Origin of the sequence: Megalodesulfovibrio gigas DSM 1382 = ATCC 19364, assembly GCF_000468495.1 — a bacterium.
GTDB classification, from domain to species: Bacteria; Desulfobacterota; Desulfovibrionia; order Desulfovibrionales; family Desulfovibrionaceae; genus Megalodesulfovibrio; species Megalodesulfovibrio gigas.
Genome location: NC_022444.1, coordinates 1703009 through 1760437, shown reverse-complemented (window position 1 = coordinate 1760437; position 57429 = coordinate 1703009). Strand labels below are relative to the sequence as shown.

The following is a 57429-nucleotide window of genomic DNA, read 5'->3' as shown; positions in this document are numbered from 1 at the left end:
TTCCAAGCTGCTGTTGGACGGCGAGGGCCACTGCTTTGTCTATGGCGTGCAACTTGGGGATCAGTATTTCGGCCTGCAGACCGGCATCAGCCCGGAGGGGCTGGCCTGCCATGCTGGCATTTACAACATGTACCAGCTCATGCAACACCTGCTGCCCACGGCCTCGCGCTTCCACTTTATGGAAGGGGATGAGTCGTACAAATTCAAGTGGGGCGCCATGCCTCAGATGTCCTACACCATGCAGGCCTGGCACGGATTGCGCGGCCGCGCCGTGTGCAGATTGCGGCGCATGCGGCAAGTGGTGCAGGCCTGGCGGGCGCAGCGCGCGGCGACGGTGGAGTGATTGTCGGCAGGGTGCTGACACGTCACACCAGGACATGCCGGCACCCTGCCGCTTCTCGTTTACGCTGCGCATTCCTCTTCGGCCGGCACGGTGGCTGACTCCACCGCCGGCTCCATGGCCAGGCGATAGGCGGCCACGTCCTCCACGCTGAGCACAATCATATCATGGCGCTCGGCAAAGGCCACGATTTCCGGCGTGCGGGCCATGGTGCCATCCGGGTTGGTCAGCTCGCACAGCACACCGCAGGGAGCCAGACCAGCCAGGCGCATCAGGTCCACCGTGGCCTCGGTGTGGCCGCGGCGTTCCAGCACGCCGCCGGGGCGGGCCCGCAGGGGGAAGACATGCCCCGGCCGGCGCAGGCTGGCGGGGGTGGCGTCCTCGGCGGCGGCGGCCTGCACGGTGCGCACACGATCCGCGGCGGAAACGCCCGTGGTTACGCCGTGGGCCGCCTCCACACTCACAGTGAAGGCCGTCTGGTAGCGGCTGGAATTGTCCTGGACCATCATGGGCAGATCCAGGGCACGGACTTTCTCATCCGTAAGGCACAGGCACACGATGCCGCTGCACTCGCGGATAAGCATGGCCATCTGGGCCACGGTCAAGGTTTGGGCCGGGAAGATGAGGTCGCCTTCGTTCTCGCGGCCTTCATCATCCACCACGAGCACCCCGCCACCCGCGGCCAGCGCGGCCAACGCGCGTTCCACCCGTTGCGTGGCATTCCCGAAGCGATCCAACAGCGTCTGATTCATGGGCTCTTTCCTCATTGCATCAAAGGGCCAGAATCAGGGCATGGGAACAGACAGCCCCTGCCGGACGCACGACGCACCCCGCCTCGCGCAGCAGCTGCACGCGACGCAGCACGGCCTGCAGACAGGCGGCCGCCTTATCCTCTTTCATCCGGACTGTCACCGTCGGCTCTGGCCTTGCACCAGATCTGCTGGACCCTGCGCCGGCACAACCGGCCCGGCACAGGCGCTCGCGGGCTCTCCAGGCACGACGCCGACCGCCGATCCCGGAATACCGCCGGTGGGGAATTGCACCCCGCCCTGAGAATAAGTGGGAGATGCATGCGTCAGGCAGGGCGGATCTGTCAAGGGCCAGATCACGGACCAGATCACGGACCAGATCAGGGACGCGGGCCGATGTTCCTAGTGTTATTCGTGATTTGTGTCACATGGACAGAGATGAATGAGACACTTCTGTCTCTCCGGCAAGCAGAATCAAGTCATGCGGGTGACAAATTAACCACAACACATTGAATTATCGAAAGAAAGATTTCCACACCCCATCGTCTAATATCTCATTTCATTGGCACCATTGTTGCTTTTGCCAACAGAATCAATCCTTTCACCATGTTGTTTTGCATAAAGTTGCTTATGCTGCCCACCGTTGGAGCTGACGCCCTGCACCCGGACGCATTGCAGCAAGAGGAACTCCTCTTGCTTGGCGTGTTGCGGGATCAGGACCACGAGGTGCTGACCGACACGCTGGAGGCCATCTGGAAGGAATTCGCCGGCAGGCTGGCCGTGTGGCTGCTTGAGGAAACTGCGCTGGCGGAAGTCACGGACTGTTTCGCCATCACCGGCACCCCCACCTTCTTGCTGCTGCATCGGGGGGTGGAACTGGAACGGCACCTGGGCCGGGCAGATGCCTCCACCCTTGCCGCCTTCATCCGCCGACACGCGCCGTTTTCGCACCTCGCGTCTCCATAAGTCACCAGTCCCTTCGCCTTGTGCGAGGCCCATTGTGAGTGGCTTGCGTTTTCTTTGGATTGCCCCCCAATTCGCCAAGGATCCTGCCGAGCCGCTCATCTGCTCCCAGACGGGGACCTGCACAGGTCCCCGTTTTTCTTGCGCCGCCCCTGCGCTCCGGCCTTTGCCAATTCCTCGCGTTCCGGCTATGCTCGGCCCATGACAACGCACCTGCAACCCGGCGAATTTTCCCTGCTGACCCAATGCGGCACGGCCCGGGCCGGCCTGCTCGGCACGGCCCATGGCACCCTGGAAACCCCGGTCTTCATGCCCGTGGGCACCCAGGGCACGGTGAAGGCCCTAGGCCCGGACGATCTGGCGGCCCTGGGGCCGCGCATCATCCTGGGAAACACGTACCACCTGTACCTGCGTCCTGGCGACGAGCGCGTGGCCCGGCTGGGCGGCCTGCACCAGTTCATGGGCTGGAATGGCGCCATCCTCACGGATTCCGGCGGATTCCAGGTCTTCAGCCTCCAGGGTCTGCGACGCATCGAGGAAGAGGGGGTCACGTTCCAGTCCCACATCGATGGCTCCCGGCATCTCTTTTCGCCGGAAAAAGTCGTGTCCATCCAGCGCAATCTGGGGTCGGACATCATGATGGTGCTGGACGAGTGCGTGCCCTACGGCGCAGACAGGGAGTACACGGCCAAGTCCCTCCAGCTGACCACCCGCTGGGCCCGGCGCTGCCGCGAGGCGCACCCGGCCCTGGACCGCGGCCAGTTGCTCTTCGGCATCGTCCAGGGCGGCTTTTTTCCGGACCTGCGCGCCGAAAGCGCCCGCCAGCTGATGGAGATTCCCTTCGACGGCTTTGCCATCGGCGGGCTTTCCGTGGGAGAATCCCGCGCCGAGATGCTGGACATCCTGGCCCACACCGCCCCCCTGCTGCCGCAGGACAAACCCCGCTACCTCATGGGCGTGGGCACCCCGCGCGATCTGCTGGACGGCATCGCCCTGGGGGTGGACATGTTCGACTGCGTGTTGCCCACCCGCAACGCCCGCAATGGCACGCTCTTCACCAGCTTCGGCAAAACCAACATCAAGCTGGCCAAATACGCCGAAGACCCCGCCCCCCTGGATCCGGCCTGCACCTGCTACACCTGCCGCACCTTTTCCCGCGCCTACCTGCGTCATCTGTACATGGCCCGCGAGCTGCTGGCCTACCGGCTGAATACCATCCACAACATCCACTATTATCTCGACCTCATGCGCCAGGCCCGCGCCGCCATCCTCGAACACCGCTTCGAGGCCTTCCGCCGCGACATCCTGGCCCACTATGAAGATGAGGCCACGCCCTCAGGAGACGCCGCATGTCCCAGCAGCCCAACGCCCTGATCCGCGAAAAAAGCCCCTACCTCCTCCAGCACGCGCACAACCCCGTGGCCTGGCACGCCTGGAATGAGGACGCCTTTGCCCTGGCCCGCGAGCAGGACAAACCCGTCTTCCTTTCCATCGGCTATTCCACCTGCCACTGGTGCCATGTGATGGCCCACGAGAGCTTTGAGGATGAAGAAGTCGCCCGCCTGCTCAATGACTGGTTCATCCCCGTCAAGGTGGACCGCGAGGAACGGCCGGACATCGACTCCCTGTACATGACCGTCTGCCAGCTCATGACCGGCGCCGGGGGCTGGCCCCTCACCGTGTTCATGACCGCAGACAAAATGCCCTTCTTTTCCGCCACATACATTCCCAAGATGACGCGCTTCGGCCGCACGGGCATGCTGGAGTTGTTGCCGCGCATCAACGAGCTGTGGCAGCAGCGCCGGCGGGACATTCTGCAATCTGCCGTGTCCATTGCCGAACACCTGCGCCAGTTCGTCGAAGGGGATCTGCTGCGCCAGCACCAGGAGACAGCGCCCCTGTCCGCCGCCACGCTGGACCGCGCCTGCGCCCAGTTGCTGGAACGCTTTGATGCCGAGCACGGCGGCTTTGGCGGCGCGCCCAAGTTCCCCTCCCCCCACAACCTGCTCTTCCTGCTGCGTCGCCATGCCCGCACCGGCAACGCCCAGGCCCTGCAGGCCGTGGAACGCACCCTGCTGGCCATGCGGCTGGGGGGATTGTTCGATCAGCTGGGCGGCGGCTTCCACCGCTATTCCACGGACGAACGCTGGCTGCTGCCCCACTTCGAAAAGATGCTCTACGATCAGGCCACCCTGACCAGGGCCTATCTGGAAGGATTCGAGGCCACCGGCAACGCCCTGTTCGCCGAGACGGCCCGCGCCGTGTTCGACTATGTGCAACGCGATCTGCTGGACGATAGCGGCGCGTTTCATGCCGCGGAAGACGCCGACAGCGAAGGCGAGGAAGGCAAGTTCTACGTTTTCACCACCGAAGAACTGGTCCAGATCCTGGGCGAGGAAGACGCCGCCCTGGCTGCGGAACTCTTCAACTGCCGCCGCGAGGGCAACTTCCTGGAAGAAGCCACGGGCCACGCCACCGGCGCGAACATCCTGCACCTGACCGCCCCCCTGGAGACCCTGGCCCAGGCCATGGGCCTGCCGGTGGACGAGTTGCGGCGGCGCACGAATGCCATCATCGCCCGGCTCTTCGACGCCCGCGGCCGCCGGGTGCGTCCCCACAAGGACGACAAGATCCTGGCGGACTGGAACGGGCTGATGATCGCCTCCCTGGCCTACGGCGCACGCGTACTGCAGGATCAGAATCTGGCCGCGGTCGCTGCCCGGGCTGCGACATGCATCCTTGCCACCATGCGGCTGCCCGATGGCGGGCTCTACCACCGCTACCGCGACGGCGAAGCCGCCGTGCCCGGCCTGCTGGACGACTACGCCGCCATGCTCTGGGGTCTGCTGGAGTTGCACCAGGCCACGGCCGACACCGCATGGCTGGATCAGGCCCGGACACTGGCCACCTTGATGTGCGAAAAATTCTGGGACACCGACCGCGGCGGCTTCTTCCAGGTGGCCGGGGATGCCGAAGCCCTGCTGGTCCGGCTCAAGGATGTGCACGACGGCGCCGTGCCCTCGGGCAACTCCCTGGCCTTCTTCGGCCTGCGCCTGCTGGCCCGCCTGACCGGCGACACCGCCTGGACCGAAAAAGCCCAGGCCATGCTCCAGGCCTTCGGCAACGACATCGCCGCCATGCCCCTTTCCTACACGTTCTTCTGCTGCGGCCTGGAGGACATGTTCCAGCCAGCCGCCCAGGCATAACACGCAGGGCGCGCATCAAGAGGGTGCGGGGGGAACACCGTTGCAAAAAAAGGTGCTCCCCCCACCGTCAAAAGACATGCTACTGCAGCAGCAGGTTCATGGCCGGTACGACGCCGGCTTTTTTTGCCAGTGCGTACACCGTGACGCGGCTATTGGACGCATCAGCGACATAGATATAATCATTACGATCCCCGACGGCAACAGCAAACGGAAGCGCAACCTGCCCGTTGCCGCTGCCGTAGCTGCCCCATGCAACCTGGAACTGCCGGGCCGCGGAAAACTGCTGGAGGCGGTGATTGTGCGTGTCCGCCACGTACACCGAACCATCCGGGCCCACGGTGATGCCTTGCGGATGGCTGAACTGCCCGTCGCCGTCACCCCAGACGCCCCATGTGGCCTGGAACACGCCAGCCGCAGAAAACTTCTGAATGCGGTGATTGCTTGTGTCCGCCACGTACACCGAGCCGTCAGGCGCCACGGCGATGCCTAACGGATAGTTGAACTGCCCGTCGCCGCTGCCGCTGCTGCCCCATTTGGCCTGAAACTCCCCGGCCGCAGAAAACTTCTGGATGCGGTGATTGTACGTGTCCACCACATACACCGAGCCACCAGATGCCACGGCAATGCCATGTGGATAGTTGAACTGCCCGTCGCCGCTGCCGTAGCTGCCCCACTTGGCTAGGGGCATCCCGGCCGCGGAGAACTGCTGGATGCTGTGGCCGCCATAGTCCGCCACATAGACCGAGCCGTCCGGCGCCACGGCAACGCCCGTGGGCTGGTTGAACTGCCCGGTGCCGCTGCCCTGGCTGCCCCATTTGCTCTGAAACACCCCGGCCGAGGAAAACTTTTGGATGCGGTGATTGCCGGTGTCCGCCACGTACACTGATCCATCGCCCGCCACAGCAATGCCGCGCGGCCAGTTGAACTGCCCGTCCCCGCTGCCGCTGCTGCTCCATGTGGTCTGGAACACCCCGGCCGACGAAAACTTCTGGATGCGGTAATTGTATGTATCCGCCACATACACCGAGCCGTCAGACGCCACGGCAATACCCAGCGGAGAATTGAACTGCCCGTCGCCGCTGCCGTAGCTGCCCCATTTGGTCTGGAACACCCCGGCCGACGAAAACTTCTGGATGCGGTAATTGTATGTATCCGCCACATACACCGAGCCGTCAGACGCCACGGCAATACCCAGCGGAGAATTGAACTGCCCGTCGCCGCTGCCGTAGCTGCCCCATTTGGTCTGGAACACCCCGGCCGACGAAAACTTCTGGATGCGATTATTGTTCGAATCCGTCACGTACACTGAGCCGTCAGACGCCACGGCGGTGCCGCGCGGAGAGTTGAACTGCCCGTCGCCGCTGCCGCTGCTGCCCCACGTGGTCTGGAACACCCCGGCCGAGGAAAACTTCTGGAGGCGGTGGTTCTCCGTGTCCGCCACATACACCGAGCCATCAGACGCCACGGCGATGCCGCGCGGAGAGCTGAACTGCCCGTTGCCGCTGCCGCTGCTGCCCCATTTGGCCTGAAACACCCCGGTTGCGGAAAATTTCTGGATGCGGTGATTGCCCGTGTCCGCCACATACACCGAGCCATCAGACGCCACGGCGATGCCGCGTGGCGAGAGGAATTGCCCGTCGCCGCTGCCGTGGCTGCCCCATTTGGCCTGGAACACCCCGGCCGCGGAAAACTTCTGGATGCGGTGATTGTACATGTCCGCCACGTACACCGAGCCATCAGGGGCCACGACGATGCTTTGCGGAGCGTAGAACTGCCCGTCGCCGTTGCCCTGGCCGCCCCATCGGGCTTCCTCCTCCCCGCCAGGGGAAAAGGCCGCCACCTCGTGCAGCCCATTGCAATAATAGAGGGTGCCGTTCTGGGCCACGGCCACCCCGTTCGGATTCGTCACCGTCAGTCCAGCGGGCCAGTGGGCAATGAACGTTGGGGGCGTCTGGGCCAGGGCAGCCCCCGTCGCCAGACACCACACCATGCTGAAAAGGAACACGACAACGCGCCAAAGGACTCCCAACGCATGCCGCATACGCCCTCCACCGGGTAGATGAATCGCACCAGCTTTTGCAATGCTACGCGCAATTGCTGCCTGTCGCAAGCGCGCAGCAGCGCATCACGCGCCGCCCCCCTGCAGCGGCATGGCCGCTCCCCATCTGCCCGCCGCTACTGCAGCAATAGATGCATGGCCGGCAGGAAGCCTCCAGTGAAGGCCTCAATCTCCACTGGAAACACCACCACGCGGTGATTTCCCGTATCTGTTACGTACGCCAACCCGCCAGACGCCACGGCGATGCCTCGGGGACTATTGAACTGCCCGCTGCCGCTGCCGTAGCTGCCCCACTGTTGCAGGTACGTACCGACAGCGCTGAATTGCTGAATGCGGTGGTTGTTCGTGTCCGCCACGTACACCGAACCATCCGGGGCCACGACGATGCTGCGCGGATGGCTGAACTGCCCGTCGCCGCTGCCCTCGCTGCCCCACTGCTGCAGGTACGTACCTGCAGCACTGAACTGCTGGATGCGATGGTTTCCAGTATCCGCCACATAGACCGACCCGTCAGGCGCCACGGCGATGCCGTGTGGTTCTATGAACTGCCCGTCGCCGCTGCCCTCGCTGCCCCACTGGCGCAGGTACGTACCTGCAGCACTGAACTGCTGAATGCGATGGTTGCCAGCCTCCGCCACATAAATCGAACCGTCCGCCGCCACGGCAATGCCCCTGAGGCCGCTGAACCGCCCGTCGCCGCTGCCGCTACTGCCCCACGTCGTCTGGAAGACCCCGGCCGAGGAAAACTTCTGGATACGGTAATTCCTCATGTCCGTCACATACACTGAGCCGTCTGGAGCCACGGCGATGCCGCGCGGGGAGTCCAACTGTCCATTGCCGTGACCGTAGCTACCCCATGTGACCTGAAATTCCCCGGTTGCCGAAAACTTCTGAATGCGGTCATTGCCTGTGTCCGCCACGTACACTGAGCTATCCGAAGCCACAGTGATACTTTCGGGGGAAAAAAACTGCCCGTCGTCGCCGCCTTGGCTACCCCATTTATGCTGAAACACCCCGGCCGCGGAAAACTGCTGAATGCGATTGTTCCAATTGTCCGCCAAGTACACCGAGCCGTCAGAGGCCACAGCGATCCTTGTGGGAAGAGAAAACTGTCCGTCGTCGCCGCCTTGGCTGCCCCATTGGCGCTGAAACTCTCCGGCCGCGGAAAACTGCTGAATGCGATCATTCCCATAATCCGCCACGTAGACCGAGCCGTCCGCACCAACCGCGATGCCCGGCGGAAAGTTGAACTGCCCGTCGTCGCTGCCGAAGCTGCCCCACGTGACCTGGAATTCCCCGGTTGCGGAAAACCGCTGGATGCGGTCACCCATTGTATCCGCCACGTACACCGTGCCGTCGGGAGCCACGGCGATGCCCTCGGGGCCCATGAACTGCCCGTCGTCGTTGCCGCTGCTGCCCCATTTGGCCTGAAACACCCCGGCCGCGGAAAACTTCTGGATGCGATAGTTGTTAGTGTCCGCCACATACACCGACCCGTCCGGCCCCATGGCGATGTCGGACGGGTAGCAGAATTGCCCATCGTCGCTGCCTTCGCTGCCCCACTTGATCTGGAACACCCCGGCCGAGGAAAACTTCTGGATACGGTTATTGGCCGCGTCCGCCACATACACCGAGCCATCCGGGGCCACGACGATGCTGCGCGGATGGCTGAACTGCCCGTCGCCGCTGCCCTGGCCGCCCCAGCGGGCTTCCTCCACCCCACCGGGAGAAAAGGCCACCACCTCGTTCAGATCATTACAATAATAGACCGTACCGTTCTGGGCCACGGCCACCCCGGACGGCCTCGTGACCGTCACCCCCTCGGGCCAGTGGCCCATAACGGTGGGGAGCGCCTGGGCCAGGGCTGTGCCCGCCGGCACACACCACACCACCCCGACCAGAAACATGACAACGCGCCAACACACTCCCACCGCATGCCGCATAACCCCTCCGCCGGGCGCACGAATCGCAGGACCGCAAGAAATTATCGCAATGGCTGAAACAGTTCCAAAAATTTTATAATTAAGTCAAATAAATATGTCAATACCAATTTAAAATGCAGAAAACACAACGATGTCAAACGTTGCAACCCCACGCCCCCTATCCTAGTCCCGATGCTGTCGCACCCAGTCCTCCCAGCCCGGCGGGATTTTCTGGAAGTGCATGTAATCCACCTTTTCCGCCTTGTTCCAGTCCCCGCCCCAGGTCCAGCCCAGGCGCTTGAAGGCCTGCACCACGGGCGACTCCGGCGTCAGCGTCCCCGGAGCGGCCGGGGCATACGTGGCCCCCGGAGGCAGGATCAGCTTGCCCTTGATGTATGGATTCAGGTGCGGATTGATGTCCACAGCCAGGCCCAGGGCATGCATGGACAGCTGTTGCGCACCCACCACCGGCCGCCAGACATAGCCTGAGGTGTTGTTCGTCTCCGAAGACAGCCCATACGGCCCCTTGGCCAGGATGGTGGGATGGGCGATGGGCAGCACCGAATCCAGCGGGAACCGGTGCGTGAACATCACGGCAAACGCCGCGGCGACATCCTCGGCCAGGGCCTTGTGGATGACCACCTGCCCCTGATGCACCGCGCCGTCGAACCCGTGATACGGCACCGACACCAGCACCTGCTGCGCCTGGACCTCGGGCAGCACGTCCGGGGGCTGGTTCATGAAAATTGCCTGCCCGCTGGTCAGATTGCTGTCCGCCATGACGGCAGCAGCACCGCACACCATGCCAAGGGCGACCACGACACCGCAAAAAAGCCACTGGACCCGATGCATCGTCGTGCCTTTTGTGGGAATGTGTTCTGATGCGCCGCGTTATTTCGGACGCGATACGTTGGGCGCCATGCCCTGCTTGAGTCGTTCTTCCTGGCGTTTCTGCCAGCTGGGGTCATACGGCTTCGGCTTGAGGGATTCCGGTGTGATGCGCACAAAGGGGCTCTTGTACTCTTCCACCTTCTTGCTGTCTGCGGTTGCGGCAGTTGCCATGGCCAGCAGCATGGCAAGGGCTGCGGTTGACGTCAGCATGGCGGAAATTGTCCGCGCTGTCGCAGTGTGCATGGTTCTCCATTGCATGGCGGCGCTCCTTGTTGCAGTCTTTTGAGAACATACGACAGTCTTGTCGGGCTGGCAATGTGCGCCCGGCAAGCCTTGCAGGCCCGCACGCCGGCACGATCCCTGCTTTGTGCCTCATGTCGGCAATATCTTCCCGCCCCCGGCATTGGGAGGCGGCGAGCGGCCGCGCAAGGAGCTTTCACCATGATGAGCGCACTGTATATCGGCGCCACCGGAATGAAGACCCATTCCGCAGGCATGCAGGTCACCGGGAACAACATCGCCAACGTGAACACCACGGCGTACAAGAATTCCCAGATTCGATACGAGGACTTGATGAGCAGCAGCGTTGCGTCCGCCGCCACCAGCACCACCGTGGGCATGGCGCAGACGGGACACGGCTCCAGTGTGCAGGACGTGGTGACCATGTACACCCAGGGGTCCTTCCAGACCACCTCCTCCGAAACGGATGTGGCCATCTCCGGCAAGGGCTTTTTTGCCGTGCGCAACATGGAGGACGACAGCACCTACTACACCCGCGCCGGCAATTTCGTCTTCGACAAGGACGGATTCCTGGTGGACACCAACGGCTATGCCGTGCGCGGCGTGGCCTACAATACGGACGGCACCCTGTCCGATGTGACCACCGATGTACGGTTGTGGACCGACGCCAACGAGGTGCCCACCCTGGCCGCCAAAAGCACCGCCGCCGTCACCCTGGCCTCCAACCTTGACCGCTCGGTGATGGGCGACACCAGCGCCCCCACCCTGGCCTCCATGCTGGCCAATTACGATGGCACCTCGGCAACCGAGCCGCTTTCCGCCGATGAGTATTCGTACGCGGATACCGTCACCGTCTATGACTCCTCCGGCGAAAAGCACACGTTGTCGGTGTATTACTCCAAGGTGGGTCAGGACGAACAGACCGGCGACACCATCTATGGCTACATTGCCGCCGTCCCCGGCGCGGAGGATGGTTCCGCCCTGGCCGGCACCAGCGCCGCAGGCATGCTCATGTCCGGCACCCTCACCTTCAGCAGCGACGGCGTGCTGACGAGCCAGACGGCATACACCTATTCCGGCGCCGGCGACCCCACGGATCTGAGCACCTGGAGCCTGGCGACCCTGAGCACGGATGCCGCACCGTCCATGACCGCCACGTTCTCCAATGGCGCCACCATGACCACATCCCTCAACTTCGGCCTTTCCAGCACCACGGGCACCTGGACCGGCGATTCCACGCTGGCGGACGCCGCAAGCGGCTCCGTGCTTTCTTCCTTTGACGCCACCCGCAGCGCCAGCAGCTCCACCGCCTATTCCGGCACGTCCTACAATTCCTTTCAGGACCAGGACGGCTACCCCGAAGGCTCCCTCACCCGGGTTTCCTTCGCCGCGGACGGCACCCTGGTGGGCGATTATTCCAACGGCGAAACCGCGGACCTCTACCGCCTGCGGCTCTACGACTTCACCAACGAATACGGCCTGACCCACGAAGGCGGCAACCTGTACTCGGCCAACAACACCACTGGGGAAATTGTTGAAGGCTTTGCAGGGGAAGGCATGTTCGGCTCGGTGTCCGGCAGCACCCTGGAACTCTCCAACGTGGATCTGGCCTCGGAATTCGTGACCATGATCACCACCCAGCGGGGATTCCAGGCCAACTCCAAAATCATTACCACCACAGACAGCCTGCTGCAGACGGCCATCAACCTGAAACGCTAAAACAGGGTGCTCTTGAAAAGAGCTTCTGGGGGAACCCCTTTCTATAGAAAGGGGTTCCCCCAGACCCCCTCCCCAAAGACTTTTATTAGTGAATTCAATTTGCTACAAAAGTTTTGGAAGGGGAGAGCGCGAGNGAGGGGAGAACCTTTTGCAAAAGGTTTCCCCTCTCGCAACGCCTTTACTTCACCCCCAACACCAGCCTTACAGCAGCGATTGCAGCGTCCAGTCCCGCCCGCGGTGCCGGGTCTGGGCCAGGGGCTCCAGGGTCTGGCGCGAGCCGATGACGCACAGCCTGCCCTGGGGCAGGGCCTGTTGCAGGAACCGGCCCAGGCGACGCAGATCCTCCACCGTGGCGGCCAGAATCTCTTCACGCATGCGCTGGCGGCCGGCGTTGGTATCGTTGGTCAGCCGGCGCAGGCAGGCGATGTAGCCCTTGGCGTCTGGCAGCAGGTAGGCATCCACCTCGTTGATGGCGCCCAGGATGGCCTTGTCCATGGCCGCGGGGGTCAGATCCAGCGTGGCCAGCCAGTCCCCCAGAGCCAGGAAGGCATCCAGGGTGCGTTCCACATTGGGATCGCGGTACGAGACCAGATTCAGCGCCCCGGACAACCGGTCCAGGAAGCAGAACGCACCGTATGCGCCGCCCTGGACGCGGATCTTCTCCCACAAATACCCGGACCGCACGAACCGCGCCGCCAGTTGCAGGGAGCCATGGGCCGTCAGGCCCTGGCCGTAACAGTCGATCCCCAGGCCCACGAAATTCACCTGGGAGGGGATGCACAGGGCCTCTGCCGCGGGGATCTCCAGCAAGGGAAAGACATTGGCTGATTGCGGGGCGCCTGCGGCAGGCAGGGCGGCCAGCAGCCGGGCCAGGGCCGGTTCCATGGCCGCCAGGGCGTCGGCCTCGGCGGTGATGTTTACCAGCAGATTGGCCCGATGCAGCAGGACATTGCGCAGGTGGAAGAGCGCCTCGCGCACGGCCGGCCAGTCCGACTCCACCTGCTCGGCCAGCCGGCGCAGCACATGGAGCTGTTCCAAACCGCCCATGACCTCGGCCACCTGCCCTGCGGCATTGAGCCCGGCCCGCAGCCGCGACACGACGATGGCATGCCCGGCCGGCGCCAGGCTTTCTTCCATCTGGGCCTTTTCCTCCAGCACCAGTTGGCGGATGCGTTCCTGGTCCGCCAGGGTGGCCTCCAAAAGCACTTCCCGCAAGATATCAAAGAATGCCTTATGATTGGCCACGGTGGCTTTGCCCCGCAGGAACAGCAGCTGTGCCGGCGCGGCAGTGTCCAGGCGGGTACCGGCAAAGGTGGCCGGATCGATACCGCCGGTCGTGGCGCTGATGTGCATGGCCAGGGAGATGAAATCCCGCTGCGCGGTGCCGGTTTCCACCAACGCCCGGCCAAAGAGGGGCACCAGGGCCAGGGCCTCGCGGCCCAGGCCGTCCAGATGGAAGCCGAGATCCAGATAGACCACCCCGGCCGTATCCAGGGCATGGGTGCAGACGGGCACGCCGTGCATGGTCTGTTCGGCGATGGGCAGAATCTGGTTTTCCCGCGGCAGGTCCGCCACCAGCAGGTGGGGGATGGTGGCCAGCTGGGCGGGATCGTCGGGCATGGCCTGCAGGGCTTCCAGGCGGGCGGCGTCCCGAGCGGCATCGTCCTCGATGTTCGGATTGTCGGCCCGCAGGGTCTCCAGCATGGTTGCTAGGCGCGAGGCTTCTTCCTGGCTACGGCGTTCGGCCAGGGTGGGATCCGGCGTCAACAGCACGGCCGTGCGGGCAGGATTGGCCAGCAGATGGGTGCGGATCATCTCCTCGAACACCCGCTCACCCCGGGCCAGACGTGCCTTCAGGTGCGCCAGGGGGGCTTCAAAGGCCAGCAGGGCCAGGGGATCCTTGTCGTACAGCCAGGTGGACAGGGCCCGGAGCATGAGATTGAGCCCGCGGGGATAACTGCCGGTATTGTTCTCGCGCAGGTCGAATTCCACGGAATTCACCGCCGCGGCCACGTATTCCGGCGGGAAGCCCTGCTCCACCAGATCGGTGAGGGTGTCCAGGATCAGCGTCTCCACGGCCTGGGCGTTCTCCGGCTCAATCCCTTTCAGCCCGGTGGAAAAGAACATCTGCCGCAGCTCGGCTTCCAGGCCGCCGCCGGCCAGATCCTCGCCCAGGCCGCTATCCAGCAATGCCTGGCGCAGGGGCGCGCCGGGCAGGCCCACCAGCAGTTCATCCAGCATGTTCCAGGCCAGATTCTCCGCCGCCGCGGCCACGGTGTCGCCCTCGGGAAGCGTCTCGCCCAGGAGCCAGTTGCAGCAGAAGAAGGCCTTTTGCCCGCCTTCCTCGCCGGCGGCGTAGACGTCCTCGATGCGGCGCGGCCCGGCAAAGGGCGGCTGCAGGGGAATGGCCGAATCCACGGCCAGGGGCTCGAACTGGTCGAGATACTCGGCCACGCGGCGCAGGCGCTCGTCCTCGGGATCGTCGCCATAGCCGAAGAAATAGGCGTTGGACGGGTGGTAGTAGCGGGCGTGGAAGTCCTTGAAGGCATCATAGGTCAGCTGGGGGATGACGGCCGGGTCGCCGCCGGAATCCAGGCTGTACAGGGTATCCGGATACAGCGAATGCTGGATGATCTCCCGAAACACGCTGTCCGGCGAGGAGTACGCGCCCTTCATCTCATTGTACACCACCCCCTTGAACTGCAGCGGCTCCTGCGGCTCGGGCCGGGCCAGGTGCCAGCCCTCCTGCATGAAAATCTCCCGGGTGATGCGCGGAAAGAACACCGCATCCAGATAGACATCCATCAGATTGTAAAAGTCCTTGGCATGCGTGGACGCCACGGGGTAGCATGTCTTGTCCGGATAGGTGAAGGCGTTGAGAAAGGTCTGCAACGAGCCCTTCATCAATTCCACAAAGGGTTCCTTCACGGGGTACTTGCGGGATCCGCACAGGACGGAGTGCTCCAGAATGTGCGCCACGCCCGTGGAATCCTTGGGCGGGGTGCGGAAGGTGACGGCAAAGACCTTGTTGTCGTCCTTGTTGCACAAGGACAAATAGCGCGCACCGGTCTTCTGATGACGCCACAGGTGGACGACGGTATGATATTCCTGAAGCGTGGCTTCACGTTCCAAAACAAAGCCATGCAGGACAGATGCAGATGTCATCGATGCTCCTCCAAAACGGGCAGCATGGGCCGCGCGTGCAGAAAATTTGGCAAGGCCATGAGATCGGGAGGTATACATGAGTTGGCTGGCAAATAAAACCATCGTCTTGACGGGGGCCTCCCACGGCATCGGCCGGGCCCTGGCCGACGCCCTGGCCATGCAGGGCGCGAATCTGGTGCTCAACGCCCGCTCCAAACCGCCGCTGAAGGAGGCCAAAAAAACCCTGGAAGCCGGCTACAAAATCAAGGTGGCCGTGGTGGACGGCGACGCCGCCACCGCCAGGGTGGCCCGGGCCTGCGTGGAACAGGCCGAAACCCTGGGCGGGTTTGCCGGGATCATCCATGCCGCCGGCGTGCTGCATCCTGGCCCGCATCTGTGGGAGCTGGACGAAAAGCAATACGACGACGTGACCCACGCCAGTTGCAAGGCCTCCTGGCAGCTGGCCCGGGCGGCGTATCCCGCGCTGATGCGGCAGAAAGACGGCGGGCTCTACGTGCTGTTCGGCTCGGGGGCTGCCTCCATCGCCATGCCGGGCATCGGGCTGTACTGCGCGGCCAAGGCCTTCGAAGAACACCTGATGCGCCAGTTGGCAGCGGAAACCGACGCGGTGACGTGCTTCGTCTACCAGCCCGGCAAGGTGGAGACGCGCATGCAGCAGCAGGCCCGGGAGGCGACCGGCGGCGGCGGCGAGGCCGTGCGGGCAACGTTCACCCCCTGGCACGAACGTGGCGAACTGCTCTCGGCTCAGGCCTCGGCCGTGTGGCTGGCCCGGCTGCTGCAGGAAGATCCACGCCCCTGGCACGGCCACATCGTGCGCGTGGGGCAGGTGTGAGACGGGAGATGGATTGTTCGGGGGGAACCCCTCCCCAAAGACTTTCTATTGGTAGACAACATTTTCAGTAGGTTGACTGTACCACTATAACCCCAACTGCCGCTGCGCCAGCACCACGATCATGCCTAGGAGCATGGCCGCCAGCATGTTGCGGCTGCGCCAGGCCACCAACGCGGTGACGCCTGCGGCCAGCATCCCCCAGGGGCCGGCATTGGCGATGGACGGCACCACCAGGGAAAGCAGCAGCGCCCCGGGCAGGGCATCCATGCCCCGGCGCAGCCGGCCGGTTTTGGGCAGCCGTTCGGCCAGCAGCAGGCCCCCGGCCCGCAGGCCGTAGGTGGCCAGGGCCGCCAGGGCGATGGCCAGAAAGATGTCGAGTTCAGCGGCTGGTTGCATGCGCTGCCTCCTGGGTGGATTCCGGCTGCAGCATGGCCGCGATAGCCCCGCCGATGCCGCCAATGACGATGTACCATTTGCCCGGCAGCCAGCGTTCCGCCAGCACGGCCAGCACGGCGGCCACCAGCCAGGGGAGGCAATCGCGTTTGCCGCGCCACAGGCCCACCGTGAGGGCCGTGAACACCGCGGTGAAGGCGAAGTCCAGGGCATATTCCTCCGGGTGCGCGATGAGGGAGCCGCCCAGCACCCCGACCACGGTGCCCAGGGTCCAGATGCCGATCAGGCAGACCCCGCCGCCCAGCAGAAACATGACGGTGCCCCGGCCGCGGCGCATCTCGGCCATGGTCACGGCCCAGTTCTCGTCCGCCACCAGATGGATGACGCCCAGCTTGCGCCACAGAGGCTGCCCCTGGAACAGCGGCGCCAGGGACGCGCCGACGAGCAGATAGCGCAGATTGATCACCAGCACCGCCGCCGCCATCTCCAGCACGGGCAGCCGCTCGCCCCACATCTCCACCATCACGAACTGCGCAGACCCGGCGAACACCGCCAGGTCCATGTACAGGATGTCCAGCCAGTCCAGTCCCTTTTGCGCCGCCAGCACGCCCAGCACACTGCCGTACACCGCCACGCTGGCGGCCACGGGCAGCAGGGCCGTGAACCCGCGTCTGAATTCCGAAGCCATGTGCATTGTCCTCTTTATTTGATGCAGTCTTGCGAACACCAGGTCCTTGCCATGCGGTGCGCCGCAGGTCTTGAACGAAATTGCTCGGCTGCCACGGCGTGGAGGGTGTTGATTTGCCAAACAAACTTGCCGGCCAACCGGTGGAGTTGCTCAAAAAATCATCCGCAGGGATTGAAGTTCCCCCTCAAAAAATGTACATCGCACAATGGCGACTCACCCAGCTTTAGGCGTGGGCGGGCGTCATCCCGGCAACCGACGGCCATTGCGCCCGGTAAAAATAGCAAGGAGCACTCCCATGGATATCTACGTCTGCACCGTTTGCGGCTACGAATACGATCCTGCCAAGGGCGACCCCGACAGCGGCATCAAGCCCGGCACCAAGTTCGAAGACCTGCCCGACGACTGGGCCTGCCCCGTGTGTGGCGCGTCCAAGGACGCCTTCGAAAAGCAGTAGCTGCGCCCGTCTCATCATCAAATACCGCATCAAGTTGGACTGAACTATGCAAGCGACTAAGATTATTGACGGCTTCCACCTCGTGGGCGCCATTGACTGGAACAGCCGCGACTTCCACGGCTATACGCTTTCGCCCATGGGCACCACGTACAACGCCTATCTGGTGGAAGACGAAAAGACCACGCTCTTCGACACGGTGAAGGCCGAGTACAAAGGCGAGCTGCTCTGCGGCATCGCCAGCGTCATCGATCCCAAAAAGATCGACTATCTGGTGATCCAGCACCTGGAGCTGGACCATGCCGGCGCCCTGCCCGCCCTCATCGAAGCCTGCCAGCCCGAGAAGATCTTCACCTCCTCCCTGGGCCAGAAGGCCATGGAATCCCACTTCCATTACAAGGACTGGCCCGTGCAGGTGGTCAAGCACGGGGAAACGCTCTCCCTGGGCAAGCGCACGGTCACGTTCTACGAAACCCGCATGCTGCACTGGCCGGACAGCATGGTCTCCTGGTTCGCCGACGAAAAGGTGCTCATCAGCAACGACATCTTCGGCCAGAACATCGCCGCCAGCGAGCGCTTCAGCGACCAGATCCCGGTCCACACCCTGGAACGGGCCATGCGCGAATACTACGCCAACATCGTCAACCCCTACGCCCCGCAGACCCTCAAGGCCATTGAGACCCTGGTGGGCGCAGGCGTGGCGCCGGAATTCATCTGCCCGGACCACGGCGTGATCTTCCGCGGCGCGGACCAGTGCACCTTCGCCGTGCAGAAGTATGTGGAATACGCCGAACAGAAGCCCACCAACAAGGTGGTGATCTTCTACGACTCCATGTGGCATTCCACAGAAAAGATGGCCCGTGTGCTGGCCGAATCCTTCCGCGATGAAGGCTGCACCGTGAAGCTCATGTGGTGCAAGGCCTGCCATCATTCGCAGATCATGAGCGAAATCAGCGATGCCGGCGCGGTGATCGTCGGTTCTCCCACCCACAACAACGGCATCCTGCCGTATGTGGCCGGTACGCTGCAGTACATCAAGGGCCTGCGGCCGCAGAACAAGATCGGCGGCGCATTCGGCTCCTTCGGCTGGAGCGGGGAATCCACCAAGGTCCTGGCCGAATGGCTCACCGGCATGGGCTTCGACATGCCGGCCACCCCGGTCAAGGTCAAGAACGTCCCCACCCATGCGGACTACGAACAGCTCAAGACCATGGCGCAGACCATCGCCAGGGCCCTGAAGGCCAAGCTGGCCGCCTAGAGCACGTTGTTTTTGAAAAGAACTCTCGGGGGAAAACCTNCCTTTCCAAAGACTTTTTATTGTGATTCAAGGTCACTCTCAAAGTTTTTAAAAGGGATATTGCGAGCGGGGAGAACCTTTTGCAAAAGATTTCCCCTCTCGCAATATCCTTTTTCAAAATTAAACTGCTTTAAGGCAATGCACACTCGGGGGAAACCCTCTCTATAGAAAGGGTTTCCCCTCTGACGTCCTTTCCACCAGTTGGCGCCAGACCCTAGCCAGCAGGGAGAGAATCGGCTAGCATGGCCGCATGAATGCACGTCCACTGCGCGTGATGCGCACGCTCTGGCTGGGGCTGATGTTGCTGGCGGGAATGCCGCAGCCGGGGGCGGCGGCAGACGCTGTCGCACCCCTGCCCCTGGTGGAATTCCACCTGGACGGCCTCGCGGCGGCAGCCTCCATGGAATTTTCCGGGCTGGCATGGTGGGAGGATCGGCTGGTCATGCTGCCGCAATATCCCGCCCGGGCCGGGGGGCTGTTCTTTGTCAAAAAGGATGCCCTGGTGGAGCGGCTGCGCGACAATCCCGCCGCGCCCATCATCCCCGTGCGCTGGGAATTTTCCGATGGCGGCCTGGCCAAAAGCATCCCGGGCTACGAAGGCTACGAAGCCATCGCCTTTGACGGCGACACTGTGTATGCCTGCATCGAAGCCCGCCAGAACAAGCGCATGCACGGCTGGCTGGTCAAGGGCCGGGTGGACCGGGCCCGCAACCGCATCGTCATGGACCCTGCCAGCAAAGTGCATCTGGATCCGCCGGCCCAACTGCCCAACATGGCCTTCGAGGCCCTGCTGGTGCATCAGGGCAAGGTGGTTGTCTTTTTCGAGGCCAACGGGCGCAACGTGAATCCGCGCACCCAGGTCCTGGTGTTTTCCAAGGATCTTGTGCTGCAGGAACGCCTGGGCTTTCCGGCCCTGGAATACCGGCTCACGGACGTGACCGGTGCGGACGGCTCCGGCGCGTTCTACGGTCTGAATTTCTTCTGGACCGGCGAGGCCGAGCTGCTGCAACCCGCCGCAGAAGGCCCCGGACTCAAACCAAATGTTTCTGCCACGGTGGAACGCCTGGTACCCTTGCATTTTTCCGCGGATGGCATAGAAATAAGCGGTCCATTACTGCCCTTTGCCGGAGGCATGCTGCCCTCCAACTGGGAAGGCGCCGCCATGCTGGAGGCTCCTGCCGAGGCGCAAGGGCAGGTGGTGGACCCGCAGATATCGCAGCACGGGGGGGGCGGGCCGATTCGCGGCGTCCTGGTCATCACAGACAAATACCCGGCCACCCGCCTGGGCTTTGTGGCATTGCCCTGACGGGGACAGCCGGCAGCAGAAAGGAACGAATCCCATGGGCAAGAAACTGCTCATCATTGAGGACGAGCTGCACATCCGCACCCTGCTGGAACAGGCCCTGGAAGATCTGGCCGACGAGTTCGCCGTGGAAATCCTCACCGCCGCCGATGGCGAAGAAGGCCTGGCGCTCATCAAGACCGAACGGCCGCAAGTGGTCTTCCTGGACATCATGATGCCCAAGATGAACGGGTACGAGGTCTGCACCGCCGTGAAGAACGACCCCGAGCTCAAGGATACCGTGGTGGTGCTTCTCACCGCCAAGGGCCAGGAGGCGGACAAGAAAAAGGGCCTGGAAATCGGCGCATACGATTACATGACCAAGCCCTTCGACCCCGACGAAGTGGTGGATCTGGCCAAGGAACTGCTGCAGATCGTGGACTGACGGCCTGCCCGGGCGTTGCACCCCACGCAACGCCCGTTTTTTTCTGCCCGCTGCCCGGCAACAGACGTGCCTGCGGCTTCGCATGCGGGAAATCCCCGTCCTGATTTTCCCGTCTCACAATCTTCACTCATTTGTCACATCCCCTGCCCCCCTGCGCAGGGGGCTTCTGTGGTACAGCCCAGGCGGTGCACATCCGGCCACGCCAGCCGCCACAGGAGCCTTTGCCATGCGCTTTACGAAATATCTTGCCAATCGCCTTCGGTACGTGCAGGGGCAGCCGTCCCCGGCCCAGGGCATCCCCAGCCTGGAGCCACATGTCGCGCCGGAGCAGTGGCGGCGGCTCAAGGAGTTGTACCGCCAGCGCAACATCGGCCTGGCGACGGTGGATGTGGCCAACTACTACGCCTTGTCCACCCCGGAAGATGATCACATCGGCGTGGAGCTGGTCCACATGCTGGAGCGCGACGCCATCGCCGCCTTCCCGGGATTTTTCCCTCAGGCCCGGCTGATATGCTCGGCCCGGGTAGGGTTTTCCTCGTTCATGCTGTTTCTTGAGATCCCGCCGGATATCGTCGCCCTGGCCAACGCCGCGCACATGTTCCGCATGCAATCCCGGGAACGGCTGGCCATGAAGCTGCCGTCCCAGGTGGCCGCAGCCTGCGATATCCATGTGGGGTATGCCTATGTGGACAGCCACGCCGCCGGCGACATGGACAGCGTGCTCCTGCGCGCCTACCTGCACGCCCAGCGGCTGGGCGCCCGGCCCAGGGACGTGGCCTCCCCTCCCCTGCACAAGGAATTTCAGTGCATTGTGGAACGCGGCAAGGTGACCACGCTGTACCAGCCCATCGTGGACTTCGAAACCAGCCAGGTGATGGGCTGGGAAGCCTTTTCCCGCGGGCCGGAGAACACCTTTTTCTCCTCGCCGCAGATGCTCTTCCAGCTGGCCCGGGAGGCAGGCGCCACCTTTCGGCTGGAAAAACTCTGCCGCGAAAAGGCCCTCACGGGCCTGGGGCAGGTGGGTTCCAATCAGCGACTGTTCCTGAACAATCATTCCGACGAAATCGCCGACCCCAATTTCACCCCCGGCCTGCTGCTGGAGGAAATCGAGGCTTACGGGCTCAAGCCGCACAACATCGTCCTGGAATTCGCCGAGCGCCAAGGCTTCAAGGACATGAATCTCTTTTTCAGGGATATCGAACGCTTCCGCGCCAAAGGCTTCGCCATCGCCATTGATGATGTAGGCTCCGGCGACTCCAGCCTGCGCAACATCACTCTCATTCGCCCGGATTTCATCAAGTTTGACATCTCCCTGGTGGAAGGCATCGATACCAATCCATACCACCGCAGCATGGTGGAAACCCTGCTCTTCCTGGCCCAGCGCATCGGCGCGCGCACCATCGCCGTGGGTATCGAGACGGAAACCGCCCTGAGCTCCCTGGTTTCCATGGGCGTGAACGCCGGCCAGGGCAACTGCCTGGGTGTGCCGGGCTACAAACCGGCCTCGCCCTGCGTGGCCATCCCGTGCAAGACCGGCTTCACCCAGGCGGACGGCCAGTCCTGGAAATGTTCCGCCCCCATCCGGGAGCTGGTCATGCCCTGCCCCACCACCAGCGAGAACGCCACCGTGCGCGAAATCAAGGAGCAACTGGCGGACAAACCAGCCCAGACCAGCATGGTGGTGGTGCGCAACGGCCGGCCCTGCGGGCTGCTGATGCAGTACAACACGGACCGCCACCTCTCCACGCAGTTCGGCATGTCCCTGTATTACAACCGGGAAGTGGCGCGTATCATGGATCCCGCCCCGCTGATCGTGGAGGGCGACCTGCCCATCGAAGATGTAGCCGCCCTGGCCATGGTCCGTGAGTCCACCAAGGTCTACGACGACATCATCGTGGTGGACAAGGAAAAGCTCCTGGGGGTGGTGTCCGTACAGCGCATGCTCGACCAGCTGACCCAGACCCAGGTGGAGCTTGCCAAGGGAGCCAACCCCCTCTCCGGCCTGCCGGGCAATGTCTCCATCGAACGCGAGATCGAACGCCGGCTCAAGGGCTGCCATCCCACGGCCATGGCCTACATCGATCTGGACAACTTCAAGGTCTACAATGACGTCTACGGCTTCGAGCGCGGCGACCGCATCATCCTGCTCACGGCAGACCTGCTGCGCGAGGCCGTGAAGCTCTGCGGCGGCGAAGGCGACTTCCTGGGACACATCGGCGGCGACGATTTTCTGGTGATGGCAGACCCCGCCCGGGTGGTGGACATCTGCAATCACATCATGCACCACTTTGCCCTCCGCTCCAAGGAACTGTATTCCCCGGAAGACGCCGCCCGCGGCTACCTTGTGGGCAAGGGCCGCGACGGGCAGACGGGGCGCTTCCCCCTCACGTCCCTGTCCATCGCCGTCATTGATTGCCCCATGGATGCCTGTTTCAGCATGGAACTGCTCTCCAACCGCACTGCCGCCGTGAAAAAACACGCCAAAAGCGTGGAAGGGAACTCCCTGGTGCGCGAGCCCCTGCTTGCAGCCACCGCCGCATAGCCTCCCACTTCCCCCCGGTCGCTGCTGGCTTTTTGAGCGCAGTTGCTGTATGCTTTTTCATGATGCCGCATCCGAACCACGCCACACTCCCGGGAAGGACAGGCTCCATGACGGAACAACACCAGACTCCCAAATACGACATCCTGGCCGAGCTGCTGGGAGGCGCCAACGATCCCGCCTCCACCGACGAAGTTGACGACCTCAACACCCTGCTTTACCGGGATAAAAGCGAGGTGGCTCAGCCGCAGTACCGCTCCTTCCGTCTGAGCGAGGCGGAGGACTCACCCGGCCAGTACGCCCGCAACATCCTGCTGGAACTGGCAGACCCCGACGCCGAAGAGCAGTACCGCTCCTTCCGCCTGGCCGTGCCCGCCAACAAAAAGAAAGCCACGGTCTACTTTCCGCCCAAGCTGCACAATCGGCTCAAGTCTGCAAAATACCACATCAAGAAGATGGTTCCCGACGACTACAAAAGTCAGGTTTCCATGTCGGACATCGTGGCCATCTCCCTGCGCATCGCCCTCAGGGAATTCGAGATGAAGGGCGAGTCAAGCCTCATGCTCAAGCTCATCACCAAGCACTTGAGCAAGAAGGGCTAGGATGGAAATCATCTGCCCGAGCTGCCGCACTCGGCAGCAGGTGGACACAGCGCTGCTGCCGCCCGGGCCGGCCACCCTGCCCTGCAAACGCTGCGGCAAACAGTTTTCCCTGGGCAGTGCACGCTCCATTGCCGTCATGATTTCCAAGGGCGGCGTGGGCAAAACCACCACCGCCGTGCACCTGGCCGCCGGACTGGCCCTGAACAATTACAAGACCCTGCTGGTGGACTGCGACACCCAGGGGCAAGCCGCCTTCATGCTGGGCATTCGCCCCAACGACGGGCTGGCCGACCTCATCCTGGGTGATACCCCGCCAGACAAGGCCATGCTCAAAGCCCGGGACAATCTCTGGCTGCTCAGCGGCGGCAAGTCCCTGGCCAAGATCAAACGCCACATCACCCGCAAGGACTACGCCGGCGAAAACACCCTGGCCGAGGCCCTGCGCCCCATCGAGCGCGCCTTCCAGTTCATCATCCTGGACACCTCCCCCAGCTGGGACTCCCTGACCGTCAACGTGCTGTTTTACGCGCAAGAACTGCTGGCGCCCATTTCCCTGGAAGTCATGTCCATTCAGGGCCTTGCGGAATTCTTGCGCAATTTTGCCGCCTTGCGCAAGCACAACCCCGGCGTGACCCTCAAGTACCTGCTGCCCATGCACCTCTCCAAACCCAGCAAAAACTCCCAGGCCATTCTGGAAAGCCTGGAAAAGTTTTACGGCAAATACCTGTGCACGCCCATTCGGTACTCGCCCAAGCTGGCCGAAGCCCCGGCCTATGGCATGACCGTGTACGAATACGCCGGCAGCGACAATGTGGTGAAGGATTTCCGCGAACTGCTCAAGGACGTGCTCCACAAAGACGAACTCTGAAGTGCCCACACGCCGCGCCTGCGTCCGATTTCACTCCTACCCACTCGAAAATACATATGTACGAATCGCTGACCATCTCCATGGGTCCCCAGGCCCCGGCCCTGCGCATTCCCCGCGCCAAAGTGGAAGACCGCCACGCCGGCGGCGCACCACGGCTGCTGCGGCTCTATGATCCCACCCCCCTGGAAACACCCCTTGGCCGCCTGATCCCCCGCCACACCGACGATTCCGGGGAGCCGGAAAACCGTCGCCCGGCCCGGCCCGCCATCGAACTGACTCCCGCCGGCACGGTCAAGGCCTTGTCCCTGGAAGAACAGACGCTGGTGACCACCACCCTGGGGCCACAACCCGCCGAGCGCCTGCTGTTTTATCCCGACGGCGCCCTGCGCCGGCTCTTTCCCCAGGACGGCAAGCTCAATGCCTATCTTTCCTGGCAGGACGAAAAAGCCACCGCGCCCCTGATGCGGCTGGAACTGCCGCCAGACCCCAACGTGCTGGAGGCCGGCCGCCGCGTGCTGCAGGCCCGCTGCATCAGCCTGCTCTTCTACCCTTCGGGCGCGCTGCAAAGCGTTTCGCTGTGGACAGGCGAAACCGTGCCCTGGCCCACACCCGTGGGCACGCTGCCGGCCCGCATCGGCCTCGCCTTCCACGAAAATGGCGCCCTGGCCTCCCTGGAGCCGGCCCGGCCCGTGGAAATCCTCACCCCGCTGGGGCCGGTCACGGTCTTTGATCCTGACCCGGAAGGCATCAGCGGCGACATCAATTCCCTGGCCTTCTGCCCCCAGGGTCGCCTGGAACGACTGACCACGGCCAGCCACCTGATCCGCTCCACCACGGACCCGGCCAAAAGCATCAGCCCGTCGCGGCAACTCTCGATGTGCTCGGAAGACGAGGAATGGATCTCCATGCCCCTGACTGTCTGCTTCCGGGGCGATGCCGTGCTGGCCGGCCTGGGCTCCCTGGGGGCCTCCGGCGTGCTGCCGCCGACCACGCTGCAACTCTCCCTGCAGCTGGATCAGCCGGAAGCCGCCCCGGCGCCGGGCCTGCCGCAACCCCTGGCCTTCGGCAACCTGGGGGCCTCCGCCTGTCAGGGGCTGCCGCTGAAATGATGCCGTTGGGGGGACCCCGTTCTTTCTGTAGAAACAGTTCCCCCCAACCTCCTTCCTCAAAGACTTTTGTTATAATTACAAAATACTATCAAACTTTTGGAAGGGGAGAGCGCGANCTTTTGCAAAAAGGTTTCCCCTCTCGCAACGTCCTTTTTCAAAATTAAAATGCCCTATACCCGCGCCAGCACTTCCCTGGCCCAGTCCAGCACCTCGGCAGAGTCCGGCTCGCCGTCGATCTTCAGCGAGCTTGCCACCAGGGTTGCGCCCAATTCCTCGGCCTTCTTCTCGATGACGTCCACCGCGCCGCAAAAATAGGTGTAGCTGGAATCCCCGCAGCCGAACACGCCGACTTTCTTGTCCTTGAGGCCGGCCCGGTCCAGATCCTCGTACAGGGGCACGAAGTCTTCCTGCAACTCGATCTCGTCGTCGCCCCAGGTGGAGCATCCCAGGAGCACCACGTCATAGCCCTCGGCCAGGCCGGGCGCAGTCACGTCCGCGACGTTCACAACCGTTGTCTCCATGCCTTCGCTGTTGAGTGTCTTGGCGATGGCCTCGGCCACGCCTTCGGTGTTGCCAGTGGTAGAGCCGTACACAATCAAGGCCTTGGGCATTGACGCCTCCTCAAGGTGTGAAAGGGTGACGGCTCGGGTCATATATGAAGTTGATAATCACTGTCAATATCATCAAATGAAAATCCGCCATCGCACGGCAGGCCGCGCGAGCACGGGACGGGCTCGAAACGGGTGCGGCGCCGCGGCGGTCAGGCCAGCCAGGCCTTGGCCATGGTGAAGGCGGTGTCGTAGGGCAGGCGCTGCTTGATGGCGCAGGCAAGCTCCAGGGAGCAGGCGGTCTTGCGGCGGGCATCGGCCATGATGGCGGCCTGATGCACCTTGAGGCGTTTGCGCAGGAAGGGGGCGTCGAACCCATCGATGACCAGGGCCAGCCCCTGCTGGAAAAAGACAGAATGCAGATGCGGCAGGAACTGGCGGGCGGCCATCTTGCCTTCGCGCCGGGCCCATGCGGCATGAAACAGCAGGGCCACCAGGAGTTTTTCGTCCTTGATGCGATGGTCCACGGCAAAATAATGGACCTTGGCCTCCCAGCCCGGGGTGGCGGCCAGGCCCAGGAGCTGCTGCGCCAGGGAAAAGGCTTTTTCCTCGTCGATGAGAGGCATGGAGTGCTGGGCCGTCATTTTGGCCAGGGTGCGGCGTGGGTTCTCGGCCGTGGCCATGTCCATCAGGGCCACGCGCATGAGTTGCAGCCGGCGGGCCACGCCATCCAGGAGCATGTCTGCCCGGGCCTGCCCCAGGCGGCGCATGTCTGGTGCGTCCATGTCGCTCACCAGGACTTCGAGCAGGTAGCGCACCAGGGGTTCCGTGGTGTACTGGGCCTCGTCCTGGATCTGACGCTGGGCATTCTTGAGCTTTTTGTGCGGTTCCAGGAGCTTGTGCAGGGAGAGCCAATAGGCGGTCACGCCTTCGAGGGGGATGTCCAGCAGATCGAAATCCCGGCGGGGCGCGCCCGGGGCGGCATTGTCTGTCGGGGCGGTCATGGCGTCCTCCAGTTCCAGACGTGAGAGCATGTTACTTTTGAAAAGGACGTTGCGAGAGGGGACACCTTTTTGCAAAAGGTTCTCCCATCTCGCGCGCTTCCTTTCCAACACTTTGATAGTACGCTGTAATCCTAACAAAAGTCTTTGGAAAGGGGGTTGGGGGAAGAACCTTTCTTTAGAACGGGTTTCCCCCGACAGTTCTTTTCAAAAACACAACGCCCTAGCGCTCCGGATCAATGCGCACCGCAGGCTTGCCGGCCAGCCAGAGCTGGAGCACCAGCATGGTCCACAATCCCTTGCGATGATCCTTTTTGCCGCTGGCATGCTCCTCCACCAGACGACGCACCGCGGCGGGATGAAAGAGCCCCTGCTCGCGCAGGCGGCGTTCGTGCAGCAGGTCATCCACCAGGGGCCGCAGGCGACCGCGCAGCCAGGCCGCCGTGGGAATAAGGAAGCCGCGCTTGGGACGATGCAGGATGTCCTGCGGCAGGAGGCCGGCCATGGCCTCCTTGAGCAGATACTTGCGCGTGGCGCCCCGCAGCTTCATGGACACCGGCAGCCGGAAGCAGAATTCGGCCAGATCCCGATCCAGAAACGGCGCGCGCGCCTCCAGCCCGTGGAGCATGGTGCAGCGGTCCACCTTCACCAGGATATAATCCAGCATGTACTGTCGGGCAAAGAGGTGAAACACCCGGGCCATGGGCGGCCAGTCCGGGAGGGCCTCCCACAGGCGCTTTGTGGACGCAAAGAGGCGCGTCGGCTCCAGCATGTCCCCCGGCGATTTCCACAAGGCCCGCTGGGCCTCAGGGGTCAGGGCCGTGAGCATGCGCTGGGTGCGCAGCCAGGCCGGGGCCTCGGCGGCGGCCAGAAAGGTCTGGGCCACATGGCGCGGGTTCACGTACCCGGCAGAGCCCGGCAGCAGACCGCTCGCCGCCACGGCTGCCCGGCGCAGCCATGCCGGCAGCCGCTCCCAATACTGCGTGGCCTTGAAGCCGGGATAGTATTCATACCCGGCCAACAGTTCATCGGGGCCATCGCCGCCCAGGGCCACGGTGACCTGTCGCCGGGTGATCTGGGACAGCAGGTACGTGGGCACGATGGAGGGGTCGGCCATGGGCTCGTCGAACCGGGACACCACCTCGGGCAGCAGGTCGGCGCAGGCATCCGCCGAAAGCAGTTCCAGCTGGTGATCCGTCCCCAACTGCGCGGCCACCCGGCCGGCATAGGCGGATTCGTCGTAGCTGGCCTCGGTGAAGCCGATGGAAAAGGTCTTGATGCCCGGCGCCAGCTGGCCGGCCATGGCCGCCACGGAGGACGAATCCACCCCGCCGGACAGGAACACGCCCACGGGCACATCGGCGATGAGCCGGCGTCGGACGGCCTGGGTCAGCAGCCGGCGCAACTCCTCGCACAGGGCCGGCTCGTCCGCCCGGCCAAAGCCCTTGCTCCCCTCGGGCCGGGGCATGGGCGTCTCCCAGTAGCGTTCCACAAGCAGCGTGCCGTCCTCGTGCAGCTCCAGATACTGCGCCGGCGGCAGTTTGCGCGCCTCGGCGTAGATGCTTTCGGGCGTGGGCACATACTCGTAGGCCAAAAAGCGGGCCAGGGTGGAGGCCCGGATGGAGAACGCCGCCCAGGGCACGGCCTCCAGGGCCGAAAGCTCCGAGGCGAAGGCGAACACGCCCTGCTGGATCGTATAAAAAAACGGCTTCTTGCCAAAGCGGTCCCGCGCGGCAAAGAGCGTGCGGCGGCGGACATCCCACAGGGCAAAGGCGAACATGCCCTCCAGCCGGTCCAGGCAGGCCACGCCCCATTCCAGATAGGCCTGCAACAGGACTTCCGTATCCGAACGGGTCTGGAAGGTCCGGCCCAGGGCCTGTAGCTCGCGGCGAACTTCCTGATAGTTGTAGATCTCGCCGTTGAAGGTCACCACGGCCGCGCCGTCCTCGGCGGCCATGGGCTGCGCGCCGGTGGAGAGGTCGATGATGGCCAGCCGGCAATGGGCAAAGGCGGCCGGCAGGCCCACATGATGGCCGCGGCCGTCGGGACCGCGGTGGGCGATGCGCCCGGCCATGGCGGCCAGCACATCGCGGGCCTGATGATCAGTCACGGGGGGAGCGTCCTGGAGCAGGACGAAACCGGCAATGCCGCACACGATGGCACGATCCTTCGGGAAGCAGGATGAGGGATGGCCTGTCCTACTGAATCTGCCCGCGATGAGCAAGCATGCGCCACCAGCATCCCGGCACCCGTATCTGCCCGTGTCTGCCCGTGTCTGCCCAGGGCAGGGGGAAAGACACGCCGCGTCCCGCCAATCCCCTCCTGTCCGATGCGGTTGCCCCACCACGCCCCCCCTGGTACAGTCCCAAAAAGTTTATCCCCAAACCAAGCGAGACGTCATGCCCGCAGATTCCGCCAGCGCCTTGCAATGGCTGTACGAACACAGCCGGGAAACCGCCCGGTTTTACAGCGCCCTGGAGCTTCTGGCCTGGGACCAGCGCACCATGCTCGCCCCTGCCGGGCACGACTGGCGCGGCGAACAGGTGGCCGCCCTGATGGGTCTGGTGCAAAGTCGGCTGCAGGATCCTGCCCGTGGCGAACGGCTGACGCAGTTGGAGACCGCCGCGGACCTTTCCCCCGAAGACGAAGCTGCCGTGTTCCACTGGCGCCGGGAGTATCACCGCGCCGTCAGGGTGCCGCTGGATCTGGTGCGGGCCAAGGTCATCGCCACTTCCAAGGCCGAGATGGTCTGGCAGGAGGCCCGGCCGGCCAATGCCTGGCCGGTGCTGCAACCCCTGCTGGAGGAAGTCGTCCGCCTCAAGAAGGAAGAAGCCGCCTGCCTGGCCGACTCCGGGCAGCCCCTGTACGACGTGCTGCTGGACGAATTCGAGCCCGGCGAAACCACCGCCCGGCTGGAGCCGCTCTTTGATGCCCTGGCCGCCGGCCTGCGGCCCATCCTGGACGCCATCCTCGGCAGCCCGCGCCGCATGTCGGAACGGCCGCTGCAAGGCGCCTATCCCGTGCCGGCCCAGCAGCAGCTTAACCGCAACCTGTGCGAGGCGTTGGGCTTCTCGTTCGAGTCCGGACGGCTGGACGTGTCCGCCCATCCCTTCTCCTGTGCTCCCGGTCCGCGGGACCACCGCATCACCACCCGGCATTGCGAATCCAACTTCCTGGAATCCTTGTATGGCGTGCTGCACGAGGCCGGGCACTCCCTGTACATGATCGGCCTGCCCGAAGCCCACTGGGGCACGCCCCTGGGCAGCTACATCTCCCTGGGCGTGCACGAGTCGCAGTCCCGGCTGTGGGAAAACATGGTGGGCCGCAGCCTGGGCTTTTGCCGCTGGCTGACTCCCCTGGCCAAGGACTCCCTGCCCTGTCTGAGCGGCCTGACCCCGGACAAGCTCTGGCGCAGCGTGAACATGGTCTCCCCCAGCCTCATCCGCACCGAGGCCGACGAGGTGACCTATTGCCTGCACGTGATTCTGCGTTTCCGCCTGGAAACGGCGCTGATGGATGGTCGCCTGGAGGTCAAGGACTTGCCCGAGGCCTGGGACGCCGGCATGGAAGCGCTGCTGGGCATCCGGCCGGACTGCCCCGCCAACGGTGTGATGCAGGACATGCACTGGCCCGCCGGAGCCATCGGCTACTTCCCCACCTATGCCCTGGGGACGATGTACGCGGCCCAGCTCTACGCCGCCGCCACGGCCGACCTGGGCGGCGAACACGCCATGGACGCCCGCATGGCTGCCGGGGAGTTCTCCCCCCTGCTCACCTGGCTGCGGGAACGGGTCCACTGCCACGGCATGCGCTACATGCCGCAGGAACTCATCCGCCAGGCCACCGGGCAGGAACCCTCGCCGCGATTCCTCCTGGAGCACCTGGCCCGCCGCCACCAGGACGTGCATGGTATTTGAGGGTGTTTTTTCGGAGGGAACCCCTTTCTACAGAAAGGGGTTCCCTCCGAAAAAATCAATTCCAACAAGCCCCTAGAGCATTTTAATATTGAAAAAGGATATAGCGAGAGGGGAAACCTTTTNGGAAGAACCTTTCTTGAGAAAAGTTTTCCCCCGAGAACTCCTTTCAAAAGTAAAATGCTCTAGCGGGGGTCCCCCAGGTGCAGGGGATAGCGGGACCAGAACTCATCCAGGGTGAAGCGATGTTCCTGGGTGCCGTGCTGTTCCACGCAAAACGCCGCGGCCCTGGCCCCCATGCGGCAGGCGGCGGCCAGCTCCATGCCGTCCACCAGACCGCAGAGGAGGCCGGCGCGATAGGCGTCGCCCGCGCCGGTGGGATCCTTGACTTCCTTGACGGGCACGGCGTCGATTTCCTGCAGCCCCTGGCCGTTGCGGCACACGGAGCCCTTTTCGCCCAGGGTGGTGATGCAGATATTGGGCAGGTCGGTGACTTCCGCCTTGGTCAATCCCGTGGACTTGCACACCATTTCCATCTCGTAATCATTGGAGATAAAGATGTGCGCGCCGGCGATGCACTTCCTGAGCTGGTCGCCTGTCAGGGCCGGGATCTGCTGGCCCGGATCAAAAATATACGGGATGTTCAGGGCATTGAACCGCTCCGGCAGGGTGGTCATGTCCTGCAGGTTGCCGGGCCCGATGATGGCCATGGCCCCGCCGGTCTGGCTGTGACCGATTTCGTACGTGCAAGGCTGCCGCATGGCGCCGGGGTTGAAGCCGGTGATCTGGTTGTCGTCCCGGTCCGTGGTGATGTACGCGCCGGCGGTGAATTCCTCATCCACGTGGCGGATGCCCTCCAGGGAAAGGCCGAGCTTGCGCAGGTGGGTCTCGTATGCGCCAAAATCCTTGCCCGCGGCAGAGAGGATGAGGGGCGACTTGCCCAGCAGCACCAGGTTGTACGCGATGTTGCCGGCCGTGCCGCCGAACTTTTCCGCAAGCCCGTCCACCAGGAAGCAGACATTCAGAATATGCAGCTTGTCCGGGAGGATGTGGTCGGCAAAGCGACCGGGAAAGCTCATGATCCGGTCATAGGCCAGGGAGCCGGAAACGTAGATGCGCATGCGGGAACACTCCGATTCGGTTGAAGGGTTGGATCAGGCCATGGCCGGCGGCGTGGTTTCGTCCTCGATCCACTGCAGAAAGTCCGGATTGCCGGCGAGGATGGGCAGGGCCACCACGCAGGGGATATCGTAGCTGTGCAGTTCCCGGACGGCGTCGATGCAGGACTGCACCTTGCCCATGGTGGTTTTGCACAGCAGCACCACCTCTTCGCTTTCCTCAATGGCGTCCTGCCACCAATACATGGCGTGCATGCCCGGAAGCATGTTCACGCAGGCGCACAGCCGGCGCTCCAGCAGACGGCGCCCCAGGGAGCGGGCTTCGTCCATGTTTGGAGCGGTGATGTAGAGCAGTCTTGCGTCCATGGCAACTCCCTATGGGCACAGGGGCTTGGCGTCGGCCGGCGGACTGGCCAGCCACCCCGCGATGGCCGCGGCCTGGGATTCGTCGATCTTCGCGCCGGCCGCGCGCATGCGCGCCACGGTCTGCTGCCAGAAGGCGGCCTCCTGCTTGCCGATGCGGAAGCAGATGCGCCGGGAATCGTGGCAGGCGACACACTTGGCGGCGGCAAGGCCGGCGGCGTCTTGGTTCGAGGCATGCAGGGACATGGCGTACAGCAACAGCGCCAACAACAACACGACAAAGGGAATCACTCGCCGCATAAGTCGCTCCTTGATGAGACCGGAAGAGTCCGGGAGGATAATCCTGGCTTGCCTATACGGCATTTTTCAGGGACTGTCTGCCCCGGATCGTATCCCGCCGTGTGCAACCGAAGGACCCCGCCCATGCCCGACACTGCCGCATCACGCCGCATCGCCTCAATCCTCGCCACCCTGGCCGCGCGCTACCCTGCGCCGGAAACCATGCTCCACTGGCGCACCCCCTGGGAACTGCTGGTGGCCACGGTGCTTTCTGCCCAATGCACCGACGACCGCGTGAACAAGGTGACGCCCGGCCTGTTCGCCCGTTTTCCCGACGTGGCCGCCGTGGCCGCGGCAGACGTGGCCGAGGTGGAGGAACTGATTCACTCCACGGGATTTTTTCGCAACAAGGCCAAGCACCTGGTGGCAACGGCGCAACTGCTGGTGCGACGGTATGCCGGCCAGGTGCCGCAATCCATGCCGGCACTGCTGGAACTGCCCGGCGTGGCCCGCAAGACGGCCAACATCGTCCTGGCCAACGCCTTCGGCATTCAGGCCGGCGTGGCCGTGGACACCCACGTCAAACGCCTGGCCTGGCGCATGGAGCTGACGCACTCCAAGGATGTGCTGAAGATAGAACGCGATCTCATGGCCTGCATCCCCCAGGCAGACTGGGGCCGGGCCAACCACTGGCTGGTGCTCTTCGGTCGCGAGGTCTGCACCGCCCGCGCGCCACGCTGCAGGGCCTGCCCGGTGGCGTCGCACTGCCCCAGGCGCGACGTGGCGGAGAAATGAGGGCACGCCGGGACGCCTTCCCGGCAAGATTCGTGCGGGGGAACCACCCTCTCTGCAGCAAGGGTTTTCCCGGGGCCGCATTTTCAGGGCAGACCCAGGCAAACGTCACATCATTGCAGTAGATTTATTGCAGAATCCCTGCTATGCAACGGTCATGCGGCGAGTACTCATCTGCTCGCGGCATGCCCTTTTTTCGTGCGCTGCACGCGGCAGCGCCGCAAGTCGGCGAAATCAGGGGGAGCCGGGGCGCACGTATTTGGGCAATCACACGGCCAGGCCATTCGAGGGGAACCATGAGCCAAACCAATATCCTGTTGGAATCCGGCACCAATGAGCTGGAAATCGTCGAGTTCTATCTCACCGAAACCTTGCCCAACGGCAAGAAGTACACCGGCTACTACGGCATCAACGTAGCCAAGGTGCTGGAGATCATCCGGGTTCCCAAGATCACGGAAATGCCCAACCAGCCCCACCCCTCGGTGCTCGGGGCCTTCAACCTGCGCGAGCGCATCATCCCCCTGGTGGATCTGTCCCAATGGCTGGGCAAGTCCAAGGCCGGCGTGGAGGCGGAGAAGGTCATCGTCACGGAGTTCAACCGCGTCACCAACGCCTTTCTCGTCAGCGGCGTCACGCGCATCCACCGCCTGAGCTGGGAGCAGATCCGGCCGCCGAGCGCGCAAATGCTGCATTTTTCCGGCGAATCCATCACCGGCGTGGTCAACCTGGAAGACCGCGTGCTGTTCATCCTGGACATGGAAAAAATTGTCAGCGAGCTGTGCCCCTCCCTGGCGCTGCAGGAAATGGATCCAGGGGACTTCACCCCCCCGTCCCCCGGGCAGCCCCAGGAAGATCCCGGCTTCTTCAAGGTGCTCATCGCCGACGATTCCGGCACCATCCGCAACATGATGGCCACCAATCTGGCCAAGCTGGGCTTCGAGGTCACGGCCACTGTGGACGGCGCCAAGGCCTGGGAGCAGCTCCTGAGCTGGAAACAAACCGCCACAGACCAGCAACGGCCCATCCATGAATACGTGCAGGTGATCATTTCCGACATTGAGATGCCGGAAATGGACGGCCACTCCCTCACCCGGCGCATCAAGGACGATCCCGTGCTCAAGCAGACGCCCGTGCTGCTGTTCTCCTCCCTCATCACCGAAAGTCTCCGCCACAAGGGGGAAGCGGTGGGCGCGGACGACCAGATCTCCAAACCGGACATCAAGACCCTGGCCGAACGCACCCGCGCCCTGGGCCGGCGCTACATGCAGTCCCTGCGGGCCTGACACGGGAGGGCACGCCCCGCCCCTGACCGAACAATTGCGACCCGGCCGCGATGGATGGATGTTGACAACCACCCGGAGCATACTGCAAGAGTTGAGGCATGCCCATCAAGCAGCACCCCGCACACCAGGTGTTTCAGGAATACTTGGCGAAAAATCAGCTCAAGCTCACGCCCCAGCGCATGTGCATCCTGGACGTGTTTCTGCGCTATCGCGGCCACATGGCCTCCGAAGAGCTGTATGAACAGGTCAAGAAGCGCGATCCGCATATCGGCCAGGCCACGGTGTACCGCACCCTCAAGCTGCTCTCCGGTTCCGGACTGGCCAAGGAAGTACACTTTGGCGACGGCCTGACCCGCTACGAAAGCACCTACGGCGAAGAGCACCACGATCATTTGATCTGCGAGCGCTGCGGCAAAAATATGGAAGTGGTGGACCCGCGCATCGAGGCCTTGCAGGAAGAGCTGGCCGCCCGGCACGGGTTCTCCCTGACCTCGCACCGCATGTACCTCTATGGCCTGTGCGAGGAATGCCGCAAGGGCTGATTTCGCCCCGGCGTCCTGCCGCACCGCCTGGGCCATGCGCAGGGCGCACCGCCGATTCTGACGCCTGCGGGGCTGAGGACTTGCGTATTTCCGGCAGCCTGTTATCCTGCGGCCACGCATCGAGAGCCGGTACGCCGTCTCTCCTGTCCTGCGCGCACCTGCAACGCTGCGAGTTCCGCCTGTGAAAACCACCGCCGAAATCGCCAATCTGTTTGATGAAACCAAATGGGGCAAGGACTTTGCCAGGCAGGAAGTGGAAATCATCGCCAAATACCTGTCCATGCATGCCTACTCCAAGGGGGAAGAAATCTTCCGCCAAGGCGACAAGGAACGCTACATGGCCTTCATCACCAAAGGCCGGGTGGACATCATCAAGGAAAGTCACGACTGCCTGGAAAAAATCGTCGTCACCCTGAGTCCGCGCACCCACTTTGGCGAAATGGCCTTCATCGACGAAGAACCCCGCTCCGCCTCGGCCATTGCCCGCGACGATGTGAACATGCTGGTGCTTTCCCGGGAGAGCTTTGAACACATCGCCGCCACGCATCCGGCCATCGGCATGAAAATGCTCAGGAACATCGCCCGGATGATCAGCCAGCGCCTGCGCATGACCACGGGCAAGCTGGTGTACACGCGAGAATAGGACCGCCGTTTTATCACGCACGCAACACGCCCCGGCCGCCAATGCAGCCGGGGCGTGTGTTGTTTTATTGCCAACGCAGGACGCCACGCCAGGGAGCACCTTTCTTCAGAACGGTGCTCCCCCGAACCCCCTTTCCAAAGATTTTTTATTGTGATTCAAGNAGGTTTCCTCTCTCGCAATGTCCTTTTTCAAAATTAAAATGCTCTAGCGCACGCCGACTTCGGCCTGGTACTTGTCCTTGAGCTGCTGCACCAGGGCAGGCTCCTCTGCGAGGAAGGCGTTGAACTCCGCGATGATGGCCGGATGCTTGATGGTGGAGAGTCGATACCCGGAACGGGTGTGGGGCAGGCTTGCATCAAATGCCAGGGCCTCCGGCTGCTTGAGCACATCGCGCAGCTGGTAGTTGGCCACAGCCACGCTGGAATAGGCGCCGTCCACCCGGCCCATGATGGCCTTTTGCAACATGGCCGCGTATTCGGTGCTTTCGTCCAGGGTCACAGCGCCGGCCTTGATGCGGTCCAGGTACTCAAAGGGGGTGAAGCCCGCGATGATGCCCAGCATCTTCATCGACTCGGCCGGCATGCCCTTGCGTGCAGGACTGACCATCACCCCGTCGATGTATTCCACCGCCGGCTCGCTGTACGTCACCTGCACGCCCTGGCGCATCTCCGCGCTCCAATAGGCGTTGTCCGGAAATTTGAAATCCAGCACTTGGTCCGTAAGAAACGCCTGGAACAGCCGCTTCACGGGCAAGGGTTCGTACCTGAACACATAGCCCTTTTTGCTGGCAAAGGCATCCAGCAGCTCGCGGGCATAGCCCCGGTATTCGCCGGTATCGCCGGCATAGATGGGATAGTAGTCGATGGTTTCCACGCCGACCACGAATTGCTGCGGCTGCCCGTGCACGGCCGGGGGAAAGCAGGCAAACAACAGCACGAACAGCAGGGCTCGGCGGAACAGATGGGACGTCAGCATGCGCGGTGCTCCTTGCGAATCAGTTGGCGCTTTTGAGTTGCTGGGTGAGGGCGTCGAGCTCCTGGGCCAGGGCTGCCAGGTCTGCCAGCGCGTTATGGGCCACATCCATCTTCGCAGCCGTGTCTTCGGCCACGGTGTTGATTGCCTCCACGGCCTGCTGGATCTCGTCCGAGGCGGCGGATTGCTGCTCCGAGGCCGAGGCGATGGACTGGATTTGTCCGGCCGACGCCTGGGCCAGCTGGACGATGGACCCCAGGGAGGCGCGGGCCTGGGCTGTCTGGGAAGTGACCTGCAGCACCGTGACGCCCACGCCTTCGGTCACCTGCAGACTGGCGCGCGTTTCCTGCTGAATGGAGGTGATGGAGCCAGAGACTTCCTTGGTGGCGTGCATGGTCTTTTCCGCCAGCTTGCGCACCTCGTCGGCCACCACGGCGAACCCTCGGCCTGCGTCGCCTGCCCTGGCGGCTTCAATGGCGGCATTCAGGGCCAGGAGGTTGGTCTGGTCGGCGATGTCCTGGATCACGGTGATCACGCCGCCGATGTCCGCCGCCCGGTGGCCCAGGCGGTCCATGTTTTCGCGAAGGGCAGAAACCTTCTGCTCCAGTTCGGTGACTGCCGCGCCCGCCTGTTCCACAATGCGGTCCCCCTCGGCGGCCTGTTCCTGGCTGTGCCCCGACTGGACAGCGGCCTCCTGGGCGTTTTTGGCCACCTCAAGCACGGTGGCGGTCATCTCCGCCATGGCGGTGAGGGTTTCGGAAATCTTGGCGCGCTGATCCCGCGTTCCATGGGAAACCTGTTCCACCTGCCCGGCCAACTGCTGGGAAGAAATGGCCAGCTGGGCCACGGCCTCCTCCAGAATGCCGGCAGCTTCCATCATGCCCTCGCGGCGGGAGGCGATGGCCTGCTCGCGGGCTTCCTCGGCCAGGGCGCGGGCTTCTTCGGCATTGCGGGCCAAGGCCATGGCTTCCTGTTCCTTGGCCTGCACCTGCTGGATGGTTTCTCCCAGGTTGCAGACCATGGCAGCCAGGGCCTTTTTAAGCCGCAGCAGCTCGCCCATGTAGCGCCCCGCCGGCTCCTCACAGGTCAACGATCCCGATCCCACAGTGACGGCATATTTTTCCAGACGCGCCAACGGGGTGAGCAGCATCTGCCTGAGGGCCAGCAGCAAGGCCAGCACGATGATCACATCCGCAGCCAGCACCGCGGCCACGGTCATCACCAGCAGCTCCTGCAACTCCTGCTGCAGAAACTCGACCGTCAGCAGCACGTGGGCCGTGCCTATCTGCTTGTCTCCCTTGAGCACGGGCTTGACAAAAACAAGCGCGCCGGCCTGCTTGGCAGTCTCCAGGTCGGCCAGGGGCACAACTCCCCAGTCCCTGTTGCGGCCCATGCCGGCGAACACACGCTCGCCCGTTCCCTCGGTCACCACAATGGCGGCCACATCCCGGGCCAGCATCTCGCTGGCGATCACCTCTTCGCCCTGCTTCTTCTCCAGGTTCCACAAGGCGCTGACCATGGTGAGGGACAGGCGCGAGGCGATCTGCCCACCCATCTCTTCCAGGGCGCGTTGTTTCCCCTGTTTGCTGAACGAGTAGTTCGCCGCGCCGATCCCCCCCAGAAAGAGGGAGAGGGTTCCCACCAGCAAGACCGTGACCGCGAGGCCGATAGATGTGTTCTTAAGCACGAAGAGTTCTCCTTAATACGCCGCGACCACGCCGGCCGGCATTGCCCCCGGCCGCGTCCCTGCGTATGCTGCACACGTATCCCTGTCTGACGTGAAGAACTGACGACGGAAACATGACATGTTGGTGCATCTCCCTACCTATTGGAGACAATCACCATATTTTCCCAGCAAAAGGATGTCCGCATGCGCCTTGCTCGCGCCTTCATCGCCAGAATCCTGCCCCTGCTGTGCCTGCTGCTTGTTCTGGTCGCCCCGGCAGCAGCCCAGCCGGCCGCCACGTTCATGTGGGAGATCCGCAAGGGCGAGGCCATCCTGCACCTGCTCGGCAGTCTGCACATGGCCGACGCCACCCTGTATCCCGTGGACCCGGCCGTGAACCGCGCCTTCCTGGACGCCAAGGCCCTGGCCGTGGAGGTGGACGTCTCCCCGGACAAGCTCGCCAGGGTAGCCCCCCAGATGGACGCCTTCACCAGACTGCCCGACGGACAGACCCTCGCCGACGTCCTGTCTCCGGAAGGCGCCGCCCGTGTGACGGCCTTTCTGCACGCCCAGGACCTGCCCTCGCGCCTGATGGTCCTCAAGCCCCTGGGCCTGATGGCCGTCCTCACCAACCAGCGCATGGACGCCCTGGGCTACTCCACCAATTACGGCGTGGACGAGCACTTCCTGCGCCGCGCCCGGGCCGCGGGCATGCCCATCCACGAACTGGAGACCCTGGAATTCCAGCTGACCATGGATCAGGACCTCTCCCCGGCCGTGCAGGAGGCCGTGCTCATGCAGGCCCTGGAAGAAATGGATGACGTGGCGATCTACACCCGCGCCACCCTGGATGCCTGGAAACGCGGTGATGCCGCGGAATTGGCCCGTCTGACCTTCGAGGATCGGCACACGCAACCCATGCTGGAACCTTTCTATGAAATCCTCTTCGACCGCCGCAACGAAGCCATGGCCAACGGCATTGCGCGGTTCCTGGATCGTGGGGAAAAGGTCTTCGTGGTGGTGGGCGCAGGGCATCTGGTGGGCGAGCGCTCCATCCTCCACTTCCTGCAGCAGCGGGGCCTGCAGTGCACCCAGGTGCCGGCCATGGCCCCGGGCAACAGCTCTCCGGCCCGCACGGCGTTCTTGCATCTCGCACCGTGAGCCGCCCGCCCCTGCGTGTGCTGCTGACCAGCGCCCCGACCGCCCCGACCGCCCCGACCGCCCCGACTGCCGAAACTGCCGGGAAGGCGGCAACGCCGGACTGGTCCGCCGCCTTTGCCGGACCCGTCGCCCAGTGGGAGGCCCGGCGGCTGGAAGAGGTGGTCCCCCTGCTGGCCAAGGCAGAGGCCGCCGCCCTGGCCGGGGCCTGGAGCGTGTTTGTCCTGGCCTACGAGGCTGCCCCGGCCTTTGAGCCGCGCATGGCTGTGCACCCGCCGGCGGCCATCGCGCCCCTGCCCCTGGCCTGGGCCGCAGTCTTCAATGCGCCGGCCGCGGCGCCGCCACCTCCGGCCACGTCCTCCCCTGTGCCGCCGGCCCACAGTCCCTGGCAGCCGCTGGTGGACGCCGCCGCCTACCGCGCGCACTTCGCCCGCATTCGGGAACTGCTGCGGACCGGGGAGGTCTATCAAGTCAACTACACCATGCCCTGCGTCTGCCTGACCGGGGGGGATCCCCTGGCCTGGCACCGCGCCCTGCTCCAGGCTCAGCAGCCGGGCTACGGCGCGTTTGTGGATCTGGGCGAGACGCAGATCCTGTCCTGCTCGCCGGAACTCTTCTTCCATCGCCTCCCCCACCCCGACGGCGACCGCATCCTCACCCGCCCCATGAAAGGCACGGCCCCCCGCGGCCGCACCCCGGCGGAGGATGCCGCCCTGGCCGGGGCCCTGGTTGCCTCGCCCAAGGAGCGGGCCGAAAATATCATGATCGTGGATCTCCTGCGCAACGACCTCGGCCGCCTCGCCCAGCCCGGCACCGTGGCTGCCACGCGCTGCTGCCGTGTGGAACGCTATCCCACGGTGCTGCAGATGGTTTCGGACGTGACGGCCACCCTCAGGCCCGGCACGCGGCTGCCGGACATCCTGGCGGCCCTGTTCCCCTGCGGCTCCGTCACCGGCGCGCCCAAGCTCGCGGCCATGCAGGCCATCCACGCCCTGGAGCCGCACCCGCGCGGGGTGTACTGCGGGGCCATCGGACTCATCAAACCCGGAGGGGAAATCATCTGCAGCGTGCCCATCCGGACGCTCACGGTCCGGGACGGCCGCGCGGTCTGCTCCGTGGGCGGGGGCATCACCTGGGATTCCGTCCCCGACGGCGAATACGCCGAATGCCGGCTCAAACTGCGATTCGCCGAGCCTGCGGCCTTCTCCCTGCTGGAAAGCCTGCTGCTGCAACGCGGGTGCATCCCGTTTCTGGAACACCACCTGGCCCGCTGCACCGCCTCTGCCGCGGCCCTGGGATTCCGGTTCGACGGGGACGCCGTCCGCGCCGCCCTGCTCGCCACGGCCCGGGCCACTCCGGCAGGGCGGCACAAGCTGCGCCTGCTGGCGGATGCCGACGGCGCCTTCCGCATCGAATCCCAACCGCTGCCCCTGCCGACGCGCATCCCCCTGCGTCTGGCCCTGGCCCGGGAGCCCGTCGAGGCCCAAGACTTCCGCCTGCAACACAAGACCACCCGCCGCGAGCCCTATGCCGCGGCCCTGGAGACGGCCCGACGTGAGCAGGTCCATGCGGATGACGTCATCCTCTGGAACACCCGCGGCGAGCTGACGGAATGCGGCTTCGGCAATCTGGTGCTCAAAAAAAATAGCCGGCTGCTCACCCCGGCGGCAGCCTGCGGGCTGTTGCCCGGCGTGTACCGCCAGCGGCTGCTGGAACGGGGCGTCATTCGGGAAGCGATTCTTACGATTGAGGATCTGCATGCCGCAGACGCCGTATGGCGCATCAACGCCGTGCGGCGCTGGCAACGCGGGCGACTGTGCTGAGGCCTGCACGGGCCATTGACTGCACAATCAATCCCAAAAGGCGGGTCAGGAGGCTTGACAACTCTTGGCGCAAGGCTCTACCCCTTTAAGACTGTGTCACCAGATTGTCGCGCAGGCGGCCGTTTTGTCACCAAATACTGTCCTCCAACATCAAGGAGCGACCCATGGCCAAACGTCTGGACGCCCAACGCACCTATGCCCTGGCCGGGGCAGGGGGCGCGGGCAAAACCTCCCTTGCCGAAATGTTGCTGCACACCGCGGGGGCCTTGTCCCGCCTCGGGTCCATCGAAGAAGGCGCCACCTGCCTGGACTACGAGCCCGAGGAAATCAAGCGACGCGGCAGCATCCAGCCTGCCGTCGCCCAGTTCGCTTGGAACAAGAGCCCGCACTACCTGCTGGACACCCCCGGGGAGAACAATTTCATCGGCGACATCCCCCTGCTCTTCACCGCGGCGGATGCCGTGCTCTTCTGCGTGGATGCAGTGGACGGCGCCCGCCCCCTGGCCCGCAAGCTCTGGCAGCAGGCCGCGGCTGCCGGCCTGCCGGGGATGATCTGCATCACCAAGCTGGACCGTGACCGCGCCGATTTCTCCATGGCCTACGCCTCCCTGGGCACGGTGCTGGGCGTGAAGCCCGTGCTCTTGCACCTGCCCATCGGGCAGCAGGATCACTTCGTAGGCGTGGTGGACCTGATGGCCAACAAGGCCCTGCTCTTCCAGAAAGACGGCACGCTGCGGGAAAGCGACATCCCCGAGGAACTGGCCGACGAAGCCGCCACCCTGCGCGAAACGGCCATTGAGAACATCGCCGAAAGCGATGAAGTCTTGATGGAAAAATACCTGGACGCCGGCGAACTCTCCATCGAAGACATCCGGACGGGCCTGCACGCCGGCGTGCTGAACCGCAGCCTGGTGCCCGTGGTGGTGAGTGCGGCCGTGCAGAACAAGGGCGGCGCGCTGATTCTGGATACCATCCAGCAGCTTTTCCCCTCCCCCCTGGAGCGCGGCCCCTGGCTGGGCCAGGACGGCAGCGAGCGGGCGTCCTCCGACGCCGAGCCCCCGGCCGCCTTTGTGTTCAAGACCCTGTCCGACCCCTTTGCCGGGCAGCTGTCCCTGGTGCGCGTGCTCTCCGGCACCTTCACCGCGGACACCTCCTACCTGAACAGCCGCACCGGCGATACCGAACGCGTGGGCCAGCTGCTGCAGCTGTTGGGCAAGTCCCAAACCCCCACCAAGGAAGCCGCGGAATGCGGGGCCATCGTGGCCGTGGCCAAGCTCAAAAACACCGCCACCGGGGACACGCTGGCTGCGGAGAAAAAGCCCTTCGCCCTGGCCGCCCCGGCCATCGCCCCGCCACTGCTCACGTATGCCCTGGCTCCCAAGGAAAAAGGGGAGGAAGACAAGGTCTACCAGGCCGTGCAGAAGCTCCTGGAGGAAGACATCACCCTGCGGCTCTCCCGCGACGAGGAAAGCAGCGACATCCTGCTCTCCGGCATGGGGCAGATGCACATCGAAACCGCCGTGGAACGCGCCAGACGGCGCTACAAGGTGGATATCGTCCTCAAGACGCCCAAGGTCCCCTACCGCGAAACCATCAAGGGCACGGCAGACGTGCAGGGCCGGCACAAGAAACAGTCCGGTGGCCGCGGCCAGTTCGGCGACTGCTGGGTCAAGTTCGAGCCCCTGCCCCGGGGCGCAGGCTATCAGTACGTGGACGCCATTGTGGGCGGGGTCATCCCCCGGCAGTACATCCCTGCCGTGGACAAGGGCATCCAGGAAAGCGCCCATCGCGGCTTTTTGGCCGGCTGCCCCATGGTGGACTTCAAGGCCAGTTGTCACGACGGCAGCTACCACACCGTGGACAGCTCGGAAATGGCCTTCAAGATCGCCGGCTCCCTGGCCTTCAAGAAAGCCATGGAAACAGCCAAGCCCGTGCTGCTGGAACCGATCATGCAGGCCACCATCTCCATTCCCGATGAGTACATGGGCGACGTGATCGGCGATTTGTCCTCGCGCCGCGGCAAGGTGCTGGGCTCGGACTCCACCGCCGGGGTGACGGAAATCAAGGCCCACGTGCCCATGAACGAGATGCTGCGCTATGCGCCGGATCTGCGCGCCATGACCGCCGGGCAAGGCACCTTTGCCATGGAATTCGACCACTACGAGGAAGCCCCGCCACCCGTGGCCGAAAAGGTGATTGCCGAATACCAGAAGGAACGCGGCGGAGAATAATTCCACCTATCCAGTAGAGATTCTACCTCGGCCCGGCAACGGGCCGAGGTTTTTTTGCGCCGATTCTGCGGCAACCCTGCATTTATCAATTGATCATTGACAATTTGTAATGATTCTCATAATTGGTATTTCTGATTGCGTACATCACGGTGTACACGGCTTGATCTTGACGAAATCTATACCGATTCACACCACTAACCGCAGCAGGGGGCTCAGGTGAGTGCATTACGTGGTCGTTGGATGTCCGTCATGCTGTTGCTGTGCATGGCTGCAGCTGTTGTATCCGGCTGCGCTGGGAGCAACAAGAAAGCGCATGAAATGGCAGAGGCCGCAATATACAAACCGATTGAGTATCAAAATGCAAACATGACTGGTCCGCCCATCGTGGTGTTGCCCGGCATGTTCAAGACGCGATCCGCCGCCTATGTGCACAAGTATTGCAACAACAGCATCTGTGATTTTGCCGAATTGGAATTGAGCAAGGCCAACTTCTCCGTGCTGGAGAATGCCGACCAGCAGCCGCTGTTCGAGGAAATCGCCCTGGCCGCCACCATGAGCGATGCCGAGGCCCTGCAGACCTTCCGCAAGTCCAGCCTGCCCACGGCCCGGTATTTCATGAGCTTCGACGTGATCAAGGCCGAGCCCATCGCCTGGGAGGCCAAGGGCGGCGACGGCCAGGTGCTCGGGGCCATCCTGGAACTGGGCCTCACCCTGGCCACCCGGGGGCAGTACCGCTCCCTGGGCAAAAGCCTGAACTCGGCCGTGTCGTCCGTGGCGGCCTACGACTACAACACCACATGGCATGTGGTGCTGCAGTACAGGGTGATTGATGCCGAGACCGGCGCCGTGGTCCATACGGCTTCAGTGGAAGAAAAGCAGGTGGCCCAGGATGAACTGACGGCGGCCCTGGGCATTTCTGAAAAAACCACCAGCTCGTTCACGGTGGATTCCCTGGTGCAGCGCCTGATGCAGCGCGCCGTGGCCGACCTGGACAAGACCGTGAAGCAGATGCACCAGACCGCGGCGGCGTACGAAGACGAATCGCCCTCCGGAAAGGCCGCGCGGGGATCGGAAAAAAAACGGAAGGCCATGGCCGAGGCCTATGCCCAGAAGGTGGCGGAGCTCAAGCGCAAGCAGGACGAAGAGGCGGCGCTGCAGACGATGCAGGCCTACGACTTTGCCTGGAGCAACATGGACGGCGTTGCCCTGCTGGCCACGGCGGACCCCTCGTTGCACAACATGATGGCCAACAGACTGGTGGCTTCGTACAATCGGGTGTATGAAGCCAACCCCAACTGGCGCAACAACTTCACCATCACCACCAATGACATCTCGTACGAATTCCTGGAGTACTCGCCGGAGCGCTGCAAGATCAAGCGCCTGGGGCACAGCATGCAGGGCGCCAAGGGCAAGGAGCAGAAGGTTGACGTCACCGACGAGTTTGACCTGGCCAAGCAGGATGGCCGCTGGCTCATTGCCTCGTCTGTGCAACTCAAGGCGATGAAGGAAGCGCATGACAAGGCGGAAGCCGCCAAGCCCGCGCCCAAGACGCCGGCCAAGAAAAAGAAGGACGAGGACGAATAACTCCGCCGTCTCCATGCCTCTGCCCGGCTCCCTGGCGTTCATGCATCGCTGGGGAGTCGGGATCCTGCCGCGCATTCTGCGTCCGCAGTCTGCCCCGCTCTTCCCTTCCGACCCAATCTGCCTTATATCTCCTCTCGCAATCCGAAATTCTCCTTTACCCCATTGCCCTCGCCATGCAATCTTTTGTCACGTTGTTGCGTTCCTTGCGGTTTCAGGCCCTGTTTCTGCCCGGCACCATCCTGTTCAGCCTGCTGTGCGTCGGCATGCGCAAGCTGGGCCTCATGCAATGGCGGTCCTGGGCCGCCTGGGGCTGGGGCCAGTGCGGCATGCTGGGCGCCGGCGTGCCGGTGGAAACCCACCTGGAGCACCTGCCGCCCCCAGGCCCCATGATCATCATGGCCAACCACCAGAGCCAGCTGGACATCTGTCTTTTCTTCACCAGACTGCGAAAATACGACTGCTGTTTCGTTGCCAAGAAGCCCTTGTTCAAGTTACCCTTCCTCGGCAAAGCCATGCACGCCCTCGGGCATGTGTGCGTGGATCAGGACAATCCGCGCCAGGCCATGAAAGCCATTGACGAGGCTATCGAAAAAGCCCGGGCCGGCCAGGCCGTGGTTATTTTTCCCGAAGGCACCCGGGCGTTTACGTTTGAAACACTCCAGGAGTTCCAGGTAGGCGCCATGATCCTGGCGCTCAAATCCGGACTGCCGGTCGTCCCCGTGCTCATCCACGGCGCGGGCGACGTCTCGGCCCGGGAGACCATGAAAATAAATAAACCGAATGGGCCGCTGCGCTTGACGGCCCTGCCGGTCCTGCACCCTTGCGAGCGCTACACCATGAAGGACCGCGAAGCCCTGCGACAGGAGCTGCAAACCCTCATGACCACCGAATATGAACGGCTGCGAGGCCTGTACTACCCCAGGCTTGCCGCCAACACCCTGGAGGCACGATGACCCTAGATCCCCACGTCCGCCTAACCCCCCTTGGCGGCCTGGGAGAAATTGGCCGCAACTGCATGGTCTTAGAAACTGAAAAGTCCATGCTCGTCATTGACTGCGGCCTCATGTTTCCCGACGACTATCTGCTGGGCATCGACATCGTCATCCCCCGCTTCGACTACATCCTGGAACGCAAGGACAAGCTCAAGGGCGTCCTGCTCACCCATGGGCACGAGGACCACATCGGCGCCCTGCCCTGGCTCATGAGCCACCTGAACGCGCCCATTTACGGCTCCGGTTTCACCCTGGGCCTGGTGCGCAACAAGCTGCGCGAGCACAACCTGGAACGCTTCATCACCCTGAATCGCGTCCAGGCTCGCGACCGCATTGTGTTCGATGACGTGGCCGTGAACTTCTTCCCCGTCTGCCACTCCATTGTGGACGGCTTTGCCCTGGGCTTTGAAACCACCGTGGGCCGCATTCTGCACACTGGCGACTTCAAGATCGACCCCGCCCCCATGGACGGCCACGCCACAGACATGGACGGCATCCGCGAATTCTGCGCAGACGGCGTCCTGTGCATGCTCTCGGACTCCACCAACGTGGAGCGCGACGGCCACTCCCTCAACGAACGCGAGATCATGAGTTCGCTGTCGGAGATCTTCAAGACCTGCCAGGGCCGCATCCTGGTCACGCTGTTTTCCAGCCACATTCAACGCATGCAGGAAGTGTTCGAGCTGGCCTGGCAAACCGGCCGCAAGGTGGCCGTGGCCGGCAAGTCCATCTCCTCCAACATTGAGCTGGCCCAGGAGCTCAAATTCCTGGCGGCCAAGGAAGGCGTGCACATCCCCCTGGAAGAAGTGCCCACCGTGCCGGACCGCGAACTGGTGCTGCTGGTCACGGGTTCCCAGGGCGAACCACTCTCCGCCCTGACGCGCATCACCGCCGGGGAGCACAAGAGCCTGCGCATCCACGAGGGCGACACGGTCATCATGTCCTCGCGGTTCATTCCCGGCAACGTCAAGGCCATCTATCGCGTCATCAACCAGCTCTACAAGCTGGGCGCCGACGTGTATTACGAAAGCATTCACAACATCCATGCCTCCGGCCACGCCTACAAGGAAGAGCTGCGGCTGATGCTTGAGGCGGTGAAGCCCAAGTACTTCATCCCCGTGCACGGCGAATACCGCCACCTGGTGAAGCATGCAGACCTGGCCCGCCACTGCGGCGTGGCCGGGGAGCGAGCCATCGTGCTGGAAGATGGCCAGCCCCTCACCTTCGTGCAGCATGGCATCCGCTTTGAGGACGCCGTGCCCGCCGACGCCATCTATGTGGACGGCAAGGGCGTGGGCGATGTGGGCCACACCGTGCTCAAGGAACGCCAGCTGCTGGGCGGCGAAGGGCTGGTCATCGTGGTGATGGTGCTGGAAGAAAAAAGCTGGGACATCATCCACGGGCCGCAGGTGGAATCCAAGGGCTTTGTCTTCGCGCAGCAGTATTCCCACGTGCTGGAAGACGCCCAGTGCATCATCCTGGACATCTTCGAAAACGTCCCCCCTGGCGACGTGGACAAGCTCAAGGAACGCATTCGCAGCGCCCTCAGACGCTTCTTCCGCAAGGTGCTGGACCGCGACCCCGTGGTGGTGCCCCTGGTAATGGTGGTGTAACGCCCCCAGACGCCTCCCCACAGCACAACAGTTCGCGTGCCGGCCCGCCTGCGCAGGCAGACCGGCACGCTCTCCATTACTCTTTTGTCAGGATACCCTCATGAGCGACACACCTACCAAAGACAGCAACGGCACCCCCCTGCAGGACGGGGACAACGTCCTGCTGACCAAGGATCTCAAGGTCAAAGGCGCATCCGTCACCCTCAAACGCGGCACGCTCATCAAAAATATCCGGCTCACGGACAATCCGCAGGAGATTGAATGCAACGCAGAAAAAGTCAAAGGACTGGTACTCAAGACCTGCTTTCTGAAGAAAGCGTAATCCTTGCACCCTGCTGCGGCACCCGGTCCTCCTTGACCCGCCCCTGCATCTCATCTAGAAGTACGCCATTATGAACTGGGACTGGGACAAACTCAATTCGCGCAAGCCGCAAGGCCCCTGGGGCCCGCGGCCAGGCAACGGCCCCGAGGGGCCGGATCTGGACAAGCTCAAGGATGTCCTGAACAAACTGAAAACCCCCGGCGCCAGGATCCTGCTGCCGCTGCTGGCGGTCGTCTGGATGGCCACGGGCTTTTACAGTATTGGACCGGCAGAAGTGGGCGTGGTGCTGCGCTTTGGCGCGTTCCATCGCATCACGGATCCAGGCTGGCATTATCACATCCCCTACCCCGTGGAACACGTGCTCAAGCCGGAAGTCATGGCGTTCCGACGCGTGGAGGTGGGTTTTCTCTCCATGCAAGGCGGCCGGCAGACCCAGCAGGGCCAGAACCGCTCCCGCCCGGAAGAAAGCCTGATGCTCACCGGGGACGAGAATATCGTGGACGTGCAGTTCATCGTCCAGTACCGCATCAAGGATCCCACGGACTTCCTCTTCAACGTCCAGAGCCAGGACGACACCGTCAAGCACGTGGCCGAGGCTGCCATGCGCGAAGTGGTGGGCTACAACCTCATCGACAACGTGCTCACGGACAAAAAAGAAGCCATTCAGCTGGATACCCTCAAACTCATGCAGGGCGTGCTGGACCGCTACCAGGCCGGCATCTATGTGGAAGCCGTGCAGTTGCAAGACGTGCATCCGCCCCGGGAAGTGGTGGACGACTTCAAGGACGTGGCCAGCGCCCGGGAAGACAAGAACCGCTTTGTCAATGAAGCCCAGGCCTACAGCAACGACATCCTCCCCAGAGCCCGCGGCGAGGCTGCCCGCATCATCAATGACGCCCGCGGCGCCCAGCAGGGCACCATCCATCGGGCCGAGGGCGAAGCCGCCCGGTTCTCCGCCGTGCTGGAAGCCTACCGCAAGGCGCCGGATATCACCCGCGAACGCCTGCAGCTGGAAGCCATGGAACACATCCTCGCCAATCAGGATACGGACAAGCTCCTGCTTGATGCGGAAGTGGCCAACCGCACCACGCCCTATTTCCAGCTCGCGCCGCCAGAGGCCCTGGCCGGCCAGCCCGCCGCAGCACCAGGAACCCCTGGCGCCCCCGCCGGTCAGCCCGCCCTGCGAGGTGCCCCATGAAAAAACTGTTCATCCTTGGCCTGACGGCCTTTGTCCTCATCGTCGTCGCGTCCATGTCCTTGTACACGGTCTCGCAGGTGCAGACAGCCATCATCCTGGAATTCGGCAAGCCCATTGGCGAGGCGAAAGCCCCGGGCCTGCACTTCAAGCTGCCCTGGCGCAATGTCATCTGGTTCGACAAACGGATTCTGGACTACGACGCCAAGGCCCGCGAAGTGCTCACCAGCGACAAGAAGACCCTTCTGGTGGACAACTACGCCAAATGGCGCATCACCAACCCCCTGCTGTTCTACCAGACCGTGCGCACCCCCGCCGGTGCCCTGCAGCGGCTGGACGACGTGATCTATTCCGAAATGCGCGAGGCCTTGGGCCGCTACACCATGACGGAAGCAGTCTCCACCAGACGCGCCGCCATCATGCTGGAAGTGTCGGAACGCTCCTCCAGACTCATCGCCGAATACGGCATCGAAGTGGTGGATGTGCGCATCAAACGCACGGATCTGCCTGACCAGAACCTGAAATCCATCTACAACCGCATGTCTGCCGAACGCAAACGCCAAGCCAAGCAGTACCGCTCCGAAGGCGAGGAAGAAGCAGCAAAGATTCGCTCCGAGGCAGACCGCGAGCGCACAGTCATTCTGGCGCAAGCCCGCCGCGAAGCCGAGATACTCCTTGGCCAGGGCGATGCCGAAGCTGTGCGTATCTACGCAGAAGCGTACGGCGCGGACCCCAGTTTCTATGCCTTTGCCAGAAGCCTGGAAGCCTATACCAACGGCCTCAAGACACGCACACGCATGGTCCTGGTGCCCGGGTCTGGCTTTTTCCAGCACCTGCCCTAGATCATTAAGACATTCTCCCCGCGGGGATTTGCACCCTCCCCGCGGGGTCGCCGGCAGTGTAACATGTGAACCAAAATGTTACAACTGTGTCCCCAATGAGACACCTGCCGGTGCATGCAAATACCCAGCAGCCGCAGCAGATAAACTAGCAGCCTACCACTGTTCATCTTTTTTTTTTGCGCTTCCAACTATTGTGGCACTGAATTTGTATTATGTACTTGCTTGCTTGTGCCAACAGGCTGACCAGATTGTTACACACGCGCCAGCAGGTCATTTGTGCAAGGAAGACGATTTTCGTTTCGTTGATCCCTTGGGCCGACCTGGCGGACGCGACGGCGCCGGGAGAAGCTGCTCAGGAATCCCCAATTCCACCAACTGCTGGATGCGTTCCTTCGGCGCACGATCCCCCTTGATGATGCGCGAGATCATCGAGGGATGCACACCCAGATCCACGGCAAGTCGGTTTTTGTAAATTCGATGATACGAAAGCCACGCCTCAAGCTTTTGCTGCCGGTCCGTTGTCGTGTCAGCCAGCAGCGCAGCCAGGAAGCTTTCGGAGAAGGAGTGTTTTTCTGAGGCAGCGGATTCTGTCATGTGCAGGTCAAGGAATTGCAGTGTTTCTTCGTGTATGGTATAAAAACCATGCTCGTGTACATCGAATTTCGTCTAGATATAGGCTAGTTTTTCCACTGTCAAGGTGAATCGGGCTCAGTCCCCCATTCTCCACATACCAAAGGAGTTGCAGCGTGCCAGGTTTTGAAGAAATTTTCGACCGCATCAAGGTTGCCACCAATACCCGCACCCAGGTGGAACTTGCTGAAGTGCTTGACATTCGTCAGTCCAGCATTTCAGACGCCAAGCGGCGGGATTCGGTGCCCTCGGACTGGTACCTCAAGTTGTTCGAGAAGTACGGTCTCAACCCGGACTGGCTCAAGAGCGGTCTCGGCCCCATGTATCTCAAGAGCGAGCAGGGGTACGAACCCTATGACGGCCCCCAGGCGGCCAGCCTGCGCGAGGAAGCCGCCAAGTATGCCGAACCGGACAGCAAGTCGCAGATCATCACGGTCTTTGGCATGCAGGGCATCGACGCCGCCACCGGCAAGTGGATGCCCAAGAGCATCGGCAAGCTCTCCATTCCCCTGTCCCTGGCCCGGCCCAGCATCACTGTGGTGAAGATGGACGCCTCTTCCATGGAGCCGCTCATCCGCCGCAGCGCCTATGTGGGTCTGGACACGGACCAGAAGAACATCCTGTCTGGCGAGTTGTACGGCGTGTTCATTCCCTTTGAAGGGCTGGGCATCCGCCGTATCTTCCTGGACGAGGAAAAGGGCCGCTTTGTGCTGCGTACCGAAAATTCGGACCACCCCGAGCAGTACCTGCCCGTGGAAAAGCGCGATGAGCGCGTGGTGGGCCGGGCAGTCTGGGTGCTGCAGCAGCTGTAATTGCTGATCGCCACACATGGCGCGTGCAGCCGCGGGGGGGAGACCTTCCGCGGCTGTCTTGTGTCACGTCCCCGAAAGAAGGCGATGTTTCCATCATCGTAAGTCGGGGAGGACTCACGGAGCCAGCGGCTCCGGGGCCGCCTTGCAGGCGGACCAGTGTTGCGTCTTTGCTGTATGAGCATATGTTGAGGACGCAACACTAGAGCACGTTGTTTTTGAAAAGCACTCTCGGGGGAANTCTCGCAATGTCCTTTTTCAATATTAAAACGCGCTAGTTGTGCGGGCATTGCCTTCGCCGGGGCTCGGGGCTATGGTCCACGCAGACTGACACACCCCAACCCTGCGAGGCAACGCGCATGGGCACCCCCTCCCAGGGGCTCCGGCCCCACCAGATTTTCGACTTTCTCGCCGCCAGGGTCCTGGGACAGGACGAAGCCCTGCGCGGCGTGGCCGTGTCCATATACAAGCACCTCTACGGCATCCGCGGCGGGCGCATCTTCCTCATTGGCGGGTCCGGCACGGGCAAGACGACGCTGATGCGGGCCATCCAGCACTTTTTCATGGCCCATCCGGCCCTCAAGCCCTTTGCCGCCATGTGCATCGTGAACGCCCGCACGCTGGTGGACGAAAACGGCGATGTGGATGTCTTGCGCATCTTCCAGCACCTGGAGGCGGATGCCCGGCGTCTGCTGGGACCCGACGCCGAGGCCCGGGAGGTGGCGGCGCAGATGGAGCGCGGCACCATCTGCCTGGACGAGGTGGACAAGATTTCCGGCAAGCTGGCCGGCAAGCCGGATGTGGTGGGCCTTTCCCTGCAGCAGGCCCTGCTGACCTTCATCGAGGGCGAGCAGGTGCAGCATGCCGTGCGCGAGCGTCACGGCGAGGGACGGCACGACTTCTCCCTGAACACCGGCCGGATGCTCTTTGTCTGCGGCGGCGCCTTTGAGGAGTTGTACGATCAGGTCTACCGCCGCGTGGAGAACAAGGAGGACGAACGCCGGCTCAGGGAGGTGCGCACCTACGATTCCCGGCTGGGCATGCGCACGGACATCCTCTTCTCCCTCAAGGAATACATGAAGCTCGCGGATCTCTACGCCTACGGCATGGCCCCGCAGTTCATCTCCCGGTTCTCGGGCGTCACCCTGCTGGAGGATCTGCACCGCGGCGCCCTGCGCGAAATCCTGCTCAAAAGCGAGGAATCGCCCTACCGCATTTCCCGGCAGTATTTCGCCACCATGGACATCGAGCTTGTCCTGACGGCCGAGGCCGTGGATATTGTGGTGGACAAGGCGTATGAAAATGCCCGCATCGGGGCGCGGGCCCTGCGCGAGGTGTTCGCCAAGGTCATCACCGCCCTGGAGTTCGACCCCTTCGGCAGCGGCCTGCTGCAGCAAAAGGGCGAGGGCTGGCGGCTGGTGGTCAAACGGGAGCTGGCGCAGGAACGGCTGCACAGCCAGGATGCAGACCCTGCCGACGCCATGGCGGGCGCTTCCAAAGATGCTGCCGAAGCCCTGGCGGAGCAGGTCGGGGAACTGTCGTGAGCGCCGGTCACTGCACGGGGATGATCCGGCGGGAGACGTCTTCCAGCAACACCTGATAGCCCAGCAGGCGGGAATGGACCTCCGCAAACCGCGGATCCTTGGCATAGGGCGACCTGGCGATATTCTCCCCCAGTTCCGTGGCCAGATCTTCCAAGCCATGGCCAAGGTGCCGCAGCCGATTGCCCACATAGCCGGCCAGGATGTTGCTGACGGCTTCCGTCTTCAGAAAATGGTCAAAATACAAAAACACCAGATCAAACCCGTTTTCCGCCTGCAGCCTGGCCCGGTCCAGCTCGCCCAGGAAATAATTGGCCATGCCGGCATGGGCGGGCACGCTTTTCTTCTCCTGGTCCATGAATGCGCGGGCAGCCTCCAGGGACTGGACAAATTGCTTGTGCGCGTCCATGTAGGCCTTCATGTCGAAGGGCGGCGGACTTTTTTTGTCCGGCTTCTCTGCCTCGGCCGCCTTGGCCGGTGGGGCCGGCTTTTTGTTGGACGCAGCCAGGACGTCATGCTCCCACGGCATCGCCCCCGGCACGATCCCGCACGCAAACGCCCCCAGCAGGAGCACGGCAATATGGCGATGCAGCATCATGCCCAGAGCTGTACCGCAGTCGCCCGGACCAGACAAGATGTCCGTCCCCTGTCAACCCTGCATCCTGCGCAAGGATCTCGTACTTTTCCATGATTGTCCCCACTCCGGAGTCTCTGCTGCACGGCCTGCTGCTGCCCCTTGGCTCGCTCATTGTGTTCATGTCCCTGAGCCTGCTGGTGGCCAATGTCCTGGAAGCCATGAACTGGACGCGATTTCTGGCCCGTCTGGCCGCCCCGCTGGTGCGGCTGGGACGGTTCAAGGACGTGTCTGGCGCGAGTTTTTCCCTGGCCTTCGTTTCGGGCATGGCCGCCAACACCGTCCTGGCGGAAAGCTACGAACGCGGGACCCTCTCGCGTCGGGAGCTGATCCTGGCCAATCTGTTCAACAGCATGCCCACGTATTTTCTGCACCTGCCCACCATGTTCTCCCTGGCGGCGCCATTTTTGGGATCAGTGGCAACATTGTACGTGGGGCTGACGTTCTTTGCGGCCATCCTGCGCACGGCCGGGGTGGTGCTGGCCGGCCGGCTGCTGCTGCCGCCCATCCCCGATGGCTGTGTGGTCTGCCGGCTGGACGAGCAAAAGCCGCGCACGCCACAGGAGGCCCTGGCCAGGGGCTGGCGTCTGTTCCGAAGGCGCATCCGCAAGGTGGTGCTCATCACCGCCCCCATTTACACGGTGATGTATTTTGCCCGTATCTGGGGGGTGTTTGAGGCGATGGAAACGTTCCTGGCCACCCATGTAGGCGACCTGGGCTTCCTGCCGCCGCAGGCCTTGTCCATCGTGGCGTTTCATCTGGTGGCGGAAACCACGTCCGGCCTGGCCGCGGCCGGGGCCGTGCTGCAGGGGGGCGAGCTGCCGGCGCGGGTGGTGGTGCTGGCCCTGCTGGTGGGGAACATCCTCTCTTCTCCCATGCGGGCCTTCCGGCACCAATTCCCGTACTATGCCGGAATCTTCAAACCCAGCATGGCAGCACGGCTCATCATGTACAGCCAGCTGTTGCGAGCCGCCAGCATTGCCCTGGTGACCGCCGGCTTCGCCTTTTTTACCTCCTGAATACTTTCAAATCCTGACGGCTTTGGATATGGAGGCTGAACAGCACATCGCATCACACCATCAATCCAGCAGGAGCACGCCACGTGCAGTTCACACCCACGGACCTCCCCGGGGTCTTCCTTCTCAAGCCCAAAGTGTTCGGCGACGAACGGGGCTTTTTCATGGAAAGTTACAACGCCCGCCTGTTCGCCGAACAAGGGCTCAACATCCCCTTCATCCAGGACAACCACGCCAAGTCCGGCGTGGGCGTGCTCCGGGGACTGCACTTCCAGCGGCCACCCATGGCCCAGACCAAACTGGTGCGCGTGACCGCCGGCAGTGTGTACGATGCGGTGGTGGACCTGCGCAAAGGCTCCCCTACCTATGGCCAGTGGCGCGGCTTTACCCTTTCCGCGGAAAACTTCCTCCAACTCCTGGTGCCCCAGGGCTTTGCCCACGGCTATGTGACGCTTGAACCGGATACAGAATTCCAATACAAGGTTGACAATTACTACGCCCCGGAACTGGATGGCGGCCTGCGCTGGGATGATCCCACCCTTGCCATCGACTGGCCGGTGAAAACGCCCAACCTCTCTGCCAAAGACAAGTTGCTGCCGCTACTCAGCGATTTCGATTCCCCCTTCCGGTTCCAGGCCTGATCCGGCTCGTCACCAAGGAGACCAGCGCATGAGCGACGCCACCGTCCCCCAATCCCCCACCCGCGACCATCCGTTGAGCCGCTGCCAGGCCGTGATTCTTGCCGGTGGTTCCGGCACCCGGCTGTGGCCGCTGTCCCGGGCCATGCTGCCCAAGCAGCTGCTGGCCCTCAAGGGCAGCCGCACCCTGCTGCAGGAAACCGTGGACCGCTCCATGGCCGCCTTTCCGGCCGATCGCATCCACGTGGTGACCAACGAGGAGCATATCTTCGAGGTCAAAAAACAGCTCAAGGCCCTTGGCCCGGAGCTGGCCGCCAATGTGCTCGCCGAGCCCATAGGCAAGAACACCCTGCCGGCCATCCTGCTGGCCATGGGCTCCATTGCCGAACGCGACCCCGACGCGCTGGTGGCCGTGTTTCCCTCGGACCACTTCATCCATCACCCCGAGCAATGGACCGGCGCCCTGGCCCGCGGCTGCGAGCTGGCCGCCCAGGGCTGGTTTGTCACCTTCGGCATCGTGCCGGACAAACCAGAAACCGGCTACGGCTATATCGCCAAGGGCCCATCCCTGGGGCAGAACGCTTACCAGGTGGGCGGGTTTGTGGAAAAACCGGACCTGGAACGCGCCCAGTCCTTTGTGTCCAGCGGCGACTACTTGTGGAATTCCGGGATGTTCGTCTTCAGCCTGCCCGCCTTCCTGGACGCCGTGGAGCGCTTTCAGCCTGAGTTGTTCAAGTGGTGGCAGCAGCGCCAGGAGCGTCCCCTGGTGGCCGGGTACAGCACCCTGCCGGACATCTCCGTGGACTACGGCATCATGGAGCAGGTGGACCGCATTGCCATGGTGGCCGGGGACTTCGGCTGGGACGACCTGGGCAGCTGGGAAGCCCTGTACCGCCTGGGCGCAAAAGACGAAAACGGCTGCGTGGTGGAAGGCGACGTGCTGGCAGTGGACTGCAAAAACTCCCTGCTCTTCTCCCGCGGGGCCAAGCTGGCCGCCGCCGGCGTGGAGAACATCATCGTCGTCCAGACCAAGGATGCCACCCTCGTCTGCAGCATGGACCAGGTGCAGAAGGTCAAGGACGTGGTGCAGCTGCTCAAGACCCAAGGCTCCCCGCTGGTGACCACCCACGTCACCGTGCATCGGCCCTGGGGCAGCTACACCGTGCTGGAGGAAGCCTCCTTCTACAAGCTCAAGCGCATTGTGGTGCTGCCCGGAGCCAAGCTCTCCCTGCAGATGCACCACCACCGCAGCGAGCATTGGGTGGTCATTTCCGGTACGGCCCTGGTGCAGGTGGGCGAGGAAGAAAAGATCCTGGTGGAAAACCAGTCCGTGGACATCCCCAAGGCCACCAAGCACCGGCTTTCCAACCCCGGCAAAGTGCCCGTGGAAATCATCGAAATCCAGAACGGCCCCTACCTGGAAGAAGACGACATCGTCCGCTTTGAAGACGTCTACGGCCGCAAGCCTGCGGGCTAGGGCATTTTATCTTTGAGAAGAGTTCCTGGGGGAACCCCTTTCT

52 protein-coding genes and 1 riboswitch (1 of these 53 running past the window's edge) are annotated in these 57429 nt (G+C 63.4%); of the genes, 33 read left to right on the top strand and 19 right to left on the bottom strand.

Annotation, left to right across the window (positions count from 1 at the left end; genetic code table 11):
• Window positions 1–343, top strand: partial view of a GNAT family N-acetyltransferase gene (locus DGI_RS07685; protein ID WP_021760323.1) — the final stretch only. 773 nt of this gene lie to the left of the window's left edge; 343 of the gene's 1116 nt are visible here — the last part of the coding sequence; its start codon lies off the left edge, out of view; it ends in the stop codon at window positions 341–343.
• A gap of 59 nt (window positions 344–402) precedes the next feature.
• Here the strand turns inward: DGI_RS07685 and ribB are convergent, their stop codons facing one another.
• The gene (gene ribB / locus DGI_RS07680) at window positions 403–1092 is read right to left on the bottom strand and encodes a 3,4-dihydroxy-2-butanone-4-phosphate synthase (protein ID WP_021760322.1); all 690 of its coding nucleotides are present in this window, start codon (window positions 1090–1092) and stop codon (window positions 403–405) included.
• Window positions 1093–1111: 19 nt separating this feature from the next.
• Window positions 1112–1240, bottom strand: coding sequence for a hypothetical protein (locus DGI_RS19415; protein WP_268741854.1), 129 nt, complete (start codon window positions 1238–1240; stop codon window positions 1112–1114).
• Window positions 1225–1401: riboswitch (FMN riboswitch) on the bottom strand. It overlaps the preceding gene by 16 nt.
• Window positions 1402–1719: 318 nt before the next feature.
• Here DGI_RS19415 and DGI_RS07675 point away from each other — a divergent pair.
• The 3 genes from DGI_RS07675 to DGI_RS07665 all read left to right on the top strand — a co-directional run bounded on the left by DGI_RS07675 (window position 1720) and on the right by DGI_RS07665 (window position 5258).
• Window positions 1720–2055: a thioredoxin domain-containing protein gene (locus tag DGI_RS07675; RefSeq protein ID WP_021760318.1), complete on the top strand. Its 336-nt coding sequence runs from the start codon at window positions 1720–1722 to the stop codon at window positions 2053–2055.
• Between the two features lie 198 nt (window positions 2056–2253).
• Window positions 2254–3426, top strand: a complete 1173-nt coding sequence (gene tgt, locus DGI_RS07670) for a tRNA guanosine(34) transglycosylase Tgt (protein ID WP_021760316.1) — start codon at window positions 2254–2256, stop codon at window positions 3424–3426.
• Window positions 3402–5258: a thioredoxin domain-containing protein gene (locus tag DGI_RS07665; protein WP_021760314.1), complete on the top strand. Its 1857-nt coding sequence runs from the start codon at window positions 3402–3404 to the stop codon at window positions 5256–5258. Before tgt ends, DGI_RS07665 begins: the two co-directional genes overlap by 25 nt.
• Before the next feature lie 79 nt (window positions 5259–5337).
• On the opposite strand, the gene DGI_RS07660 is transcribed toward DGI_RS07665, so the two are convergent.
• The 4 genes from DGI_RS07660 to DGI_RS07645 form a co-directional block, all read right to left on the bottom strand.
• Window positions 5338–7263 carry an SMP-30/gluconolactonase/LRE family protein gene (locus DGI_RS07660; RefSeq protein WP_158407299.1) on the bottom strand — a complete coding sequence of 642 codons (1926 nt, stop codon included), beginning with the start codon at window positions 7261–7263 and terminating at the stop codon, window positions 5338–5340.
• Between the two features lie 170 nt (window positions 7264–7433).
• Window positions 7434–9224 carry an SMP-30/gluconolactonase/LRE family protein gene (locus tag DGI_RS07655; RefSeq protein WP_158407298.1) on the bottom strand — a complete coding sequence of 597 codons (1791 nt, stop codon included), beginning with the start codon at window positions 9222–9224 and terminating at the stop codon, window positions 7434–7436.
• Between the two features lie 198 nt (window positions 9225–9422).
• Window positions 9423–10019: a M15 family metallopeptidase gene (locus DGI_RS07650; RefSeq protein ID WP_235619978.1), complete on the bottom strand. Its 597-nt coding sequence runs from the start codon at window positions 10017–10019 to the stop codon at window positions 9423–9425.
• Window positions 10020–10130: 111 nt separating this feature from the next.
• Complete coding sequence (locus DGI_RS07645; RefSeq protein ID WP_021760307.1) at window positions 10131–10388, bottom strand: hypothetical protein; 258 nt, start codon at window positions 10386–10388, stop codon at window positions 10131–10133.
• Window positions 10389–10571: 183 nt separating this feature from the next.
• On the opposite strand from DGI_RS07645, the gene DGI_RS07640 reads away from it, so the two are divergent.
• Window positions 10572–12089, top strand: coding sequence for a flagellar hook protein FlgE (locus DGI_RS07640; RefSeq protein ID WP_027193315.1), 1518 nt, complete (start codon window positions 10572–10574; stop codon window positions 12087–12089).
• 201 nt (window positions 12090–12290) lie between these two features.
• On the opposite strand, the gene DGI_RS07635 is transcribed toward DGI_RS07640, so the two are convergent.
• Window positions 12291–15254, bottom strand: a complete 2964-nt coding sequence (locus DGI_RS07635; RefSeq protein WP_021760305.1) for an insulinase family protein — start codon at window positions 15252–15254, stop codon at window positions 12291–12293.
• A gap of 76 nt (window positions 15255–15330) precedes the next feature.
• Between DGI_RS07635 and DGI_RS07630 the strand changes: the two genes are divergently transcribed.
• A complete protein-coding gene (locus DGI_RS07630; protein WP_021760304.1) occupies window positions 15331–16086 on the top strand; it encodes an SDR family NAD(P)-dependent oxidoreductase in 756 nt (251 codons plus the stop codon).
• Window positions 16087–16170: 84 nt separating this feature from the next.
• Here DGI_RS07630 and DGI_RS07625 read toward each other — a convergent pair whose 3' ends face one another.
• Together DGI_RS07625 and DGI_RS07620 are read right to left on the bottom strand one after the other, a co-directional pair.
• Window positions 16171–16482: an AzlD family protein gene (locus DGI_RS07625; protein WP_021760303.1), complete on the bottom strand. Its 312-nt coding sequence runs from the start codon at window positions 16480–16482 to the stop codon at window positions 16171–16173.
• The gene (locus tag DGI_RS07620; RefSeq protein WP_021760302.1) at window positions 16466–17167 is read right to left on the bottom strand and encodes an AzlC family ABC transporter permease; all 702 of its coding nucleotides are present in this window, start codon (window positions 17165–17167) and stop codon (window positions 16466–16468) included. The genes DGI_RS07625 and DGI_RS07620 overlap by 17 nt, the downstream gene beginning before the upstream one ends.
• Before the next feature lie 295 nt (window positions 17168–17462).
• Between DGI_RS07620 and rd the strand changes: the two genes are divergently transcribed.
• The 8 genes from rd (at window position 17463) to DGI_RS07580 (ending at window position 25760) form a co-directional block, all read left to right on the top strand.
• Complete coding sequence (gene rd / locus DGI_RS07615; RefSeq protein ID WP_021760301.1) at window positions 17463–17621, top strand: rubredoxin; 159 nt, start codon at window positions 17463–17465, stop codon at window positions 17619–17621.
• 46 nt (window positions 17622–17667) lie between these two features.
• Window positions 17668–18876 (top strand): FprA family A-type flavoprotein, encoded by a 1209-nt coding sequence (locus DGI_RS07610; protein WP_021760300.1) that lies wholly within the window; start codon window positions 17668–17670, stop codon window positions 18874–18876.
• 289 nt (window positions 18877–19165) lie between these two features.
• Window positions 19166–20221: a hypothetical protein gene (locus tag DGI_RS07605; RefSeq protein WP_027193373.1), complete on the top strand. Its 1056-nt coding sequence runs from the start codon at window positions 19166–19168 to the stop codon at window positions 20219–20221.
• Window positions 20222–20255: 34 nt separating this feature from the next.
• Entirely contained in the window at window positions 20256–20642 is a 387-nt protein-coding gene (locus tag DGI_RS07600; protein WP_021760298.1) for a response regulator transcription factor, read from the top strand.
• A gap of 226 nt (window positions 20643–20868) precedes the next feature.
• Complete coding sequence (locus DGI_RS07595) at window positions 20869–23184, top strand: GGDEF domain-containing protein (RefSeq protein ID WP_051286691.1); 2316 nt, start codon at window positions 20869–20871, stop codon at window positions 23182–23184.
• A gap of 107 nt (window positions 23185–23291) precedes the next feature.
• Window positions 23292–23783 (top strand): hypothetical protein, encoded by a 492-nt coding sequence (locus DGI_RS07590; protein ID WP_021760296.1) that lies wholly within the window; start codon window positions 23292–23294, stop codon window positions 23781–23783.
• 1 nt (window position 23784) lies between these two features.
• Window positions 23785–24651 carry an AAA family ATPase gene (locus DGI_RS07585; RefSeq protein WP_027193374.1) on the top strand — a complete coding sequence of 289 codons (867 nt, stop codon included), beginning with the start codon at window positions 23785–23787 and terminating at the stop codon, window positions 24649–24651.
• Between the two features lie 56 nt (window positions 24652–24707).
• The gene (locus DGI_RS07580) at window positions 24708–25760 is read left to right on the top strand and encodes a hypothetical protein (protein WP_021760294.1); all 1053 of its coding nucleotides are present in this window, start codon (window positions 24708–24710) and stop codon (window positions 25758–25760) included.
• Window positions 25761–25930: 170 nt separating this feature from the next.
• On the opposite strand, the gene DGI_RS07575 is transcribed toward DGI_RS07580, so the two are convergent.
• The 3 genes from DGI_RS07575 to asnB form a co-directional block, all read right to left on the bottom strand.
• On the bottom strand, window positions 25931–26371 hold the full coding sequence (locus DGI_RS07575) for a flavodoxin (protein WP_021760293.1): 441 nt from the start codon (window positions 26369–26371) through the stop codon (window positions 25931–25933).
• A 149-nt stretch (window positions 26372–26520) separates the two neighbouring features.
• A complete protein-coding gene (locus tag DGI_RS07570) occupies window positions 26521–27312 on the bottom strand; it encodes a hypothetical protein (RefSeq protein ID WP_021760292.1) in 792 nt (263 codons plus the stop codon).
• 220 nt (window positions 27313–27532) lie between these two features.
• Window positions 27533–29464 carry an asparagine synthase (glutamine-hydrolyzing) gene (gene asnB, locus DGI_RS07565; protein ID WP_021760289.1) on the bottom strand — a complete coding sequence of 644 codons (1932 nt, stop codon included), beginning with the start codon at window positions 29462–29464 and terminating at the stop codon, window positions 27533–27535.
• Between the two features lie 244 nt (window positions 29465–29708).
• Between asnB and DGI_RS07560 the strand changes: the two genes are divergently transcribed.
• The gene (locus tag DGI_RS07560) at window positions 29709–31226 is read left to right on the top strand and encodes a carboxypeptidase M32 (protein WP_021760286.1); all 1518 of its coding nucleotides are present in this window, start codon (window positions 29709–29711) and stop codon (window positions 31224–31226) included.
• 182 nt (window positions 31227–31408) lie between these two features.
• Here the strand turns inward: DGI_RS07560 and DGI_RS07555 are convergent, their stop codons facing one another.
• Genes DGI_RS07555 through DGI_RS07545 form a run of 3 tightly spaced genes read right to left on the bottom strand, consistent with a single transcriptional unit; the run spans window position 31409 to window position 33004 of the window.
• Window positions 31409–32344, bottom strand: a complete 936-nt coding sequence (locus DGI_RS07555) for a carbohydrate kinase family protein (protein ID WP_021760285.1) — start codon at window positions 32342–32344, stop codon at window positions 31409–31411.
• Between the two features lie 33 nt (window positions 32345–32377).
• Window positions 32378–32707, bottom strand: a complete 330-nt coding sequence (gene cutA / locus DGI_RS07550; protein ID WP_021760284.1) for a divalent-cation tolerance protein CutA — start codon at window positions 32705–32707, stop codon at window positions 32378–32380.
• Window positions 32708–32716: 9 nt separating this feature from the next.
• A complete protein-coding gene (locus DGI_RS07545; protein ID WP_027193352.1) occupies window positions 32717–33004 on the bottom strand; it encodes a hypothetical protein in 288 nt (95 codons plus the stop codon).
• Window positions 33005–33127: 123 nt separating this feature from the next.
• Here DGI_RS07545 and nth point away from each other — a divergent pair, with 123 nt between their 5' ends.
• The 4 genes from nth to DGI_RS07525 all read left to right on the top strand — a co-directional run bounded on the left by nth (window position 33128) and on the right by DGI_RS07525 (window position 36243).
• Window positions 33128–33778 (top strand): endonuclease III, encoded by a 651-nt coding sequence (gene nth, locus DGI_RS07540; RefSeq protein WP_021760282.1) that lies wholly within the window; start codon window positions 33128–33130, stop codon window positions 33776–33778.
• A 293-nt stretch (window positions 33779–34071) separates the two neighbouring features.
• The gene (locus tag DGI_RS07535) at window positions 34072–35058 is read left to right on the top strand and encodes a chemotaxis protein (protein WP_021760281.1); all 987 of its coding nucleotides are present in this window, start codon (window positions 34072–34074) and stop codon (window positions 35056–35058) included.
• A gap of 98 nt (window positions 35059–35156) precedes the next feature.
• A complete protein-coding gene (locus tag DGI_RS07530; protein WP_407656292.1) occupies window positions 35157–35600 on the top strand; it encodes a Fur family transcriptional regulator in 444 nt (147 codons plus the stop codon).
• A 181-nt stretch (window positions 35601–35781) separates the two neighbouring features.
• The gene (locus DGI_RS07525) at window positions 35782–36243 is read left to right on the top strand and encodes a cyclic nucleotide-binding domain-containing protein (RefSeq protein ID WP_021760279.1); all 462 of its coding nucleotides are present in this window, start codon (window positions 35782–35784) and stop codon (window positions 36241–36243) included.
• A gap of 204 nt (window positions 36244–36447) precedes the next feature.
• Here DGI_RS07525 and DGI_RS07520 read toward each other — a convergent pair whose 3' ends face one another.
• Together DGI_RS07520 and DGI_RS07515 are read right to left on the bottom strand one after the other, a co-directional pair.
• Window positions 36448–37218 carry a substrate-binding periplasmic protein gene (locus DGI_RS07520; RefSeq protein WP_051349736.1) on the bottom strand — a complete coding sequence of 257 codons (771 nt, stop codon included), beginning with the start codon at window positions 37216–37218 and terminating at the stop codon, window positions 36448–36450.
• A gap of 19 nt (window positions 37219–37237) precedes the next feature.
• Entirely contained in the window at window positions 37238–38902 is a 1665-nt protein-coding gene (locus tag DGI_RS07515) for a methyl-accepting chemotaxis protein (protein WP_021760277.1), read from the bottom strand.
• Between the two features lie 183 nt (window positions 38903–39085).
• Here DGI_RS07515 and DGI_RS07510 point away from each other — a divergent pair, with 183 nt between their 5' ends.
• The 9 genes from DGI_RS07510 (at window position 39086) to hflC (ending at window position 50641) form a co-directional block, all read left to right on the top strand.
• Window positions 39086–40042, top strand: coding sequence for a TraB/GumN family protein (locus DGI_RS07510; protein WP_027193348.1), 957 nt, complete (start codon window positions 39086–39088; stop codon window positions 40040–40042).
• Window positions 40039–41862: an aminodeoxychorismate synthase component I gene (pabB, locus tag DGI_RS07505; RefSeq protein WP_144284144.1), complete on the top strand. Its 1824-nt coding sequence runs from the start codon at window positions 40039–40041 to the stop codon at window positions 41860–41862. Before DGI_RS07510 ends, pabB begins: the two co-directional genes overlap by 4 nt.
• A gap of 164 nt (window positions 41863–42026) precedes the next feature.
• Complete coding sequence (gene fusA, locus DGI_RS07500; protein WP_021760274.1) at window positions 42027–44093, top strand: elongation factor G; 2067 nt, start codon at window positions 42027–42029, stop codon at window positions 44091–44093.
• A 366-nt stretch (window positions 44094–44459) separates the two neighbouring features.
• Window positions 44460–45677: a hypothetical protein gene (locus tag DGI_RS07495; RefSeq protein WP_144284143.1), complete on the top strand. Its 1218-nt coding sequence runs from the start codon at window positions 44460–44462 to the stop codon at window positions 45675–45677.
• A 173-nt stretch (window positions 45678–45850) separates the two neighbouring features.
• Entirely contained in the window at window positions 45851–46630 is a 780-nt protein-coding gene (locus tag DGI_RS07490) for a lysophospholipid acyltransferase family protein (RefSeq protein ID WP_081696961.1), read from the top strand.
• The gene (locus DGI_RS07485; RefSeq protein WP_021760271.1) at window positions 46627–48282 is read left to right on the top strand and encodes a ribonuclease J; all 1656 of its coding nucleotides are present in this window, start codon (window positions 46627–46629) and stop codon (window positions 48280–48282) included. Before DGI_RS07490 ends, DGI_RS07485 begins: the two co-directional genes overlap by 4 nt.
• Before the next feature lie 100 nt (window positions 48283–48382).
• Entirely contained in the window at window positions 48383–48604 is a 222-nt protein-coding gene (locus DGI_RS07480; protein ID WP_021760270.1) for an alkylphosphonate utilization protein, read from the top strand.
• 70 nt (window positions 48605–48674) lie between these two features.
• Window positions 48675–49802, top strand: a complete 1128-nt coding sequence (hflK, locus tag DGI_RS07475) for an FtsH protease activity modulator HflK (protein ID WP_021760269.1) — start codon at window positions 48675–48677, stop codon at window positions 49800–49802.
• Window positions 49799–50641 (top strand): protease modulator HflC, encoded by an 843-nt coding sequence (hflC, locus tag DGI_RS07470; RefSeq protein WP_021760268.1) that lies wholly within the window; start codon window positions 49799–49801, stop codon window positions 50639–50641. The genes hflK and hflC overlap by 4 nt, the downstream gene beginning before the upstream one ends.
• Before the next feature lie 270 nt (window positions 50642–50911).
• On the opposite strand, the gene DGI_RS17885 is transcribed toward hflC, so the two are convergent.
• Window positions 50912–51235 (bottom strand): helix-turn-helix domain-containing protein, encoded by a 324-nt coding sequence (locus DGI_RS17885; RefSeq protein WP_021760267.1) that lies wholly within the window; start codon window positions 51233–51235, stop codon window positions 50912–50914.
• 152 nt (window positions 51236–51387) lie between these two features.
• On the opposite strand from DGI_RS17885, the gene DGI_RS07465 reads away from it, so the two are divergent.
• Both DGI_RS07465 and DGI_RS07460 read left to right on the top strand, forming a co-directional pair.
• Window positions 51388–52083, top strand: a complete 696-nt coding sequence (locus tag DGI_RS07465; RefSeq protein ID WP_021760266.1) for a LexA family transcriptional regulator — start codon at window positions 51388–51390, stop codon at window positions 52081–52083.
• Between the two features lie 356 nt (window positions 52084–52439).
• Entirely contained in the window at window positions 52440–53624 is a 1185-nt protein-coding gene (locus tag DGI_RS07460; RefSeq protein WP_021760265.1) for an AAA family ATPase, read from the top strand.
• A 7-nt stretch (window positions 53625–53631) separates the two neighbouring features.
• Here the strand turns inward: DGI_RS07460 and DGI_RS07455 are convergent, their stop codons facing one another.
• On the bottom strand, window positions 53632–54219 hold the full coding sequence (locus DGI_RS07455; protein ID WP_027193347.1) for a hypothetical protein: 588 nt from the start codon (window positions 54217–54219) through the stop codon (window positions 53632–53634).
• 89 nt (window positions 54220–54308) lie between these two features.
• Between DGI_RS07455 and DGI_RS07450 the strand changes: the two genes are divergently transcribed.
• From DGI_RS07450 to DGI_RS07440, 3 genes are all read left to right on the top strand, one after another.
• On the top strand, window positions 54309–55274 hold the full coding sequence (locus DGI_RS07450; RefSeq protein ID WP_021760263.1) for a hypothetical protein: 966 nt from the start codon (window positions 54309–54311) through the stop codon (window positions 55272–55274).
• 83 nt (window positions 55275–55357) lie between these two features.
• Window positions 55358–55912 (top strand): dTDP-4-dehydrorhamnose 3,5-epimerase, encoded by a 555-nt coding sequence (gene rfbC / locus DGI_RS07445; RefSeq protein WP_021760262.1) that lies wholly within the window; start codon window positions 55358–55360, stop codon window positions 55910–55912.
• Between the two features lie 28 nt (window positions 55913–55940).
• Window positions 55941–57386, top strand: coding sequence for a mannose-1-phosphate guanylyltransferase/mannose-6-phosphate isomerase (locus DGI_RS07440; RefSeq protein ID WP_021760261.1), 1446 nt, complete (start codon window positions 55941–55943; stop codon window positions 57384–57386).
• The last annotated feature ends 43 nt before the right edge of the window (window positions 57387–57429 follow it).

Bases quoted from the DNA above. Each gene is read 5' to 3' on its own strand.
- DGI_RS07620 (WP_021760302.1), bottom strand. From the start codon at position 17,167: ATGGCTTCGGAATTCAGACGCGGGTTCACGGCCCTGCTGCCCGTGGCC.
- DGI_RS07585 (WP_027193374.1), top strand. From the start codon at position 23,785: ATGGAAATCATCTGCCCGAGCTGCCGCACTCGGCAGCAGGTGGACACA.
- DGI_RS19415 (WP_268741854.1), bottom strand. From the start codon at position 1,240: ATGAAAGAGGATAAGGCGGCCGCCTGTCTGCAGGCCGTGCTGCGTCGC.
- hflK (WP_021760269.1), top strand. From the start codon at position 48,675: ATGAACTGGGACTGGGACAAACTCAATTCGCGCAAGCCGCAAGGCCCC.
- DGI_RS07595 (WP_051286691.1), top strand. From the start codon at position 20,869: ATGCGCTTTACGAAATATCTTGCCAATCGCCTTCGGTACGTGCAGGGG.
- DGI_RS07630 (WP_021760304.1), top strand. From the start codon at position 15,331: ATGAGTTGGCTGGCAAATAAAACCATCGTCTTGACGGGGGCCTCCCAC.
- ribB (WP_021760322.1), bottom strand. From the start codon at position 1,092: ATGAATCAGACGCTGTTGGATCGCTTCGGGAATGCCACGCAACGGGTG.
- DGI_RS07485 (WP_021760271.1), top strand. From the start codon at position 46,627: ATGACCCTAGATCCCCACGTCCGCCTAACCCCCCTTGGCGGCCTGGGA.
- tgt (WP_021760316.1), top strand. From the start codon at position 2,254: ATGACAACGCACCTGCAACCCGGCGAATTTTCCCTGCTGACCCAATGC.
- DGI_RS07575 (WP_021760293.1), bottom strand. From the start codon at position 26,371: ATGCCCAAGGCCTTGATTGTGTACGGCTCTACCACTGGCAACACCGAA.
- DGI_RS07455 (WP_027193347.1), bottom strand. From the start codon at position 54,219: ATGATGCTGCATCGCCATATTGCCGTGCTCCTGCTGGGGGCGTTTGCG.
- DGI_RS07580 (WP_021760294.1), top strand. From the start codon at position 24,708: ATGTACGAATCGCTGACCATCTCCATGGGTCCCCAGGCCCCGGCCCTG.
- DGI_RS07520 (WP_051349736.1), bottom strand. From the start codon at position 37,218: ATGCTGACGTCCCATCTGTTCCGCCGAGCCCTGCTGTTCGTGCTGTTG.
- DGI_RS07545 (WP_027193352.1), bottom strand. From the start codon at position 33,004: ATGCGGCGAGTGATTCCCTTTGTCGTGTTGTTGTTGGCGCTGTTGCTG.
- hflC (WP_021760268.1), top strand. From the start codon at position 49,799: ATGAAAAAACTGTTCATCCTTGGCCTGACGGCCTTTGTCCTCATCGTC.
- DGI_RS07460 (WP_021760265.1), top strand. From the start codon at position 52,440: ATGGGCACCCCCTCCCAGGGGCTCCGGCCCCACCAGATTTTCGACTTT.
- DGI_RS07450 (WP_021760263.1), top strand. From the start codon at position 54,309: ATGATTGTCCCCACTCCGGAGTCTCTGCTGCACGGCCTGCTGCTGCCC.
- cutA (WP_021760284.1), bottom strand. From the start codon at position 32,707: ATGGACGCAAGACTGCTCTACATCACCGCTCCAAACATGGACGAAGCC.
- DGI_RS07665 (WP_021760314.1), top strand. From the start codon at position 3,402: ATGTCCCAGCAGCCCAACGCCCTGATCCGCGAAAAAAGCCCCTACCTC.
- DGI_RS07650 (WP_235619978.1), bottom strand. From the start codon at position 10,019: ATGGCGGACAGCAATCTGACCAGCGGGCAGGCAATTTTCATGAACCAG.
- DGI_RS07625 (WP_021760303.1), bottom strand. From the start codon at position 16,482: ATGCAACCAGCCGCTGAACTCGACATCTTTCTGGCCATCGCCCTGGCG.
- rd (WP_021760301.1), top strand. From the start codon at position 17,463: ATGGATATCTACGTCTGCACCGTTTGCGGCTACGAATACGATCCTGCC.
- DGI_RS07605 (WP_027193373.1), top strand. From the start codon at position 19,166: ATGAATGCACGTCCACTGCGCGTGATGCGCACGCTCTGGCTGGGGCTG.
- DGI_RS07640 (WP_027193315.1), top strand. From the start codon at position 10,572: ATGATGAGCGCACTGTATATCGGCGCCACCGGAATGAAGACCCATTCC.
- DGI_RS07530 (WP_407656292.1), top strand. From the start codon at position 35,157: ATGCCCATCAAGCAGCACCCCGCACACCAGGTGTTTCAGGAATACTTG.
- DGI_RS07600 (WP_021760298.1), top strand. From the start codon at position 20,256: ATGGGCAAGAAACTGCTCATCATTGAGGACGAGCTGCACATCCGCACC.
- DGI_RS07655 (WP_158407298.1), bottom strand. From the start codon at position 9,224: ATGTTTCTGGTCGGGGTGGTGTGGTGTGTGCCGGCGGGCACAGCCCTG.
- DGI_RS07645 (WP_021760307.1), bottom strand. From the start codon at position 10,388: ATGCAATGGAGAACCATGCACACTGCGACAGCGCGGACAATTTCCGCC.
- DGI_RS07440 (WP_021760261.1), top strand. From the start codon at position 55,941: ATGAGCGACGCCACCGTCCCCCAATCCCCCACCCGCGACCATCCGTTG.
- DGI_RS07555 (WP_021760285.1), bottom strand. From the start codon at position 32,344: ATGCGCATCTACGTTTCCGGCTCCCTGGCCTATGACCGGATCATGAGC.
- DGI_RS07570 (WP_021760292.1), bottom strand. From the start codon at position 27,312: ATGACCGCCCCGACAGACAATGCCGCCCCGGGCGCGCCCCGCCGGGAT.
- DGI_RS07635 (WP_021760305.1), bottom strand. From the start codon at position 15,254: ATGACATCTGCATCTGTCCTGCATGGCTTTGTTTTGGAACGTGAAGCC.
- fusA (WP_021760274.1), top strand. From the start codon at position 42,027: ATGGCCAAACGTCTGGACGCCCAACGCACCTATGCCCTGGCCGGGGCA.
- DGI_RS07590 (WP_021760296.1), top strand. From the start codon at position 23,292: ATGACGGAACAACACCAGACTCCCAAATACGACATCCTGGCCGAGCTG.
- DGI_RS07560 (WP_021760286.1), top strand. From the start codon at position 29,709: ATGCCCGCAGATTCCGCCAGCGCCTTGCAATGGCTGTACGAACACAGC.
- DGI_RS07675 (WP_021760318.1), top strand. From the start codon at position 1,720: ATGCTGCCCACCGTTGGAGCTGACGCCCTGCACCCGGACGCATTGCAG.
- DGI_RS07510 (WP_027193348.1), top strand. From the start codon at position 39,086: ATGCGCCTTGCTCGCGCCTTCATCGCCAGAATCCTGCCCCTGCTGTGC.
- DGI_RS17885 (WP_021760267.1), bottom strand. From the start codon at position 51,235: ATGACAGAATCCGCTGCCTCAGAAAAACACTCCTTCTCCGAAAGCTTC.
- nth (WP_021760282.1), top strand. From the start codon at position 33,128: ATGCCCGACACTGCCGCATCACGCCGCATCGCCTCAATCCTCGCCACC.
- DGI_RS07480 (WP_021760270.1), top strand. From the start codon at position 48,383: ATGAGCGACACACCTACCAAAGACAGCAACGGCACCCCCCTGCAGGAC.
- DGI_RS07610 (WP_021760300.1), top strand. From the start codon at position 17,668: ATGCAAGCGACTAAGATTATTGACGGCTTCCACCTCGTGGGCGCCATT.
- DGI_RS07490 (WP_081696961.1), top strand. From the start codon at position 45,851: ATGCAATCTTTTGTCACGTTGTTGCGTTCCTTGCGGTTTCAGGCCCTG.
- DGI_RS07495 (WP_144284143.1), top strand. From the start codon at position 44,460: ATGACTGGTCCGCCCATCGTGGTGTTGCCCGGCATGTTCAAGACGCGA.
- DGI_RS07535 (WP_021760281.1), top strand. From the start codon at position 34,072: ATGAGCCAAACCAATATCCTGTTGGAATCCGGCACCAATGAGCTGGAA.